The organism is Chryseolinea sp. T2 (assembly GCF_037203685.1).
Taxonomy (GTDB): domain Bacteria; phylum Bacteroidota; class Bacteroidia; order Cytophagales; family Cyclobacteriaceae; genus Chryseolinea.
In genome coordinates this window covers 614,637-672,307 of sequence record NZ_JBBCAU010000002.1, presented here as the reverse complement: position 1 = coordinate 672,307, position 57,671 = coordinate 614,637, and the positions used below count along the sequence as shown (strand labels likewise).

The window sequence follows — 57,671 nt, the reverse complement described above, 5'->3', positions numbered from 1 at the left end:
TCCCATTTCTTCACAAGCGACAGCCAGGTCAATGGACTGAAGCAGCGTATCGGCTGCTGTACGGGTCGCGTAGCCCTGATGGTTGGCCCAGTGGCCAAACGATAAAAAGCCTATCTTCTTCATACCGTAAAGTACAAACTTTTACATCTTTACGTTCAGAGTTTTAGATTTTGCGGTTAAAGTTCGATGCATCAAGTTAAAAGTAGAAAGTAACATTATATGAAATAAAGAATTGCACATTTCACATTGACAACTGCGTTGTTCAATTCATAACCGCAAAATGCAAACTCTAAATGTAAAATATAAAACGTGATTTAACTTACACCGCATCGAGCTCAAACACGATGCGGAGCAAATTGAAATAGCCCGAAAGACTAACGGGCTTTTGAAATGTAAAGTTCGCCCCCATTGAAGAGAATAGTTTAGAATCCATTGCATCCATGCTAGTTGAAATTACAGTGATGCTGCTCGTATCGAATTCTTTCATGCTTCGCAAGACCTTGACACATTCCAGGCCAGTCATCTCGGGCATGTTATGGTCAATGAAAATATGATTCGGGACAAAATCGAGTCTGGTATCAAGAAGAGATTTGATGGCCTCGCCCGGATTAGTAAAGGGCATGCAAATGGCCTCAGGGTCAACCTCAGCGATCGCTTCCTGCATTAACTCAATATCGTCAGAATCATCATCAATCAAAACGATTGTCAGGCGCATAGGACTGGCCCCGTAAAAAATGACTTTGGGGATTCGTCCCAAGATAGAAATAATTTCATCCGTACTTTAACACACGCGAAATCAATTATAGCATTGGGGTAGCCGGAACAACGCAGCAACAGGCGGGGCAAATTATATCCGGATAGTTTGTAGCTTTACAGCATGACCGATGACGACATCCAGGATTCAATTAAAAGCGTATTGATAGCGGAAGACGACGATGATGACTATGCTTTCATCAGGGAAGCAATCCTGCACAATCGCCTCACTATTAAGATTTCACGCGCCGAGAACGGCGATGTGCTGATCAAGATACTGGATGAGAATTCGCCCGATCTTCTCTTTCTTGACATCTCCATGCCCTGCCGCGACGGAAGACAATGCCTGAAAGAAATCAGATCAAACAAGAAATTTGACCTGCTTCCAATCATCATGTACACGGCCCTCAGGCACGATCAGGACATCGACTACTGCTTTCGAGAAGGAGCAAATCTCTACGCACTTAAGCCGAGCTCATTCGACGAGTTGACTGCCTTAATCAGGAACATCCTGACGATTGACTGGAAGAGAACCCAGTACTATCCGCCGATTAATCAGTTTGTGATCTGAAATTCTCCGATGTACAGAGCTGCACTTTGTTAGTCTTCAGGACGCGCAAACGCAACATGTAAAACTTCAGGTGTAAAATGTATAAGCGGGAAAGCTGACACGGCCGTCGCGTACAGACTCAAAATATTGGTGTATTTTTAGCGCCTTATTCAATCTACATGAGTCAGAACTTCAATACAATATGTGCTCAGGCAGGTCACGCCGCAGCAACCAACGATCCGGACGTCACTTCATCAATACACCTCTCAACAACATTCCACTATGATGCAACTGGCGAGCCACCAACCGGATGGCTATACAGCCGCGAGAACAATCCCAATCGAAAACATGTTGAAGGGCTACTAGCGCAGCTGGAACATGGAACGGATGCTGCCGCCTTCAGCAGCGGAAGTGCTGCAGCACACGCTGTCTTTCTGAGTCTTAGTCCTGGTGATCATGTTATCATCAATAACGATGCATATGCCGGCACACGGCTAATGCTTAAAGATGTTTTTATTCCCTGGGGACTTGAAGTTTCATTCGTTGATCTGACTGACCGCGCGAACTTGCAGTCATCAATCAAAACAAACACTGCGCTTGTGTGGTGTGAGTCACCAACCAATCCACAGTTAAACATTATCGATCTCTATGCTCTTGTCGATTCCTGCGCGAAACGCAGGATCAGAACGGTGATCGATAACACCTTCGCTACTCCGTTCTTACAGAACCCATTGCTGATTGGAGCCGACATCGTTATGCATAGCACCACCAAATACCTCGGCGGACATAGCGATCTGACCGGAGGTGCATTGATTACGAAGGAGAAGAATGAATGGTGGGAGAAAATCAGACATATCCAGCACATCTGCGGTTCGGTTCCGAGTCCTTTTGATTGCTGGTTGCTTACACGTGGCATAAGATCGCTTGCGCCACGCATGAAGCTGCATGTTGAAAACGCCAGGGCTGTTGCCGAATTTTTGAACAGTAATCCGTCAGTAGAACGCGTTCTCTATCCCGGTCTAAGCACGCATCCTGGATATGAAATTGCGAATAAACAAATGCGCGCGCCGGGAGCAATGCTTTCATTTCTCGTAAAGGGTGGCAAAGACGACGCCATACGTGTCGCGAAAAGCGTTAAGCTGTTTACGAATGCCACAAGTCTTGGGGGGACGGAAAGTCTCCTCGAGCACAGAAAAACCGTCGAGGGTCCCGACTCGCCGACTCCAGATAATTTAATCCGGCTTAGTGTTGGCCTTGAAGATGCCGTTGACCTCATAAATGATTTAGCTGCGGCCCTAAAAAAGTAGAAATCAAATTCCTCAATAGCTCTTTCAAAGAGGCCACTTAAAAGCTGTGAATTGGAATACTACTGGCTCTTCAGGCGCTCAGCCTTTTGTACCGTCTGAACGCCATCAGGAATGACGAACCAAAATTTTGTACCAACCCCTGGAGTACTGGTCACTTCGACTGAAGTATTCAAAATCTCTGACAGTGCTTTTACAATTGATAGCCCGAGGCCGGTGGAAGATTCGCCGCCTGTGGGTCTCGCACTCAATCGTTGAAACGCACCAAATAGTTTGCCGATGTCTTCCTCTGTGAGTCCCGGCCCTTCGTCCTGCACTTCAAACTGGATCCCCACAGGCTCCACACGGAAGGCCCGGACATGCACCTTGTTGCCGGCATTTGAAAACTTGATCGCGTTCGACACAAGGTTGTCCAGTATCTGACGGAGGAGCGTACCATCGGTCATGAAGTTCGTCACTGCACCATCGATGTTTGTTAGCAACTCGATATCTTTCTTTTGCGCTGACGCATTATAATTTTCAGCGACGGCGGCGATAATCTTTCGAACGTCAACGCGTTCGAAATGAACTTTGATTTCAGCACGTTCAAAGCTGTTCAAGTCGAGCAGACGTGTAACCAGATCCTGCATCCTTCGAAGTGATGCTTCAGCCATCGTCAGATATGTGAACTGATCATCGTTCAAATTTCCGGACATCCTTATTAGCCCCATGAGTCCGGTGACTGAGCTAATGGGATTTCTAAGGTCGTGCGTAGCCATACCCAGAAATCTGCTCCTCTGATCATTCAATTCCTGCAGATCATACACGGCTTTTCTGAGACTTTGCTCGAGGAATTTCCTCTCACTTATATTGAACAGCGTCGATCTGTTCTTAATGAAATTTCCGTCCTCGTCAAAATATGCTATGGTATTCAAAAGCACCGAAAATGTCGTTCCATCCTTTCGCTTTAACTCAAACTCAAGACCTTCGAGACGGCCATGCTTTTTGAGTTCTTCTATAGCAAGACGTCGTATTTCAACCGACTCAGGAGTCATTAGTTGAGTAACTGTCATCTTACCCAGTACCTCTTCTTCCGTGTAACCCAGCCAGTCAAGTTCCGTCCTGTTAATCTTCACTATCAGATCGTTTTTGTCAACCGTGTGATAACCGCATGGAGCGTGCTCATACAGAAACTGTAGTTCCTGAAGAGATTCAGCGAGCCTTGTATTGCTTTGTTCGATGTACTTTGTCAACGACACAATCTGATCGAGACTGTCGCTCAGCATCTGATTCCTCTGTGTTAACTCTGCTGTTCGCTCCTGCACTTTCCTTTCCAATCCTGAATTGGCACCTGCAAGCTCTGAGAGTAAATTATTGTTGGCGTCCCGTTGATAGCGAATGACCCCGATCGACGCAATACACACCACGCCGATACCGAAAAGGCAGAACCAGCGAATGGCATCACTCACAAGATACTGGTCGTTTAATGCTTCCTGCCTCGATGCAAGGATGCTCTGTTCCGTTTTGATGAACTGCCGCGTTCTGGCGTGTACGCTGCTTAAAAGCCTATTACGCCCGGCCTGTTTTAGCATGTCTACACTAGCAAAAGTTCTCTCTGCTATCTCACGGTCCCATTTATCTTTCTGACTTTCTATAAGGGGAACGATCTGATCCGTCAGTACCTGCTGTTGCGCCAGATTATCCTGAACGAGCGACAGCAGAACAGCCACAGTGGAATCGAGATCAACTATTGCTTCACTATATTCACGTTCATGTGATGTACGATCATCCTCGGCCAGCAGTATGTTTCGATGCGATGCTTCGGCGGTGTGGACATTTGCAAGAAGGTACTGGGATGCTTCGATTACATTGTATGTATGCTCTATCAGGTGCTCCATCGATCGGCTGCGGACGTTCCTGAATTGAGTTATTGACAAGGTTACAATAACCAGAAACAAGGCCGAAGCCAGCAGCCAAATCGCCAACCTGGTAGTGATCACCATTCGCATAATCTTGCTAACTGTTAATAATTTAAGAGATTGGCTTTCGAATATCAAGGACATTGATCCACTAAATGAACATCCTGTTCACTTTCTTGTTGATTAATCATCCGGGCTTCCTATAAACTTTCATAGATAGCAGCCGCGGCCAGCATCAAGGTCGCTTGTGATACAAGGAGTCCTTGTGAACCCGTAGTTCCAGGGGTGCCGTTGATGCAAACACCCCGACAAGATTCGCAGTGGAATAAGGAGGAAATTCTACAAATCGCTGGCTATCGGTAGCGATCTGCATCCAGATGTGCAGGTACGGTTGTTGCCTTACATCATGGAAATAAACACTTTTGGCCCTGGCCGAGAGACAACGAATATGTACGCCCTTCTACTGATACGAAACCTATTGTTCCGGACCGGGCAAGGGGCACAATCATTTATAAACATTATGGACAACGTTATGAAGACGAGTAAAAGTAACTCCAGCCAGGATCTGTCCTCGAAGCTGGGAAAACTATTTGAAGACGAACTGAAGGATATCTATTGGGCAGAAAAGGCTTTAACGAAAGCCATTCCGAAGATGATCAGGAACTCAAGTTCACAGGAGCTTATAAATGCTCTGAGAAGGCACTTGAACGAGACTGAAGAACACGTAGTGAGAGCAGCGAAGGTTTTCGAAATGCTTGGAAGAAAGCGACGGCGAAGAAATGCGAGGCCATGGACGGCCTGATTAAAGTAGCAGAAGAATTAATGGAAGGTGCGGAAGATGGTGTGATGATGGATGCAACCATCATAGCAGCGGCTCAAAAAGTAGAGCACTACGAAATTGCTTCTTACGGGACGCTCAACGCGTTTGCTCTGACACTAGGATTGCAAGATGCTGCAGCTATTCTTTCCACGACCCTTGAAGAAGAGAAGAATGCTGACTCGATTTTAACCGAAATTGCGGAAACGGCGATCAACATTGAAGCTGCCGGGGAACCTGCGGAATAGACTTAACTACCCTAACACCGGGGATTTGCCATGGCGGTCTAAACCTTAACTGCTCCTTCCACGGGCTCTATGTGCTTTCCAAATTTGTCAGCGTATTCCTTAGTAAACTCGCCTCCGAATAAGACAATAAGTCCTGCATAAGAAACCCACAGCATAATCAATACGATTGTCCCTGCAGCACCGTACGCGGATGCAGGGTTGCTTGTTCCAAAATATAAACCCAACGCAAGTTTGGCCACAACGAAGAGAACCGCTGTAAGAAGGGCGCCAGGGAGCACATCTCTCCACTGAATTTTTGCGTCGGGTAAGAATTTGAAGATCGCGGCAAATAGCAGGGCTGTGACAGCGAGCGAAGCAAAGAAGTCCGCTATACTTACCAATGCCACCAGTGATTCCGAAATATGTCCGCCTATCCATGAACCAATCGCCGCAAGCGCGGCCGACAAAAGCAGTGACACCAGTAACAGGAATCCCACAATTAACACAAGACCGAATGAAAACAAACGATCCTTGATAAGTTTCAATACCTTACCTTTTGGCTTTGGTTTGACGCCCCACATTTCATTTAATATCTGTTGCAGTTGATAAAAGACACCGGTCGCACCGAATAAGAGTATGGCCGTGCTGAGTACAGTAGAAAGCACTGTGCCCTCGAGTTGAGTGCCCTGGGTAATCATGTACTCAACATCTTTGGCTGCGTCCTGACCTATTAGTCCACTAATCTGCGAACTGATCTGATGAGTAATTGCTTCCGTTTCAAACATTACTCCTGCCACATTGATCGCAATAACGAACAACCCTGGCAGCGAGAAAATTGTATAGTATGCGATGACAATACTATTGTTGAATGGACTCCGCTCCATCAGTTTGGAAAATGTATTACGCAGTAGCTGCCAAAATTTCTTTAACCGTGTCATTACCCGGGATATAAATAGCACCACGCAAAAAGGACGCCATGAGTAGATAAGAATGCAACAATATGCCGCCCAGGGAACGCAGTCTATTCCAACTGTTCCTTAACGGAACGTATTGCATCTATGAACATCGTTCCATACTCATCCATGCTGTCCGGCTTTTCGGTGATACCTGAAGCGCCAAGGTCGATGAATCGCTTTTGTTTGCTCTCGTAAATGTGCATCGATGACGACATCAATACAATTTTTGTATTCCTTAAATGATCAATCCCGCGAATTGCCATAACGCACTCCTCCCCACTCATCTTTACCATGTTTACGTCGACGAAAATGTAATCCGGAGGCGGAGAACTGTTGATCAGCGCAACCAGGGCCTTCTCACAGTCTTCAAAGGCTTCGCATTTTGATCCAGGAAACGCTGTGTTAATTGCGTCTTTCATAAACTCAATTTCCTCACAGTCGTCGTCGATGATTACGATGTTCAACATTGGTCCGATCTTTCAATTGCGGCATCAAAAACCGTCCCAGCCTACTACCGTATGTTGAATAGCCGGAAACGGGATTCGCAATTGCTGGGGAATTTCCACGGTATGGCTAAGGGGAGCAACAGACAGAGTGAGAGCAGAGAGTGAGAGTGAGAGTGAGGGCAGAGAGTGAGAGTGAGAGTGAGAGGAAAGACCAGATCCTGAGGTTAGGAACGTTTTCGAGAACAACTCAGCTTAAAAAAAAGAACCCGGCGTGTCCGGGTTCCTTGATTTATCAAAATGCAATACCTGAAGAACAACCTGTCGGTACTCCTCAATCTTGTAAGGCTTCTTAAACGCAAAGTCAGCTCCATTTCTCACCAGGAACACCTGGTTCTCTGAATCCATGTAGGTGGATATCATCGCGATCACTACATTATTCAACGACAGCTCCTTTCTAAGTACCTGCAGGCACATGTCGCCTGTGAGCTTCGGCATATTGATATCGATAAATACGGCGTCCGGCGGCGCGTCCGTATTTGACAAAATCGCCTTCAAAGCTTCTTCAGGGTCTGAATATGCTGCGCATTGAACAGGGCCATAGTAATCGTTGATGGCCTGCTGCATCAGCTCCAGCTCATCGGGATCGTCGTCGATTAAAATGACAGTCTTCAAGATTGTGGGTTATGACACTTAAGATATAAAAAAATTAAGAATGAAGAATTATGAATTATGAATTTGGGGCACCACGATAGGCCGCCGGTTGCAAGTCGATCAAAAGCACGTCAACATCCAGTCCCATCGTCATGTTTCATACAAAAGTTTCCTATTTTTCATTGCATATCCGATCGATGTCACGTACCGTTGCGATGATTTGGAGCTTAGAATATTTCCAAACAGGACAGGTCCTTGCTGTCCTGGAGAATGGAGTGCGCGCAGAGGAACGCGTGCATTGGAAGTACAAGCCGTGTGCACCTCAAAAGTTCGGAGTATGTTCAATCTAACAAACAACGTGCGCCCATTGAATATCATAACGCCAGCTTGTCGTTTGCTATTTGCGTTGTTGATCGTTTGTCTTATATCGTCGGAGGAGTGCTTTGCCCAGGTTAAGATCAGTGGCCGCGTGACTGACACACAAAGCAAACCTATCCCCTATGTAAACATCGGGATCTTCAAAAAGGGTATCGGTACCATCAGCAATGAAGATGGCAGCTTCTCACTGCATGTTCCGGTGCAGTACCAGGGAGATAGCATTATGTTTTCTGCCATCGGATATGAGACAGTGGTTCTTCCTGCCGGGAACTTAAGCCAGATAATATTAAGGGAAAAGACAGTTCTTTTAAAAGAGGTGACCGTTACTGCTAAGAGTGCAAAGCCAAAGTCTGTCGAGTTCGGCAATCGGTACTGGGAAGGTCCGAATGGCGTTCAGTTCCTCGACACGCTTTATGCCGGAGCGGCTATGGCCATACTGATTAACCCCGACTTCACTCCTGCCTACGTGATAAAATCCCGTATCCGTATTCAACTCAATACGCTTGGCGAGTTTAAGATTCGCCTCAGATTATTATCCGTGAATACTGTCACTGGACTCCCCGATGAAGACCTGCTAAACGAAAGTGTAGTCATTACCTCTAAAACAGACAACCGCTGGATTGAAACTGACTTATCCGAATATCATTTGAAACCAGAACAACCTTTCTTTCTCGTGTACGAATGGATCATGGATGACAAAGCAAGGCGAATTCTCGCCAGGGATTTCGATGTATATGCAAAGCAGCATCCGGAGGATTTTGTCGAAGTCAAGAGAGTTGTTGACGGGAAAGAGGTGAGTTCAATTGAGAACAACTTTCATCGCGGGGTTCTGTTTGGGGTATCGAGAAATCCCTGGTCGATCAAAACGTATTCATGCTACTACCGCAGGAGCAGCCTTGCGGAGTGGAACAAGTCGATGTATATACTGGCGGCACGCATTACACTGTCGGATGTTCCGCCTGCTGAATAACAGATTGTCCACATCACCTTGCAAGAATCCGTATCAGCTCGTCATTGACGTAGTATACTTCCGCGCCCTCTCTCCGGGGAGTGAGGATCTTTGCCTGGCCAAGCTCATCCATGTATTTGGTCAGGGTTGTTCTGGATGTTACTCCAGCCGCGTCGCCGATCGTCTTCGCCCTGATGTAAGGCTGATAGAACAAAACATCGTTCACCTCCTTAGTGTACCATTTGATGTGCTTCTTGCCATGATCAAGTGTTGCCTTCATCTGATCTGCAATTTCGTTAATCAGCTGATTTGTAAATATGGAAGTGCGTTCAACCGCGTCCAGCATATAAAGCACCCATTCTTTCCATGAACCCCGCTGAGTCACCGCCCCAAGGTTGTAGTAATAGTCGGTCTTGTTTACGATAATATACTTTGATAAATAAAGTACCGGTCGGGCGAGCAGTCCTTTGTGGACCAGGTAAAGCAAATTCAGGATGCGTCCAGTCCTTCCGTTACCGTCCTGAAAAGGGTGAATAGCTTCGAACTGATAATGAGCAATACACATTTTCAACAACGGATCGGCTGGGTACTTTTGATCATCATCGAGATATTCCAGCATGTTATTCATCAATCCTTCAACAACGCCCTCGCCACGCGGTGGCGTGTAAACAATCTCTCCCGTACGAAACTCGCTGTCACCCTGACGGATCACCACCTGCGACTGCGGGGGACGGATGCCGGACCTGCTTTCCTTGATTTGCTGGAAGATACCGACAACCAGGTCGAGTGTAATGGAGGAGCTGTCGGCGAGCTGACGATAGCCTGTCCATAACGCCTCCCGATATTTCAGCACTTCCTTTGTTGCCGGATTGGCCCGCTCTTCCCTGGCTGTGTCGGATACGGCTTTATAAAGCTCATCTTCGGTGGTAAAGATGTTCTCTATTTCGGTAGACGTTTTGGCTTCCTGGAGTGCGATAGTGTTGACCAGCATATCCGGATTGGGCAGGCACTGAACATTCGCATTGACTGTCGCCAGTGCCCTGGAAGCTGTTACAAGCTTCTTCAGGAGTGCCGCTTCCTCCTCGATGCTACCGGAGGGGGGAAGCGCGGGAAGGCCGTTAAAGGGCTTATTTCGATCGTATTTCGACATTATGATGTCCATTTCTGGTCATTTTCTGGACATGATACAAATGTAGCATCAGAAAGTGAACATCATAAGACTATATGTTCATTTTTACTACAAAACTGGACAAATAGAGCATTTATGTCCATTTTTATGTCATTCTTGAACAACCACATCATACTTGTTCAGGCTTGGCCAAGGCCGGTCAGGTTAATGGAAAGTGCCATCCAGCATATACAATCTCTGCAAAGTTCTTCTGAAACCCCCGGCGTCCAGTTTGATCAAATACCGCTAGCCCGGTTCCATGATATAAATGCGCCCATAGGGCCGGTCATGGCATGACGCAGCCTCTATGGGCGTCATACCGCTGATGAAAAATTCAACTGTATAATTGAAAAAAAGAGCTAAGATTCGGTTTGTGAATTAAAGCACCGCCAACGAACGACTGACAAGTTATGTCATTAACGGCCGGTAGGGCGCAGGTTGCGATCCATCATGTAGTGATGGTCAACTAAATAAACAATCGTAGATACTCCATCAAACACTCAAGCATAAAAACAGGTCTCCATGAAAAATGACACATTCAGCTCAAGAAGAAAATTCTTACAGCAGGTAGGCGCAACAGGTTTAGCGTTAGGTGCGGCGCCACTGTCATCACTTAGTGCAAAAGAAAAAGCCGAAGAACGAATACTTCGATACGAAAAGAAGACAGCACCCGCCGACAAAGTTCGCATCGGTGTAATCGGCTATGGCGTTCAGGGTCACTACGACCTGAACACTGCACTCAAAGTGCCTGGCGTAGAGCTGGCCGGCATATGCGACCTCTATACCGGAAGACTTGAAAACGCTAAGGAACTGCACGGCAAAGATCTGTACACCACCATTAACTACAAAGACCTCCTCGACAGAAAAGACATCGACGCGATTCTTCTCTGCACAACAGACGTATGGCACGCACGCATCGCCCTGGATGCGCTTGCGAAAGGCAAGCATGTATACTGCGAAAAGCCAATGGTCTACAAGATCAGCGAAGGCTATCCAGTGATGGAAGCGGCAAAGAAGTCAGGCAAAGTGTTTCAGGTGGGAAGTCAGCGCGTGAGCAGCATCGGCTATGCAAAAGCCAAAGAGCTCCTTGCCGCCGGTGAAATCGGCAAACTCAACATGGTGAACGCCGTGTACGACAGACAAGGCTCAATCGGCGCCTGGGAATATACTATTCCCAAAGATGCCAACGCCATGACGACCAACTGGGACAAATTCATCGAGGTCACTGAAAAGATGGCGTATGATTCGAAGAAGTTCTTCTGGTGGCGCGCCTTCAAGGAAGTTGGCACTGGCGTAGCAGGAGACCTCTTCATCCACCTGCTCAGCGGCACTCACTTTATCACAAACTCGAAAGGACCAGAAACCATCTACAGCACTGGACAACTTAGCTACTGGAAAGATGGACGCAATCTCCCGGATGTGATGTCGGGTGTGATGCAATATCCAGACTCGAAAGAACACAATGCCTTCCAGCTAACATTGCAAGTGAACTTCATCAGCGGAACTGGCGGACAGGAAGTGATTCGCCTCATAGGCTCCGAGGGTGTGATCGAAACAAAAGGTAACAGCATCACCATCAAACACAGCCTCATGCCCGAAGCTCCCGGCTTCGGCGGCTATGATTCACTCTTCACCTTTTCAAAAAAGATGCAGGATGAAATGCAAAAAGAATATGACGCAAAATGGTCCGAAGCACAGAGGAAGAGACCAACAAAAGAAGACATTGTTTTCAAAGCTCCTGATGGATACAGCGATCATCTCGATCACTTCACAAACTTCTTCGATGCGATAAGAACAGGAAAGGCTGTTGTTGAAGATGCAGAGTTTGGATTCAGAGCTGCTGCGCCGGCGTTGGCATGTAATGAGAGCTATTTGACGAAGAAGATAATCAGCTGGGATCCTAATACAATGAAGCTGAAGTAGAACCAGGCTCCAGGGTTTGCAAGAAAAGGAACGAGGCTGAGCGACTGGATTTTACCACGGCGTACGGGCTTTACCGGCCTGCTCGCAAAGACATTTCATCTGTTAATACATGTTGAGGGTATCTGAGGTAAAATAAGGTCGCTCAGCCTCGTTCCTTTTCTTGCAAACCCTGGATGCTTCCTTGTCAGCATATTTAATAACCACGTAGCCGCTTCACTGCGTTCGCGAAGGCTGCTCGTTACGACGTAACGATCGGCAGTTTGAGTATTAGCAATGCTGCAGTAACGATAATGCCGAGGTCGGCAGGTTCGTGGTATGTGAGGCAAAAATAAGTTTGCTCAGTGCTACTGAATACGTCCAAGAGATTATCTCCTGATCTCGTCGAAGATCTGTAAAAAGTCATCCATCATTTTTTGATAGCCCTGGAAATCAATAGGCTTAACGGCGACCATTCCTGCTCCAAGATTCTTGCAATCAATGATGAGCGAAGAGTCGGTATAGGTAGAATAAACAACTACGGGGATATTCGCAAAACGCTTTTCTGACTTCAGGTACGAAAGCGCGCGCTTCCCGTTCATCTTTGGCATGTTCTGATCCAGAATAATCAAATCGGGCAACTCTTCATCTGACACGACTCCATTCAAAAATTCAATTAACTCAACACCATTTGAGGCCGGAGGCAACAAGACAATATCTTTCCGCTGCGAGAAGAATGTGAAAAACAGCTCGCGGTCATCCAAATCGTCCTCAACAAGAATTACCTTTTTACTCATTGTCGGCAACTGGTTGCTTTAACGGCAAAATTACGTTGAATTCGGAGCCTTCACCAATACTACTTTTGGCTACGATCATTCCATTATGTTTCTCAATGATTTTCTTGGCAATCGCTAATCCAATTCCGGAACCTTCATAGGCCGTTTTCGGATTGAGCGTTTCGAACAGATTAAATATCGACGACGTATATGTTTCATCGAAGCCTATTCCATTGTCGCTTACCGTAAACCGACAATACCGTGAGTGATCATCAATCGACAGACCCAACTCAACCGGATCTAATTTTTTCATCCTAATTTCAATGATCGGATGTCTGTCGGGAGAAACGAACTTCAAGGCGTTGCTGATCAGATTGTGAAATACCTGCCGAAGCTGGCCTCTGTTTCCCTCCACTTCACAAAGGTCGGCAACATTCACCCTCGCATTTTTTTCTGCAATACGTAAATCAAAATCTTCGATTATTTCGGTGACAATCTGCTTCAGATCTACCTTTTCTGTGAGAATATCTTTCGCTGAAAGTTTTGAATAGGTCAGGATATCTACAATAAGAACCTTCATCCTCTGAGATGCATTAAAAATCTTCTCGATAAAATTTCTGGAAGTATCCGGCAGCTGATGAAATGAGTTATCTTTTAAAAGTTTTGTGAACACCTGAATCTTTCGCAGCGGCTCCTGAAGATCGTGCGACGCAACGGAAGCAAACTGTTGAAGATCGTGGTTGCTGGCAACAAGCGCGTCGTTCAACTCGCGAAGCTGATCGTTCTTCGCTTTCAACTCACGCTCTATTTCCTTCTGTTGTGTAAGATCTGTCACGATAACGCTCAGCGATGTATCGCCATCCATTTCAAGCGCGTTCAAAGACAACTGCACATCGATACTCCTGGTTGCACCACGCAAACGCATCTCGGCTTTCACATTATTAGTCCAGCCCTTTGACAACAGTTCCTGGTACAATGGCAGATCATCATTAAAGATAAAATCTGAAAAGTAGTTACCCATCACGTTGGACAAAGAATACTCAACCAATTGAGAGAATTGTGAGTTGCAATAGGTAATCAGTCCATCATGGTTTAACGTCACCGCCCCTTCCGTCATCTGTTCAATAAACAGTCTATAGGCACGATCGGCGGACTTCAGTGTAAACAGCGAGTGGCCAGAATCGTCGCTGACGACAAGAGCGTCTATTTGCCCTGTGCGTATAGCCTCCAGGGTATCATTAGCCTCAGCAAGCTCCTTACGGAGTTTGCTGATTTCAATTTCCTGGTCATCCCATGACAGCTCTTTCATGCGTCGTGATTAAGTCCCAATCCCTCGATCACCTTCAATTCATTCGACATGTCCCCTATCAGCCTTCGCTCCGGCAATGGATGCTTTCTCACCAGCATTGGCAACGCCACAATCTGTTCACGCTGCGCTATGGACTTTTCCTGATAGACATCAATTATCTGCAAATCGTACTTTCCGGAAACGTGAGCTTCTAAAATGCGCCGTATATTATTAATCGCCTTCAATGAATTTGGTGAAGCACCGGACACAAATAACTTAAGATCATACTCACGAACAATATTCGGATCGAGTGGCTTCATGTAGCTATTTATTTTGCTGCCCGCAGATCGAGACCCACCAGCACCTTTTCCTCATTTGAAAGATCACCGATAATTTTTCTTACCGGCTCCGGCACTTTCTTCACCAGCGTGGGAATAGCAAGGATCTGATCACCTTCCGCCAGCTGAGGATTGACTAAGAGATCAATGACCTCTATCTCATATATACCTTTCAGGTGTTCCTCACAATACCTCTTCAGATTTTTTAAAGCAAGGGCAGATTTAGGTGTGTTCCCAGCGATATACAAACGAAGCTCATATTTATTGGTTCCCTTTGCCATTACGCTTCTTTGATTTTGGTGCGTTGTCATTCAAATATCGATTCTTTGTTAATTGGTCTCGATTCTGTTCCAATACTTTCCTCCTCAGCTCCTCCTCCTGAAATGTACGATTGAGCTCATCTTTCACAGATTCAAATTCGTCATTCAAACTTGCAATCTTCGCTTCAAGAACCGTCTTCTTCCGCTGAATCTCCCGTTCGCGTCGCGTGCCTGCAAAAGTCTTGATCTCCTGCCCGGCCGCTTCCTGAAGCTGCTGTTCTTCCCGCGCTGAACCAATGAGTACACCATTCGGACCGAGATATACGTCGACAAGCTCAAGACCCTGGTCCGTAATAATAAATTCACGTACCTGATTCGAGTGTTTCATGCCCCGGGATTTCATAATATAAAGTCCTCTGTTCCTCTCGCCATTCGATTCCAAATCACGAACCGAGATCCACGCGTCAACAAGGGACGAGACTCCCTCATCAGTTTGCTCGCTGTTGCTATTGCTATAATTTAATGCAGTAAACAGCACCGATATCTGATTCCTCTGAAGGTGATCTATTAGTCGAATCAGCATAGATTTCACCTCACTTACAGACCCTATGGTTACAAGATTAGTTATCGGATCAATAATGATCACTTGTGGTTTGAAGGCGGTTATTTTATTGTAGATGTCAACTAAATGCATCTCGAGTCCGTGTATAGTTGGACGTGAAGAATGAAAACGCAGCAACTTCCGATCAATATGTTGTTGAAGGTTCATGCCTATTGAAGACATGTTCCTGATAATTTGCTGTGGTGACTCCTCAAATGCAAAGAACAGTACCCGTTCTTTCCTCAGGCAGGCTGCATTGGCAAATGAAGCAGCAACACTCGTCTTTCCTGTTCCGGCAGTTCCCGACACCAGAATGCTAGATCCTCTGAAAAATCCATCTCCTTCGCCAAGCATCTCGTCAAGGGTCGGAATTCCGGAAGATATTTTATCCGATGAAACTTCATAATTGAGTTCTAGTGAAGTTATCGGCAAGACGGAGATACCTTCCTTGTCAATAAGGAACGGATATTCGTTAGTGCCGTGAACAGTACCACGATACTTAATCACCCTAAGGAGCCTTGTCGACACCTGATTCTTTACGCGATGCTCAAGCAAAATGACGCAGTCCGAGACGTATTCTTCCAACCCCTGACGCGTAAGCGTCTCCGTGCCCCGTTCACCCGTAATAATAGTCGTAACTCCCTTGTCCTTCAACCATTGAAAAAGTCTCCTGATTTCAGACCGAAGTATCCCTTCATTTGAAAGGCCGCCAAAAAGATTCTCAATCGTATCAAGAACTACACGCTTAGCCTTTACACTCGAGATCGCGTGTTCAAGTCGCACGAATAAACCCGAAAGATCATACTCACCAGTCTCTTCGATTTCAGCCTTATCCACATGAACATAATCTATCTTGACTTTCTTATCGGCCTGAAGTCTTTCAAGATCAAATCCAAGCGAAGCAACGTTAACTTCAAGCTCCGCTCCCTTCTCCTCGAAAGTCATTATAACGCCCGGCTCATCATATTTCCGAGCACCATTAACGATAAACTCGATTCCCAACAATGTTTTGCCGGAACCAGGCCCTCCACAGACCAACGTCGGCCTGCCTTTAGGGAGCCCCCCGAAAGTGATTTCGTCAAGACCGACGATACCAGTTTGACACTTTTTTAGTTTGCGACTTCGAGATACAGACGCCCTACTCTTATTAGCCATACGACATTTACATTAACAATAAATATGGCCCGCATAACTCTGAACGTTTCTGAGAGAAAGGGTGCAGAATTGAATGCGATCAGCCAGATGTTTGTGATGCGTTCAGCGAATAGGACTATGAAATTTATGCCAAAGAGGACTATGGAGTGAGTGATAGCATATTTTCAGAAAATGTGGAAAAAACACCACAGTGTCGTTGAAGTAGAGGGCATTTGCGCAGGGTTCGAAAGGTCCAAAGATATGCTTGAGCGACTGGATTTAACCACGGCATACAGGCTTTACTGGCCTGCTCGCAAAAAACATTTTCATCCGTCAAAGCAAAGCGAAAGTATTTGAGGTAAGCTAAGTTCGCTCAAACCATATCTTCGGACCTTGCGAACTCTGGAAGCTCCCCTCATTCAAGCAATGGTACGCAGCAGTTAAGGCCGTAAATGCGGCGTACCTACTGCTGAAGAGGTTGCATTGACTGTTCAGACGCGCTGTTAGAGACCGGCAGCGTTATAGTAAACGTCGATCCCTGGCCGTACGTTGACTGGAAACAAATGCTGCCACCCATTCTGGTCACAACGTCCTGGGTGATGTAAAGTCCAAGGCCAGAGCCCTGGGATCGCTCGTTTCCCCGGTAAAACATTTCGAAGACCCTTGGCTTAACTTCAGATCGTATACCCTCTCCGTTGTCTTCAATTTCGATAATCATCTGGTTTCCGTCGAGGTACGATGCAATCTTCACCACCGGCGTCTCCTCAGGACTTTGACGCTGGAACAGTACAGCATTAGAAATAATGTTGCTCAAAATGACTCTGATCCTGTTCTTGTCCTGTTGTATCACATTCACATGGAGATCGAAAATAATATCGGGCATTCGCTCACCATGAAGTTGTGCAATGTTTTCTATTATCCCGGTACACATCGCTTTCAGGTCAATCCGTTCTAACTCGATGTCCTGTCGCTTGTTTCTCGAATAATCTAATACTTCCGCAATAAATGTCAGTAACTTCTGCGCGCTGGTTCCTATCTTTTCAAAATACTGCTGCTGATTGCCACTGTTAAATCTGCTGATATTAACGATCCCCTGTATCGTTTTTAACGGCGCGCTAAGATCGTGCGAAACGCTATACGCAAAACGATCGAGCTCGCGGTTTGCAACCTCAAGTCTTGCATTCGCATTGGCCATATCAGCGTTAGTTTTCTCAAGCAGCTCATTTTGGATAATTAGTTTCCGTTCTACTGAACGCATGTCCGACATCACACGACCAGTTACCACTGCAAAGGCAAAAAGAAAGTTAGCCCCGACAAATACATCGAAGGTCTCACCTCGTGTTAACAAAGGGCTTTGCTCGGAGACGCTCGTCAATATGGGCATCACGTAAGCAATTACGATCACGTAAAAGTTTGTCAGTATCGCAGCACCAAAACCAAAACGTATCGCTACATACAAAGAAAATAGTCCATACAAATACCAGAAGCGGCTGAACTGAAGGAAGAATGACATCACGAGCATAACGAGGAAGACGAAGGCAATCTCCACTATTTGATGGCGCTGAATGGGAATGGTATCGTGGATTACAAATTCATCGTGTGTCCACCCGCGCTTCTGCAGCAATGGAGTCAAGTAGTGTAACGCCGGTATTGTTATTAAAAAATTGGTAGTGAATTCACCGAGTATATTGCTGCCGCTGTAGGGCCAGAAAGTCGAAGCTTTCTGAGCGCCTGTAATGACCATGAAACTTTGCAATATCATCACTTCAATGACCACGGGTATAAAAATTCCCACACCCATGAATAAGACCAGGTTGCGAATGTCTGGCACCCAATACTTACCTTGAAAATATCGGAACAGCAGCCACGACAGTAGCGGAAAAATTGTCTCAGGAACACCAAACAAGAACCAAAGCTTCCATTGTTCAGCAGGCGTGCCCCACAGATAAGAGGTGGTTACTGCATTAAGATACATTGCCGGCAATACGTGCTTTGGAGATGTCCAATATGTCAGCACGAGGGCGATACAAGTAGGAAGATAATAATCCGAGACACTTTCGCTGTGCATGGTCAGCAACGACACATAGCTGCCTAGCCGAAACAGCATAAAAAAGCCGACCTGCATAAGCAAGTATTTTGTCGGCGAGAATGGAGCCCGGTTCGTGAGCGTCATAGTGGTCGCAACTTGTGATAAAGGTACGTCTCTTACTGATGCATTTATCGGTCGGGAATTGATTTAGATCTCTTCTGATCAGGGCCCAGGGTTTGCAAGGGGTCGTGGACCAGGTTTGAGCGACTGGATTTTACCACGGCGTACAGGCTTCAATGGTGTGCTCGCAAATGAAGATTATCTTCTAAGAACAGGGCTTTCGTATCTGAGGCAAAATAAGGTCGCTCAAACCTTGGTCCACGACCCCTTGCAAACCCTGGATGCTTCTCATCAACAAACTTAATGACCACGTAGCCACTTCACTGCGTTCGCGAAGGCTGCTCGTTACGAGGTAACGATCGGATGGGCAATCCAAGCACCTAATTCATAACAGAAATCTTTTTAATGGATAATATATAGTATCCACCCCTTTCTTCAGTTGCGCTTTATACGTATCCAAATATTTCTTCGCCTTGTTGTGATCCGAATAAAAGTACAATCTGTATAGCTCAAACCTTGCATCGTTGATCAGTATCCTCGCGAAATCACGCCACGTGAATATTGTTGTTTTGAAATTGCGCTGACGCCTAGCTTTATGATTCTTTTGAAACAATAGATTGCTATATCGTCCTGGTGGCTTAATTTTCGTATTTGCCCCATCGCATACAGAGTCTCGGCGTTGTCATCGTCCAATTTCCATGACTTAATAATGTACTTCTCGGCCATTCTCCATTTTCTCTGGTCAACCTGCCGACGCATTTTGTCACCGCCATCTTCGAACCGGCTTTCGTCAAGATAAGTTTGTGGAATGCAGTGAAGCAGATAAAAATTATTCCTATAGTCGATAGGCCTATTGAACGCTGCATTGTGCTGCACTCCTGCATGCTTACTTTACATAGTTATCTATCTTCACGACGTACAGGTCATAACGACCTCTCCCACCCGGCCTGTTGGACGAAAATATCATAACATAAAATCCAAGGGTCTTAACTACAATGGGCCTGAATTCTCCATACTCAGAGTTAATCTCATCACCGAATTTTTGAGGGAGGAGACCATGTTTCATTTTCAAACTTTGAATACCAAAGATCATAATCACCATCTCTGTTCGATGTAAACACCATGAAATTGTCCTTCACAAAGGGGCACTTCTCGTCATAGAAACTTGACAACCCAGCTTCCTTTTTGATATCCAGAATACGATCATTCACCAGCGCATCCATCGTGATCTTTGCACTATACCGGGCAGTGTAAATATTAAAACTGGTATCTCCCCTGTTGCTGCAGAAATAAATCCTGTTATGTTCTGTATCAATTGACGGATACAAATTATCACCAACACTATTAATCCTGGTTAAAGAGTACGGCTCAGAAACCGTCTGATTCACATTACGCCAGTTTGCCAGCTGCACAAATTTTATATCGAACGTATCACCCGGATTGGTAGCATAAAAGAAAAGCAAGTCCTGGTCTAAGACATACGAATATGGGCCAAATTCATCATTGGGAGAATTGATCACCTCAAGCACCGGACTACCAGCCGCCTCGCCGACATCTGCCGGTCTGGGGACAGCCAGGTTAAGAACTCTATCGGTTCGATGATATGAAAACGCAAGGGCACCGGATACGATATCGTAATCTTTACCGGCGCTATTCCTGTTGGACGAGAAGTAAAAGTCGGGGCCCTCAGACGGATATCCAAGGTCGGAATTGTAGTCATCATATTCGGAGTTCATCGCATAGATATTGGTGGGTATCTCCGAAACGATGATATCGTAGTCAAAACGATCGGAGGGCTTGCAATTGACGAGCAGAAGGATGATCAGAGAGATAACATAATGCTTCATAACACAACGGTTGTTATTGAATATAACAAATTTAAAGATTCTGTAGAAATGATTAAGAGGTCAGGGTTTGCAGCAGGCAGGCTTGGTTTGAGCGACTGGATTTTACCACAGCATACATGCTTCATTCTTGTGCTCGTATATTGGATTCATCTGTTAAGGCTAGACCTGCGTATCTGAGGTAAAATAAGGTCGCTCAAACCAAGCCTGCCTGCCGCAAACCCTGACAATTTTCTTCAATCACAATGGCCAAAACCACGTAGCCACTTCACTTCGTTCGCGAAGGCTGGGCGTCTAGGGGTAACGCACGGTACGTGTTAAGGTGGAATGGACAAATGCTTTCGTCGTATTAATGTCGCGGTATCAAATCCTAGTCGACTTAACGTCCGCGGAAGAGATCGTCATCAACCTCGGGGCACGCCTTCGACGAGAGGATCATCTTACGATGTCGTTATTTAACGGTTACTCTATACGTGTATAGAGGTCCGGCGTCGCCTAAAAAATGCACATAATGTATTCCCTTTGATGTAAAACGGACTACAGTAGAGTAAAGAGTTTCGCTGCCACACGCGAACGTAGTTGTGCGGGAAGCAATACTACTGTTATCAACCTTCAGCGCCATTTTCTCACAAGAGAGCAATCCGGAGCCCGCAAATTCAAAGGTAACATCTTCTCCTTTGGAAACGGTGGTGTCCATACTCACTCCGAACTTTGGACGCATGTCGAATCGAAATGCAGTCACGTAAATGATCGGACCATTCAGGAACTCGTGCAAAGTTGGTGGATTACTCAGTAGCGTCAGGGTGGAGTCCTGAGGATAGTGATTCCTGATGAACAAGTCGGGCTGAGCAAGAAAGTATGAAGGATCGTACCTTCTTATGAACTGCTTCGATTGACTATCAGTTGCTCCGCTCGACCACGTTGCATCGCAGAGGTACCATTTGCCATTTAGTTGCACCATGTTCCAGGAGTGATTTATCACGCCTGAACCTCCAATGTTGGAGGCTACTGTCCGGCCATAACCATCAACAGTCTTACACGAAAGACCCGCATGCAGGGAAAGCTCACGAATGACGTAAGCATATCCAGTGCAAACAGCCCTTTTGTCCTTCATCAGAATTTTGAACGCCTTGCGTGAAAACTCTACCGACCACTCTTTCAATTCCTCGGGACGTGCGTGAAGCTTCTTCCGTTGACGCTGATTCTGTTCAAACAAAACCGGATCGCCTTCAATATTTTCGCAGACCCATGTATAGATCGCCCTGAACTTTTCCACATCAGTTGAAAACGGCCTGGTTAATTTGTGCGACAGCGTTACAAAATTATCCAATGGATGACCTTTATAACAGTTTGCAACGCTGTCGGCACTATGAAGGTCCAGGTTGACGAAATCACTCACCTGCCCACTCGCCGAAACAAATGACAGAAGTACTATAATCAAACTAAGAGTATATCTGCTTAAGGTATACAGCATCAAAAGATGTTCTTTATCTTAGACCACAGCGTTTGCTTTTCCTGGTAACATCCCGTCACATCAACAGCTCCCAACGTAATCTCATATTCCATCTTCATTTCGATGATTGTGTCCTCGTTGGATGCAACGGTATACTCAACAGTCTCAAACCCGACAAATGAAAACAGCAATACATCGCCGGCTTTCAGCTGCACAGGAAAAGAAAACCGACCGTCGTCGTCGGTGGTAGTTCCCGTGCTTGTTCCTTTTAATAAGACATTTACTGCCACCATCGCATTACCGTCTTCATCTTTTACAATTCCGCCAAAGTGTGTATTCGATTCACTATTAACCCTCCGGCCTTTTGAAGCTTCGACGCCAGACCTAACTTCGGACGTCGCCCTGATAGCATCTGTCTGTGCATAAGTCTGGTTGATTGTAAGCATGAAGATCAGACTTAAGAATCCGGCCTTCAGCAAGGCAAGCCCGGGAGAAGCAGTTACAAGGTTGTTAAACGAATAAGACTTGAGCTGATCTGCACGGAATCGTCCACAGGTTTTTGCAGACTTGCTGGCGAAGAATTCCAGGACTGCCTGATCACTGAGCTTTGTAAAGTCAATGATCGTTTTCTCGCAGCTGGAGCAGTAGCGTCCATTTGTCTGTGGCGCGAATGCTTCCCAATTTTCTTTGCAGGGATTTTCAATTGATAGGTGGATACTGTTTTTCATAGGTTTAGATGTTTTTACCTATAGATGCTGGTGAAAGGCCGATTCCATAAAGAGAAATAAAATAATTTCATCGTCGTCTGTGATCGTCGTGAAGGATTAAGAGGCCAGGTCTTGCAGCGGGCGGAGTTTAGATTGAGCGACTGGATTTTACCACGGCGTACATGCTTCAATGGCGTGCTCATAGATAAAGATTAACTGTTAAAGCAGGACTTGCGTATCTGAGGTAAAATAAGGTCGCTCAATCTAAACTCCGCCCGCTGCAAGACCTGGATTCTTTCTCTCATCAGATTTTAGGAACCAAGTAGCCGCTTCACTGCGTTCGCGAAGGCTGGGCGTTACAGGTAACGCGCGATGCCGTTCATTGCATTCCGTTTGGGGCTGCGCTAAGGCTTCAGCACTGTATTCCGAAATGGTAGATAGAATAGGATTCGATGGCCGTTGGTGGCCAGGCAATATCAATTGAGTCCGCCTCTGTATTTATCTATGAATTGAAGCGTCAGCTCACGTGATTTCACTTTAGAATGAATCACGCCGGCAGCTGTACCTCCGAGATTGAACTCATACTTCCGGCCGCGGATAGTCAGGCTGAACTTTCGGAAAGCGATGCTGGAAACAACCGGATAACATCTTTTGAACATGAGCAAGTCGTGACCTCCATTCTCAAAAATGATGTTATTCACTTCGTGCTGGAATCCCCGTTGCTTTAATCGCTCTTCTATTCGATTGGCCATCGCAGCTGATGGCCATACCAGGTCGTGCGCTCCTGAAATGAGAAGGATCGGTCCATTAATTCTCTCAACCTTTATCACGTACTCTTCTTCATCGTTTCTGCCTTTCAGTAAGGGATCTATATACTTAATGTAATCAATGCTTGCATCGCTATTCTCTTCAAACCTTTGAATGTGTGCGAATGGAACAGGCCTGGAATTCAATGTCCATGAAGCCACCAAAGTATCTTCGTCAATTTCCGTTGCATTAGGCAGGACAAAACAACCCGGCGCATAGGCAATCACACCCTTTACCAGTGGGTATGTACTACCAAGAAGTAAAGCCAGTTCGGCTCCTCTCGAAACGCCCATTAAGAAAAGTCTATTTGTATCCAATTGCCTTTTTGTCTTCAGCCATTCGAATGCGTGCTCAAAGTATTCGAGCGGAATGTTCTCCAGCTTATCAGGTAGTCCGGCTTCTTTGAAAAATGCCAGGGAAAGGACAGCATAGCCATTTAACGCAAGGGCCTTTAGTTCTTCTTCGTATTTAAGTCCGCCGCCTGAACCACCCAGGAATACAATAACAGGCAAAGCATTGTTTGAGGAAGGATAGATGAAGTCGGCAACCAACTCTTTCTGTCGGACGTGTTCAATCGACAAACCAGTTGAATCAACAGGCCAGAACTCCTGAAGTACCAAGACAACGCCAACCAGTCCAACAACGGAAATAGCAAATGCGGACCATTTGAGGGTTTTGTTGATCATAACTACAAGCAAATACGAGCCGGGCAAACGATTATTGCGTTACGACGTGGCAAAACCTATAGCAGCAATCGCGAATGCAACGAAGCGGCTACCTGGTTTCCCAACTTTAAATCCAAGGTCAGGTTCGGGCGAGGCAGATAGGGTGTGCGGCCTTATTTTGCCTCAGATACGCACGACTTGTCTTGAAAGATAATATCTATTTGCGAGCACGCCAGTTAAGCCTGTACGCCGTGGCAAAATCCAGCCGCACACCCTATTGCCTCGCCCGAACCTGACCTTGGCACAACAGTTCTTTTTTGTTACATTTCATTATCTATCCTTTCTTTCATGCAACCTGTCACCGGTACTCCTACTCTAGCCCATGAGTTGAAAAACATTAAAGGCGACGTACTCTCCGACGACTACTCACTCGGGATGTACTCCACCGATGCAAGCTTTTATCAGATCAAGCCGTTGGTCGTCGTCATACCTCACGATGAAGACGACGTGAGACTGGCCGTTTGGGTTGCCCATAAGAACAAGGTGAAGATACTACCGCGCGGAGCCGGTACCAGTCTAGCAGGGCAAACTGTTGGTGAAGCGATCGTCATCGACTTCTCGAAATATATGAACCAGATACTAGAGTTCAATGAAAAGGAACGGTGGGTAAGTGTACAGCCAGGTATTGTGCGCGATGAGCTGAACGAGGAGATGGCAAAGTATGGTTTGCATTTCGCGCCGGATCCGGCTACGTCCAGCAGGGCCAACGTTGGTGGGATGGTAGGAAATAATTCGTCTGGGACGAAGAGTATACTGTATGGTAAGACTGTCGATCATATCCTTGAGGCCAACGTGTTGTTGGCGGATGGAACAGAACTTCAGCTCAAAGAACTTTCACAGCAGGAATTCAATCAAAAGGCTCACCAACAGAACCGAGAGGGCACAATCTACAGTGGAGTAAAAGGTATCATTGAACAAAACCGTGAAGGGATCAAACAACGCTTCCCGAAAGTGATGAGGCGCGTCGGTGGTTATAACCTTGATGAGTTTGTTTATACCGATCGCTGGAACCTGTCCAAGCTGATCACTGGCAGTGAAGGGACGCTGGCGGTTAGCTTGAGTTTAAAAATCAATCTTGAGCCGCTGCCGAAATTCAAATCGGTGGTTGTCGTACACTTTGCTGAACTATTGGAAGCTATCAGGGCCGTTGAGCCGATGCTTCCTTATAAGCCTTCAGCCATTGAGATCCTCGACAGAACGGTGTTGCAACAGAGTGCCGAGAACCTCACTACCAAACACCTTTGCTATTTCATTGATGGTGATCCGGCCGCCATATTGATTGTCGAGTTTTATGGCGATACGTACAACTCGGTTATTGATCGTCCGAAGGAGATGATCAAAACACTGCAAAGCCAACGGATGGGCTACGCCTATCCCCTCTTTCCCGGAGGCAAAGAGTACGAAGATGTGTGGGCACTTCGCAAGAAAGGATTCGGGTTAATGCTGGGTATCAAGGGTGATAAGAAGGCGCTGAGCTTCATAGAAGATTCGGCCATACCGACGAAAGTATTGCCCGAGTATATCGACCAGGTTCTGAAGATCTGCGCTAAGCACAACACTGAAGTGGCAATGTATGCGCATGCGAGCGTGGGCGTGATACACGTTCAGCCGTTGCTCGACCTGCGGCAGAAACAGGATATCACCAACCTGAAGAACATCACCGACGAGACGTTTGAACTTGTGATGAAATACGGAGGATCGTGGAGCGGCGAACATGGTGATGGCCTCGTGAGAAGCGCATACAACAAACGCTTCTTTGGAGACCAGTTGTATCAGGCTTTCATAGATGTAAAGAAGTTGTTCGACCCTCAGAATATCATGAATCCGGGAAAGATCGTTGAGGCCCAAACGATCGAACACAATCTTCGCTACGGCACTGCTTACCACGACGATGAAGTCCAAACAACTTACAAGTACCGGACCGAGAACAGCTTCAAAGAACACGTTCACATGTGTACGAGTGTTGGTGAATGCAGAAAGATGCTTGGAGGAACGATGTGTCCGAGTTTCAAGGCCACGCGTGATGAAGAACATTCTACGCGCGGAAGGGCCAATGCATTGCGTATGGCACTCTCTGGACAACTCGATAAACAGGGTTTAACCAGCGAACGATTGCACCAGGTAATGGATCTCTGCTTATCGTGTAAGGCCTGTAAGTCGGAATGTCCCAGCAACGTGGACATGGCGAAAATGAAAGCCGACGTATCGCAGATTTATTATGACAAGCACGGCACAACCTTGCGAGACCGGCTGATCCGTGATTCATCCGAAGCGGCCGCGCGCCTATCCGGAGCGTTGTCGGGTGTTGTGAATCTTGTCCAGAAAACCTCACTGTTCCGCTATGCGATGGAGAAGCTTGCCGGCTTTGATCGTCGCAGAACGCTGCCCGAATATGCAGGAGAACCGTTTTACAAATGGTTTGAAAGGAAGGGAAACAATAGATACAGGAATGCAGAGCGGAAGGTAGTGCTGTTCGCCGATACATATCTGAATTTTCACGAACCGAATATTGGCATCAGCGCAATGCGATTACTGAACGAGTGTGGCTATGAAGTTATACTTGCGAACGTAGGTTGTTGTCAGCGGCCAAAGATCTCACACGGTTTCCTCAGGGAAGCCAAAGAAGAGGGCACGAAGACTGTAGCTGGTTTGCGGAAGTACATTGATCAGGGTCTCACCATTGTTGTATGTGAACCCAGTTGTGCCTCAGCGTTGAACGATGATCTTCCCGATCTTATCGAAGACGAACCGCTTGGCGTAAAGCTCAAAGAAAACGTGATGATGATCGACAAGTTCATCGAGCGTGAGATAGCCGCAGGAAGAATAAATATTAACCTTGTATCAGTGGCTGGCGACATTCTGATTCATGGACATTGTCATCAGAAGGCGCTGTATGGCACGCAGTCCATGAAGTCATCGTTTAGTAAGGGTAGCCAGACCGTTGCCGAGATTCCTTCCGGATGCTGTGGCATGGCAGGATCATTCGGATACGAAAAAGAACACTACGCGTTGTCTCAGAAGATTGGAGAGAACGTATTATTCCCTGCGGTGAAGTCCATGAAGGACGGAACCACGTTAGTGGCCAATGGATTCAGTTGTCGTCATCAGATCACGCACTTCACAGGAGTAAAGCCCAGGCACTGGGTGGAAGTAGTGAGCGCTAAACCACGGGCATGAACTGGGCGCAAAGTATAGATCCGCTGAACAACCTGGCGCTGTCTGCATTGGTCGCGGCCTTGCCTGTGGTCCTCATTTTCTGGTTACTGATCAGAAAGGTGAAAGGCTACATCGCAGGATTGCTCACCATGTCACTCGCCATCCTGCTGACCTTCGTCGTTTACGGTATGCCCCTGAAACTTGCGTTGTTATCCGCGTTGCATGGCGCATTGTATGGATTGTTTCCAATATGCTGGGTAATTATCGGCGCGGTGTTTCTTTTTAACGTCACTGTCAGGAGCGGCCAGTTCGAGATTATCAAAACGTTTATGGCGTCGATCACTCCGGACCGGAGATTACAGGCCTTGCTCATTGCCTTTTCATTCGGTGCCTTTCTTGAAGGGGCTGCGGGGTTTGGTGCTCCTGTGGCTATATCGGCGGCCATGCTTGTGGGGCTGGGGTTCAATCCGCTTTACGCCGCGGGCATCTGCCTCATTGCGAATACCGCGCCCGTTGCATTCGGATCTGTCGGAACGCCCATCATCATAGCCTCCCGGATTTCGGATATTCCGGAGATGGCCATCTCACAGATGGTTGGCCGCACACTTCCTATATTGTCGCTCATGGTGCCTTGTTACCTTGTGGTGCTCATGGCCGGCTTTAAGAAGTCCATGGAGGTGCTGCCGGCCATTATTGTCTCAGGCGTATCCTTTGCATTCTTCCAATGGCTTTCATCCAACTATATGGGTCCAATGCTACCAGACGTTCTGGCGGGACTTGCCTCCATACTTTGCATGATGGTGTTGCTAAAATACTGGAAGCCAAAATCCATCTGGCGCTTCACTGAGGAGCCGGCTCAAACCATCGACACGGGAGTAGTGTATTCAAACGCGCAGATACTTCGTGCCTGGTCGCCATTCATTATCATGACCGCATTCATCATTGCCTGGGGATTTCAGCCCGTGAAAGATGCGTTGAATGCGATCGGCATTCTCAAGTTCGACATCCCGGGACTCAACAACTCAATCATCAAGTCAGATGGAAGTCCGCTTGTGATCAAACCGTTTGAGTTCAATTATCTTTCAGCACCAGGCACCGCTTTGCTGATTGCCACGCTCATCTCCATACCCCTCGTGGGAATGTCGTATAGCGAAGGCGTTAGAACTTACTGGTCGACGCTTAAGCAGTTGAAGTTTCCTATCATCACAATTGTGTCGGTGGTGGGCTTTGCTTTTGTCGCCAACAACTCGGGCATGTCCATCACGATGGCAGTAGCGCTTGCGGGCACGGGAGTTTTGTTTCCCTTCTTCTCCCCTATCCTTGGATGGCTTGGTGTATTTCTGACGGGATCCGATACTTCGTCGAACGCACTGTTCTGTAAGCTTCAGGCTACGTCAGCTGAAACTCTTGGCGTTGATCCTGTAGTCACCGTAAGCGCGAACGCATCGGGTGGTGTGACGGGGAAGATGATTTCACCTCAGTCGATCGCGATAGGTGCGGCGGCAGTGGGACTCGTGGGAAAGGAATCGGACCTGTTCAGGTTCACGCTGAAGCACAGCTTTGTGATGTTGATTGCGATATGCCTTATCACGTGCGCGCAGGCGTATGTGGTGACGTGGATTATTCCGGAGTATGAGAGAGTGGCATCAATAGATATGAAGAATGCTTTGCTTACGTTGTTATGTGCGGGGCTACGATAAGGATACGCGCGTTGCAGGTGGTGTACGGGCTGCGGCGATGTGCGTTTAGTGATGGGTAGATGCTGTGGATACGGAACCGCGAAATGTTAAACTCTGAATGTAAAATGTAAAAGTAACTTCTGTCTGACCGTAAGTGTAGCTTCCGTCTGAAAGTTGGACAGGTAAACCAGGACTAAATTTAACTATGAGTTCACTTATTGCCATTCGCGACAACCTGAAAGAAACCTACAAAGACATCTATACAACTGAGGCCCTGGCTGCACTGACGGCACTCGTTCATTTCAATGACGAAATCAAGTCGGCGATGGCGGCGCGATACAAGCGAAGAGCAGAGCGGCAACAACAAAAGCAGCGTATCACTTTTCCAGACCCGGAAACTATAATCCCGCGTACCAATATCAAGGTAAAAGATGCAAGGGAGGGCAAGTTCGAGGGCTCGGAAATTCCGAAAGACCTGCAACGACAGTGGATACAGGGAACCGGCCCGGCTGCAAAGCCCAACGCTGCACTGGATAGTTCTATCCGTAACGTAGCCTATGCGTTGCTCTCGGGCGCCGACGGATGGATGTTCGATGGAGAGGACGCACTCGGACAAATAGATTCTATGTCGCTCGACAATCAGCGCAATCTCAAACTCGCCATTCATAAAGATCCTGGGTTTATGAAAGCGGCCGAAAAGGTGGCGGGTGAGATGAACGCCTGGGCCAAGGAGTTCCTGGGCCGCGAGATCATATCCGACTGGAAAGAGCAACTCAACTTTACGACGAAAATATTTCGTGCACGCGGACTGCACCTCGACGATCGTCATATTCGCGATCAACACGGTGTGGCCATGGCCGCGTCTATCGTCGATATGACGTTGTATGTGGTAAACAACTATCGGGCACTTCAACAGGCGGGTTCATCCGTTGTTCTGTATCTGCCTAAGATCCAGACCGCGGGAGAAGCCGCACTTTGGAATGACATGCTAAGCGCACTTGAAAATCATCTGGGACTGGAGCGCGGTACTATCAAAGTTTATGTGCTTGTAGAGCAACTTGAAGAGACATTTCAGCTGATTGAAATTCGTGCTGCCCTCGGAAAACACTTCGTTGGATTCAATACAGGGCGATGGGACTATATTAATAGTGTAGCCGATGCGTTGTCGTGGGACAAGACGTTCATCAATCCTAATATCGAAAGTATTTTGATGACCTATGGTTACATGCGCAACTATGAGGATCGCGTGAGGCGCGCCGTGAATACGCCTGACATCAATGGCAACTATGCGCTGTGGCAAGGCGGCATGGAACCGAATATACCTGTTGGATCAAAGGAGGGTGTTTCTGCGAGCATGGCAAAAGCTGTGGCCGGCGCTGAACGCGAACAACGCGACGGAGCAAGCGGCAAATGGGTAGCGCACTGGAAGATGGTCAACATTGTAAGACCTGTTTGGGAAAAGGCTGGTGAGCCGAACCAGCTGGGAAGAAAGTTTCCTCCACTAACATATTCAACTCAAGACGCTGATGGGTTGCTATTGCTGGAGCCGGCACCAATTACCATTCGTGGTGCGCGCAATCTGTTAAGCGTTGCCCTGCAATATGGCAACGCTTTTCTTCAGGGCATGCAGGCTGCCGCATTAAAGCCTGCAGACTTTTTTGGCAACGACGATATCTTATACCTGATGGAAGACATGGCCACGGGTGAAATCCGGTTGAGCATTCTTTGGGAGTGGGTGCACAAAGGTGCCAGGCTCACTGACGACGATGTGGAGAGTGGAGTTAGGTCCGGCGATCTCTTCGATGCAGTGCTGTTCAGGAAATTACTCCGGGAAGAATATAAGAAGCTTCTCGATGCAAAGAGCAAAGACGTGCATGATGGATCGAAGACGACGACATTACCTATCTCCAGGGAGATTGCTCAAACTTATGTGCTTGATCCCGTGAAGGCACCGTGGTTTATTGACTTGCTGAATATTTGTCTCAATGTCAACGACGTCACAATAGCATCGAGAAGAATCAGCATGTTTATGGATCGGTTTAAGAAGGATGGGACGAGAGTAACGGAGAACCTGGATTTTAGCAGTTGAACGTGCTGTGAGCTGTTTATAAGGTTTACGAGAAAGGCTGCGACGTTGAGCTTTCGGATGGGATGGCCTGATTTCGGAGAGGCTCACCTCATTACTTCGAATCGAACAGCACGCGAAGCTCCAACGATGATACCGTTTCGCACCGAGATGCTGAACGGCAGGGACGTCTGACGATAATGCAGCAACAAAGCTGAATCCTTGTGCTGTGTTTTAAGCATTTGCTGATCGTACAGGCAGTTCCATCTGTTGTGCAGACTTTCCTTTTCGATTGTCTGCTGCCAGGTTTCTCTGCATTCATCGAACGATACGCCGATGAGCAGGATGTGACTTTTTTCCAGGTCAGACAGCATGTCCAGAAGCTTCTTGTACTCGTCAATGCTTTCCTGGTTATCGGACGACCAGAAGGCGATGATCAATCCATTGCTGTTCATTTCATCGCTTACGACATCGCGGGGCGTGAGTACATCGAACAGCCTACAATAGAAAGGTTGATCCAACAATCGAAACTTAGTGTTAATCAGGCCGGCGTGCACGTTTGTGGATTGCTCTACCGTTGTAGCCTGGCAGAACGAACTGATGACCGGCAATAAAACAACAATGAGTGTAAAGAACGCCTTAGCGACGAAAGGGATCTCCGATAGTGTGTATACTTTTTCGCCTGAAACGCGGACGTAACTCCTAATGCGGTCCTTGATGAAACGCAGTTCTGGCTGAGCATCCGTGGAGTGCATGTGGCGCATACGTTGCGCAAATATGGAGGCGGAATGTAGTGGTTGGACTTTGTTTAAGGAGAATTCCTTGAAATATACCCTCTATTGGTGAGGACATCGCCTTCAAAGGGTATGCAATATGCTAGCACAGTGTGTGGGGGCCGAATACAATGCAGGGTCGGGAGGAATGGGAGTTTTAGAGTTTTTGGGAGGTGCGTTGATTTGAAAGGGCCTTACGTTTTGCTATGGTTTTATTTTGATGGCTTGGCATTAATAGCCGCGTTAATTCCGAGGCAGCGCGGAGCGCCGCAGGAACGGGAGACTGCGGCTTTGCTTTCCCACACTTTAAATTCACAGGACGAGCTGGCCTCTGAACAATCCAAATAAGAGTGCGCGACGGAGGACAAGATCTCCAGTCGCGGCACTCATCTGTCGGAACCCAAACTAATAGCCTGTATTTTGTTCCAGCCCCGGATTCAGGTCGCGTTCATCCTGGGGAATAGGGAAGTAAAGATTCTTTGGCTCGATATAATTCTCCTTGCCTGCGAGGTCGTGAACATATTCTTTGACCTTACCCCAGCGCCGAAGGTCGAAGAAGCGATGGCCCTCACCAAAGAATTCAACTCTGCGTTCCTGCATGATTGCGTCACGAAATGATTGTTGGGTGAGTCCTGAAATATCGTCAAGGCCGGCGCGATGGCGTACCTGGTTGAGGAACGGTTCTGCGGTTGCTGTATGATTCAACTCGTTCAGCGCTTCAGCGTAGATCAGCAATACTTCGGCGTAACGGATAATTGGCATGTTGCGCTCGGCATCGACGGGGCCTTCAGTAGATACTGGCGGATCACCGACAATGTATTTAGCAAGACTCAGTCCCGTCTGACTCCATTTCGGGTCGTAGGCAATCTTGTTGTAGACCGATCCTGCTTCGAACAGGTTTACAGCCCTCCTCTTGTCATTTGCTTCGTAAATATTTTTTGAGTTGGCGGCCGGCACAACGATACCCCAGGCGCCAGACGCAACGTATGAGCTACCTGACGGTCCGCTGTATGACGGAACCCAGTTACCCTCGTTGTTGCCCCAGCCACCGGTGCCCGCGACGAACTGCACTTCAAACACTGACTCCACACCATTCTCGTACTGCGTTTGATAGTTCCTGATGTAGTCATCATGCAACTTGTAAACGCCAAGGTCGATCACCTCTTTTGCCTTGTCTGCAGCCTGCTGAAATTTCGACTGGTACAGATACGTACGACTGAGGAAAGCCTTTGCTGCACCTTTAGTTGCACGTCCTTCTTCGCCCGGAATTGAAACCGGCAAGGCCTCTGCATCGTGAAAATCCTGTTCGATCTGCGCCCAGATCTCCGACTGAGGTTGACGTGTAACGGTAAAGATGTCGGCGTTGTCGACTTCGTGTATCATCAGTGGCGCATCTCCCCAAATCGTAACGATGTTAAAGTACGATACACCGCGAAGAAATTTTGCTTCGTTCAGCAGGCGTTGTTTAAGCGTTTCATCCATGTTGATGGAAGGCACATGATCGAGTACGGCGTTGGCACGCGCAACGCCTGCCCACCACGCACGCCAGGCGCGCTTCACCTGAGTGTTGGATGCATTGACAGTAAAATTATCGTGGGGCACGAACCACTCGCCGTCGAAGCAGGTCATGTCATCGCCTGCGATGTCGCCAAACATGAGGCCACCGAGGCGGTATCCCATGTCCGTTTGCAAGGCGTCGTATATTGAGTTGACTGCAAGGATAGCGTCCTGGTCGGTCTTCCAGAAACTTTCGGTCGTGATCTGGTTCTGTGGCGGACGAACCAGGAACTCATCGCTGCACCTGATGGTGACGAAGAGGAAGACCGATGCGATCAGAAATATTCTTTTCATGTGATGTGTATTATAATTTAAGCAGCAGAAATCTCCTGCACATCTTCGTCTCTGACGATTGTACAGGCGGCTTCATCATGTTATATCGTTTCTATTACAAGCATGTTATTGAGTTTCGTCACAAGCATGTGATCGCGATTGATTACAAGTATGGTATTGCAATTGACTGCGAATATGTATGGCGTTTCGGTTACAAACATTTATTGCGCTGGATTACAAACCAATGTTCAGCCCTCCCAGGAACGTAATGCTGTTCGGATAAATCGTATTGTCGATACCATAGCTTGTGTTGTTTTGTGTCGCTGTACCGATGTCGGGATTGTAACCAGAATAGCCGGTGATCGTCCAGAGATTCTGAGCCGCGATGTAAACCTTTACGTTTGAAAGCTTTAACCGCTGACTCAACGGCCGGGGTAGCGTGTAACCCAGCTGTATGTTCTTTAGACGGAGATATGCACCATCTTCAAGATATCTGTCTGATGCGCGGTCGTTGTTGTTGGGATCGGTGGCAATTGCGCGAGGGTAATTGTTATCCGGATTTGATTCTGTCCAGCGATTTACCATAGCTGCTGCTTTATTCTCTCCGTCTGTACTGGACTCAAGAATGTAGCGGTTCACGTTCATGATCATGTTCCCATGAACGCCCTGGAACAACACATCAAGATTGAAGCCCTTATACTCGAAGTTGCCGCTGAAGCCATATGAAAAGTCGGGCAGCGGACTACCCAGAAATGTGCGGTCGGCATCAGTGATGATATTGTTGCCGTCGAGGTCCTTGTATCTGATGTCGCCAGGTGCAGTGCCTCCGCTCTGATAGAACACATTGGCTTCGGGCGTGAGTGCATTGGCTGCATCCACTTCTGCCTGGTTATGGAAGATGCCGTCGGTTACGTAACCATAGAACTCGCCGATCGAGTGACCCTCCCTTGTTCGTGTGAGGTTGCCAGGGTCCGTATTGCCTACACCGCCTCCGACAATATCTTCATCCAGTTTTATGACGCGATTACGGAAGGTCGTCATGTTCGCGCCAATGCTGTAGGCAAATCCGTTGTCGGTTCTGTTCTGGTATCCCAGAGCGAACTCGAAGCCTTTGTTTTCAACGGTTGCGCTATTGACCGGCTGACTTGTGCTATTTTCGTAATACGCATCACTCACCATACCTGCATAGATCGGAATGAGCTTCTGCGTGATCATGTTCTCGTAACGCTTCACGAAGTAATCCGCTGTCACATTCAATCGATTGTTAAACAAGCCAAGATCGATGCCTATATCTGTTTGTGTTACCGTCTCCCACTTCAGGCTTGAGTTCGGAACGCGGTTGCCCATCATGCCATTCACCACCTTATGACCAAAGTTGTACTTGTACCCCGACGCTATGGTGGCATACTCAGAACCTATACCCAAACTACCATCGATTCCCACCTGGCCCCAGCTTGCGCGCAGCTTCAGGTCGTCGATTACATTGCTGGCCTTAAGAAAGTTTTCTTCCGATATGCGCCAGCCGGCTGAGAAGGAAGGAAAGACGGCATACTTGTTTTCAGACGTGAATACAGACGACCCATCACGTCTTACGTTAGCCGTAAGCAGGTACTTGTCTTTGAAAGAGTAGTTCACGCGACCGAGGAATGAAGTATAGCTCGTCTGACTTGTTCCACCGCCGGCAAGACGGTTCGGATCAGGCTGACCCGCATCAACAGTTTTCAATTCATTGGTAAGGTGAAAAAAGGACGTTGCCGACACATACTCGCTCGAAGAGAGTTGCGCCGTATATCCCGCCAACACTTCGACCATATGATGGCCAAAAGTATTCTTATAAGTAAGCGTGTTCTCTGCGAGCAGGTTTGCAAGCGTGCTCTTTGTTGAAGTCGCCTCAGCCTTGGCGTTGCTGAGAGCGCCTTCCACGTAAGTAGACCGGAACCTGTCGAAGTTGGTCAGGATATAATCAACGCCGAGACTTGTCTGAAAGGTAAGCGTCTTGTGAAGCGATACTTCTGCACTGAGGTTCTCAAGAGCGCGGATGCGTTCATTGGGCTCGTAGTTCAGCGTCGCCAGCATAACCGGGTTATTAATGAGACCAACGAATGGGGTATCCGACGCATCAGGTCCTGCCCAGCTACCATCATCATTGTATATGCCGAGTGTTGGAGACCGGCGCAGCGCCTGCGCGACAATACCCGCGTAACGATCGCCGTTGTTATTCGTAAGGGATTGGTTGTACGACCGACTGAGCGCAAGACTGTTTTTCAGTTTAAGCCATTTCGTGACCTTATTGTCGAGGTTCAGTTTAAGTGAATAGCGATCGAAGGTTGAACCGATGATAATACCGTCCTGCTTCATGTAACCGGCAGAAATGTAATACTGGTTGTTTTCGCTTCCGCCAGACAACGAGAGCTGATAGTTCTGCATCGGTGCAGTGCGAAAGATGGCATCCTGCCAGTCGGTACCTTTGCCCAGTGAGGCAGGATCCGAGAACTTAGGGTTCTGTGCCAGTCCTGCAGCGGCGCGGGCATCGTTGCTGTAGGAGGCATATTCAGATGCATCCATAACATCGAGCTTCTTCGCGACATGTTGTACGCCGTAGTAGGTATCGAAGGTCAGCCTTGGCGCTCCGGTCTTTCCGCGTTTGGTGGTAATAATTACGACACCATTGCCGGCGCGTGCACCATAGATAGCCGATGCTGAAGCATCCTTCAGCACGCTGATGGATTCAATGTCAGACATATTGAGTGTAGCCAGCGGGTTGTTTGCAGACTCCCGGTAGCCATAGCTCGACGACGCGTTATAGGTGATGATCACTCCATCGATAACATATAACGGTTCGCTTACGCCAAGTCCGCCGATACCGCGAACACGCATAGATAATCCTCCTCCCGGCTCGCCCGAATTAGAAGTAACGTATACTCCCGACATCCGTCCCTGCAACGCCTGGTCTACACTCGGTACGGCAGACTCCACGAGCTTCTCCCCTTTTATGGATCCTACTGCACCAGTTACGTCCTTGTGTTCCTGCACGCCATAACCAACGACGACAACTTCGTTCAGCGTCATAATGTCCGCGTTCATCACCACGTTCACCGTCGTCTTATTCTCCAGGGCAACCTCCACGGTATTGTATCCGATAAACGAGAACACAAGGATATGTTGTCCCTCAGGAAGACTTAATGTATACTTTCCATTGCTGTCGGTAGTTGTGCCAGTCGTTGTGCCTTTCAGAAGCACGTTTACGCCCGGGAGTGCCACACCATCGTCGGCAGTGACTGTCCCCGATACGATAACATCTGCGGATGAACGCATGGCAACGGGCAATCCCGAAGTGCGGGTATCATAACCGTTACTCATACCACCCACCATCGCAGGCGGCAGACCTAGTGAGGCGCTTTCGGAATTGCCCGACCTGCCTTTGGCAAGGATGAGATAGTTGAACGAGTCTATCTTCTGAAACGTCATCTGGAAGTTGGTCAGCAGCCGCGCCAAAACCTTTTCCAGTTTCTCCGTTTTGCTCCAGGTGAATTTGTCCTTCACATAAACCCCGTACAGAGCGTCATCGTCGTAATTGAAGCTAACGTGATAGGATTTCTCCAGGGAAGTGAGAACTTCCTTGAGGGCGGTACCCACCGCTTCTGTCGCGGACGTATGGGCGGGTGCGGATCTGGCACTGGCGAACTGACCGTTACTCCGGTGTGGCCAGAAGGCCGCCAGCAGCGTTATCACGAACAGCCATCGCGTACCTTTTTGTAAAAACTTTTTCATACTTTTGAAACAGGTATTTTAATTAAACAAGGCCCAGACGGCATCTTCATTGCAGTGAAGGCTGTTTGGGTTTTTCTTTTTTGCTTTGGATAGTGACGACGTTGCCGGACCTGCTGACGTCCAGATCAAATACGATTGAAAGCTTTTCAAACAACTCTTCAACGTTCTCGCTGGAGCACGTTCCCGTAAAATTCCGTTGATTCAATGCCGCGTCGTCGAGTACAACCTTGTAACCGTAGTTATCTTCGAGCAGCTGTGCGATTTCCTTCAATGACTTGCGCGAAAACACGAGGCGATTGTTGCGCCATGCGGAGTAATTATCCGTATCCACGTTTCTCTTTATTGCCGCCTCGTGTGTACCTGAGAATTCAACCAGCTCTCCCGGCTTCATAACAACCGGTGCTCCATTCATATCAAGTTTTACTTTCCCTTCCTGCAGCACCACCTGCGTTTTGCCGCGTCTGCTGTTGACATTAAACTTTGTACCGAGCACCTCAACATCCAGCTCCTCCGTGTGCACGACGAAGTTGCTTTCGTCGGACTGATGCGTTACAGCAAAGAACCCCTCTCCTTTCAGTGCAACGGTCCTCCTATGCCTTAGGAAGTCGCCCGCACGGTAGCGCAGCTCTGAGTTGGAATTAAGAGTCACCTTCGTGCTGTCGGGAAGAAAGAGCGCACGTGACTCGCCAAATGTCGTTCTGATGGTGATCGTATGGATGTAGCGGTAATAGCCAACGAAGGTCAATGCCAACAGCAATAAAGCAGCGGCAATCCTGTAGTATATACGAAAGCTAAACTTGCTTTCAGCCATAGGAAGATCGGCCTTCCCAGCGGCCTGATTTATACGGTCCCAAAGTTCGACAACCTTTCCCTCCGGAAGCTCGTCTTCACTGAAGTCCAGCTGCAACACAATCTGCCTTGCTTCGTCAACCCGTGCAGTACACGCAGGGTGCCTGGAAAGGAATGCCGTCCAAAAGGCAATATGTTGCGGCTCCGGCGACTTAACCCACTTGATGAAGTAGGGATCGGCAACAAAATCCTCTACCTGATATTTTGAATAATCCGTTGTCAAAACGATATAATGAGTGCGTGAATAATGATAAGAGCACATCTTCGTCCATTTTTCCCGGCCGATACACAAATATTTTATTATGTCTTATAAACAGACACCATTCACACTATTTGAATGCAAGCGTTTGCGAAATCGAAAGCTATTTCTAATATTTGAAAACGATCACATCTCTTAGCATTGAGTCAATCTCTCGACATACCTCAACCCAACCAGGACTTTTCCCATCTGCACGAAGCTGAAGTCTGGAAGGATCTTAAGGCGGGGAACAAGAATGCCTTTTCCTTTTTTTACACGAGGTATCTGAAAGTGCTCTACAATTATGGAATGAAAGTGCGTCGTGATTCAGCACTTATCGAAGATTGTATTCAGGATCTCTTCGCAGGCATCTGGAACTCACATGAAAGACTTGGAGATGTTACCAACGTCAAGTCGTATCTTTTTAAATCGCTGAGAACAAAGATCATTTATAAACTTTCGCTGCTATCGCGAACCCCGATGAAAGACATCGAGAGTTTCAGTTTCTCTCTATCCCATACGGCACACTACATTACGCAGCGGGAGAATGCAGACGTGAGCGAAAAGATCCGTCAGTTTATTGATACGCTCTCGCCCAAGCAAAAGGAAGCGATTTTCCTTATCTACTATGAGGAGTTATCTTACGAAGAAGCGGCAACGATCATGGACCTCAAAGTGAAGACGGTTTATAATCTTGTCCACCTTGCCATCGCTAACCTTCGGCAGAACAAGGGAAGGATTGCTCCATCGGTTTTGTTCAGCTTTCTTTAAAGAGATTGGATTGGAAATTGGATCTCGTCGGGAAAGAATTTCGTTCGTGCATTTCGTGCGATGATTGATTTGCCCTTCGACATAAAATTATCTGTCGCACGATTTCTGCTCTTCTTCATTCGTTGCTATTGATCTGAGATGCCTACGGCATCGAATACATTCGTTGCTATTGATCTGAGATGCCCACGGCATCGAATACATTCGTTGCTATTGATCGATGATCCCTAACGGGATCGAAATGCCTGTATACTGTCGCGATTGTTGGTCACTATCCACAAGCGATCTCCCGATGCAAGCTTTAATCCTGCCAGCGCTCTTGCGTCCTTGTTCGCAAAAAAGCCGCTCGTCACTGGAGGGACAGATACAAAATTGCCACGACCATCCCCCAGCATACATATTCCAATTCCTGCGTCGTGCCGCCCGGATAAAGTTTCCCACGCATAATTGTTTCCGACGCCAATGATGTCCGGGCTTCCATCGCCGTTGACATCGGTTATTGCAGTTCCATTGAGCGGAGCAAATTGTGCCTGCGATGGCAACGGACGCAAGTCAAACTTTCCATCGCCCTGGTTGATCAGCAACGACGACGCGAGGCAAGTAACCGTTAAAACCCGCGCATCATTCAAAGCTCCTGCAGGTAGCACGTCCGTTAGCGTCATCTGTCCGTAGGCCGCATAAGTTTGCAGCTTGCGGCGTAAGGTTACCATCTGTTCGGTCATTGATTCGCGGTAATGCGCGGGAAACTCCCTGCCCTGAATGTAGCGTGTCACGATCGGATCTATTGAACCGTTGTCGTCGAAGTCTTTTGCGTAAAGCGTGATGGGCTCGCTCTCTGAAGCCTTGAACACCGAGTTCAATCCATGGTTGCCCAGCACATAGTCTGTGTCGCCGTCATTATCGATATCGCCGCCGGAGATGCTATTCCACCACCCCGATGGACCGGCGTAGATTTCCTCAAAGGCCTTTCCATGGTTGTTTCTATAAATGCTCACCGGCATCCACTCACCCGCGATAACAAGGTCAGCCCAGCCATCGTTGTCGACGTCTGTCCATAAGGCAGAAGTAACCATTCCTGCGCTCGCCAACTCAGTGGCTACTCGCAATATCACATTGGTAAAGCGACCGCCGTCATTGCGAAGCAGATAACTTTCTGCCTGTTCGGGAATGCGGCCGGGAACTACCCTTCCTCCGACGAAAAGGTCCAGGTCGTTGTCGTGATCAAAGTCGGCCGCTATGACACAACTTCCGCTGCTGCCAGTGTCGGGAAGGGAGTTAGGATTCAATGCAAACTTGCCACGTCCGTTGTTGATGTAGAGCCGGTCCTGGTAGGCACTGGAGGCAAAATCGTGCTCCACGCTGCCGCTCACGCAGTACAGGTCGAGATCATGGTCGCCATCGGCATCGAACAGTAGCAGGCCCTGATCTTCCGACAATTTCGCGGGAAGAGAATCCTGTTCGAATGTGCCATCAGCACGCTGGGCAAAAATTTGAGCCGGCCTGCCAACAGCACCACCAATAACAAAGTCGTCAAGACCATCGCCGTTGATATCGCCAACGGTTACACAGGGTCCGTCCTGTGAATACTTGTGCAGCAGAAGAGGTTGTCCCTGCTTATAATCAACAAAATCGTCTTCATCGTGACGATAGTGAATACGGTGTTCTGCATGTGCCTCTCTGAAAGACGTGCTCCGAACGTTACGTCGTTCTTTGCTACCTGAGTCAAACATCGCGCTATCTTCATAAAAGGTGATTTGACGATCGACCGAAACAGCCTTTTTAACTTCTGTCGCTCCTCCCGGCCATGTGATGCGTATTGAGTCGATAGTCAATGAAGCGCCCAGCCCAATATGTTCGACTGCATCCACCGTCGATTGATACCCACGCTGCAGTTGATGTTCTGCGTATTGCATGGCACCGCCGCTGTACACCCAAAGCTTTGCCCCTACTCCTGCCCGATTACCCTTTTTGCCCATGAGGCCGATCCGAAGATAATGTGCTTGCTCAGGGTCGCGCTCACTGTGGTTCTCATATATCGACGCTTCCTGGTTGATATTATTGACGACGAGGTCGAGGTCACCGTCATTATCAAGATCGGCGTATGCCGCACCAGTTGAATAAGTCTTTTCGTTCAATCCCCACGCCGATGCCTGGTCGCTGAAAGTGAGATCACCATTGTTCTGAAACAGGCAGTTGGGTTTCAGTACTCCCTCAAGATGTTCAACGGCCTCCCTGGATCGCATTAGCTTTTCACCCGACGTACCAAACCTCTTCGCATCGTTGCTATAGGCAACAAAGTCAAGGTCGGTGATATCCTTCCTGAACCCGTTCGTAATAAAAATGTCTCTGTACGAATCATTATCTACGTCGGCAAACAAAGCAGACCAGCTCCAGTCTGTGGCATACACGCCAGAGAGGTATCCAATGTCGCTGAAGGTGTTGTTGCCGTTATTAAGTTGAAGCACGTTTCGAACGTACTGCGGCTGATAACCTTTCTTAAGATTTAGTTGAAAGCGATCGTAAGGGTTGTTGGAGAACATGGCCTTCTGCCTGCGGTTGTCTTCAGGCATCATGTCGAGAGCGATGATGTCGTTAAGTCCGTCGTTGTTCATGTCTGCGATATCAACTCCCATGCCATCGTGCTCCTGATGTCGCAGATATTGATCAATGGAATTTGAAAATGAACCATCTCCATTATTGATGTACAGATGATCGTTGGCCATGAAGTCGTTCGCGACGTAAATGTCCGGATAGCCATCCCGGTTAATATCATTGACGACGATGCCGAGTCCCCATCCATCTGACAGAATGCCGGACTCAGCTGAAACATCGCTGTAATGTGGTTTGCCATCCACGATTCCTTCATTCCTCAGCAGCTTGTCGACGCTGTTGCCAGTACCATCATGCCGCTGTCCATACGGTGTGTTCCGATTGTACTTTTCAATGTAGTTCGTCAACAGATATACATCGAGGTCGCCGTCAAGGTCGTAGTCGAGAAAGGCAGACTGCACACAATACGATTTATCGGCAAGTCCCATGGAATCGGCCTCTTCTTTGAAAAGAGGAACACCATCGTCGTCAACACCCTGATTGACGAACAGAAGATTCGGCGACACATCTGGCTTCAAAGGATTCGCCGTGCTGATGTAGATATCAAGAAGTCCGTCCTGGTTGATGTCGATTATGGAAACTCCGGTGCACCAGGAGGCGGTAGACACACCTGACTTTTCGGTGACGTCTTCAAAGTGAAAGTCTCCACGATTAATATATAGCCTGCTGGAGACCATGTTACCAGTGAACAGGATGTCCTGGAGACCGTCGTTATTGACATCGCCGATGCCGACACCCCCACCGTTGTAGATGTATTCAAAGGTGAGAATATTGAGGCTGTCAGACTCGTGAATGATGTTGTTGAAGGTTACGGAGCTGCGAGAGGAAGAGATACTGGAGAACAAGTGGCGGTCCTGGTGCTCCACGCACCCGGTGAAGAACATTAAAAGGTAGACTACAAGCTTTAAAGTTAACGATAGGTGTATGCGCATTTCGGTGCTATCGTGGTAGAGAGAAGATTTGCGGAAGGTTTTCCCGGGTGGGAGGAGGATTTTTTTAAGTGCATTGTAGGATGGTGTGTAGGGCCGCCACGCGAATTAAATGCAGGGTCGGGAGGCTTGGGAGTTTTAGAGTTTTCGGGAGGTGCTTTGATTTGAAAGGTGTCTACGTTTGCTATGGTTTCATTTTGATGACTTGGTGACTATAGCTGGGTTAATTCCGAGGCAGCGCGGAGCGCCGCAGGCACGGGAGACTGCGGCTTTGCTTTCCCACACTTTAATTTCGGTTGGTGGCTGCGTGTAGTAAATGTGTAGGGCCGCCGCGAATAAAATGCAGGGTCGGGAGGAAAGGGAGATTTAGAGTTTTCGGGAGGTGCTTTGATTTGAAAGGTGTCTACGTTTGCTATGGTTTCATTTTGATGACTTGGTGACTATAGCTGGGTTAATTCCGAGGCAGCGCGGAGCGCCGCAGGCACGGGAGACTGCGGCTTTGCTTTCCCACACTTTAATTTCGGTTGGTGGCTGCGTGTAGTAAATGTGTAGGGCCGCCGCGAATAAAATGCAGGGTCGGGAGGAAAGGGAGATTTAGAGTAGGTCCAAGCACGCTGAATACTGCAGACAAACACACAGCGATTAGCCTATGTTCCGGGCAGAGCTCCACTGTTCCTCCCCAAAAACCAGCGTGTAATTTTTTTCATCGATGCGCAAATTGTTACCCGGGGAGCAAGGCAGATTGCAGTCTCAGGAATTAATAAGTTCCTCCAGGCCAACAAGGCACTGCAAGATTACAATAAATTACCGGTCCTCCCCCAGTCACTCAATGTTCGCGTAGCAAGGAAACCGCGGAGCCACTAGTGGCACAATATTGAATGGCCATTAGCAATCAAGTTATCTAACATATCGATCTATGTTTGATTGGGAAAGAATTCTCGTAAATGAGGCTCCTATGGAGTTCCTTCTCGAGATCGTCATGCGAACGGCTATCATGTTCCTAACGTTGCTCGTCGTGCTAAAGCTCGCTGGCAAGCGTGGGGTGAAGCAGCTGTCGGTGTTTGAAATGGTTATCATCATTTCACTCGGCTCGGCAGCGGGCGATCCGATGTTTTATGAAGATGTTGGGATCCTTCATGCATTTATTGTTTTCGTCATCGTTCTGACATTATACCGCTTCATCACGTGGCTCACAGGCAAAAGTCATACGGTTGAAAAATTCTTTGAAGGAAGGACAGAGTGCCTGGTAGACGAAGGAAAATTCTCCATTCAAAAGTTTGAGAGAGAAAGTCTCGCCCAGGACGAGTTCTTCACAGAACTGCGGCTAAAAGGCGTTGAACATCTGGGGCAGGTCAGAAAGGCGTACCTCGAAACATCGGGCGATATCAGCATTTACTTTTACGCCGATGAAGAAGTGAGGGCCGGACTGCCGATACTTCCAGAGTTGTTTAGCTGCCAGTTGTCGGAAGTCGTTGAACCGGGTAGTTATTGCTGCTGTCGGTGTGGTGAGCTAAGGAGAATTGAATCCGGAAGTTATACTTGTCCGGTGTGTGAAGGGAAAAAGTGGACGCGATCGATGCAGACAAAACGAGTGACGTAATCATTGCAACAAACCGCAGAGCTTTCGCGAGCCAAGGTGCAGGGCCGTCGCGCAAATGAAATGGAAGTCGGAATCTTAAGGCTCGGCATGGCTCAAAAGTTGATGCCGTAAACAGAAAACAATTTAAACTCTGACAGTTTATGAACTCCAGTAACAAATGTCTCCTCGCCATTGCCGCTGCCGCAGCGGCTGGCGCCGCAATAGGTATACTATTCGCCCATGAAAGCGGTCCGCAATTGCAGACGCGTCTAAAGTCTAAAAGCCGTGGCTGGCTTTCGAGGATAGGTCCATTAGTTGGTCCAATAGTTTCCAACGCCATACAGTTCATTAATGATTCGAGGGCGGCCAAAAGTGCTGCAGAAAAAAGTGGAACTGTGTAATCAAATCTGAGAAATAGAGGTTGAATACCACGCGCTGTGCCTGATAGGCAGTCCTGGACGATAGCTTATTAATGGGCGTCTCCGGCTATAACGTCGTGCATTCTGTAAAAGGTTTTCTACGAGATGATCTGCAAGTCATCAATATTCGATACTTTTAATAATACAACCAGAAGCACTATGCAACGCAGGAAATTTATCCAGGGAACAACTATGGCCATGGCCGCGGGCTTGGGTCTCCCCAATGAACTGTTTTCGAAGAACAGACGCACGTCGGCGAACGACAAAGTGAACATCGGCGTTATCGGCTGCAACGGAATGGGCTGGTCGAACGTGAAGGCGCTGATGAAACAGGAGGACGTCGACCTGGTCGCTATCTGCGATGTCGATAGTAACGTAGTGGCTAAACGCAAGAGCGAATATGCGTCGATGCGCAAGAACGTACCTACCACCTACAGCGACTATCGCGAGCTGCTGCGCAATAAGTCGATCGATGCCGTCGTCATCGGTACACCCGACCACTGGCATTGCAAGATCATGGTTGACGCCGTTACAGCGGGCAAACATGTATACGTGGAGAAACCCGTCGGCAACAGCATCGAAGAATGTAACCTGATGGTAAAGGCACAGGAGAAGACCGGCAAAGTCGTTCAGGCGGGACAATGGCAGCGCAGCGGGCCTCACTACAAAAAGGCCGTAGAGATTGTTCAGTCAGGTGTGCTTGGCAACATCCGCGTGGTGAAAGTCTGGGCCTACCAGGGATGGATGAAACCCATGAACCCAATGCCCGACTCCGCCGTACCCGCCGGCGTCGACTATGACTTTTGGCTTGGTCCTGCACCAAAAAGGAAGTTCAACCCCAACCGCTTTCATTTCAACTTCCGCTGGTTCTGGGATTACGCCGGAGGATTGATGACCGACTGGGGTGTTCACGAAATAGACATCGCCCTCTATGCGATGCAGGCACTGGCTCCTATTTCCGTCGTCGCGAGCGGTGGCAAGCTTGCCTATCCCGATGATCCTGCTGAAACGCCAGACACGCTCCAGGCTATCTTTCAATACGACAAGTTCAACATGCTTTGGGAGCACGCCACGGGAATCGACAACGGTCCCTATAATCGCACGGAAGGCATCGCATTCATTGGCAACAACGGCACGCTTGTAGTCAACCGCGGCGGCTATGAAGTGCTAATTGAGCGGGAAGCAGATGGATACAGTAATCGCGGCAAGGGAAAGATGGAGATCATCGAGGCGGCAAAAACACCGGAAGGTGTAAGCTATCTCGACCTGCATGCAAAGAACTTTATTGATGCGGTGAAGAAGAATGATCAGTCGATGCTCAATACGCCGTTGCGCTCGGGAAGCGTAGCGGCAATCAATGCGCAGATGGGAAACATTGCGTATCGGACGGGCAACAAGCTCTTCTGGGATAAGGCAGCGATGCGTTTTAAAGACAACGCTGAAGCGAATAAGTTCTTAACGCCAACGTATCACAACGGTTGGGAAATTCCAACAGTATGAGTGGAGGGTGTCCAACGTTAGGCGCGTTCGTGGACAGGGTTTGAGCGACTGGATTTTACTCGACTCTGCGATCGAAGGGGACTGCTCGTCTCAGTCAGTTGTAGGTAAATAAAATGCTCCTGGGTTTATTCGTAAAATAAGGTCGCTCAAACCCTGCCCACGAACGCGCCTAACGTTGGATGCTCCCGATATAGGTTGGAATCAGCATTGTCGTGCGTGTTTTATCGTTATTCTTTGAGGAACAGTGTCGTTGAACATTTTCTTCTCGTCAGCGTTGCGCGATGCTGTTATCTGAGCATGTGCGTTGCAGTTTCCCCACCGATTTTTAAACCACATGGCCGCTTCGTTGCACTCGCGATAGCACGCCGCAAGCGATATATTGTGCATGTAATCCTTGCACTTACACATTTTTGCGATCAGCATGCAGATTTGAGGTTACAGGGTTTGAGCGACTGGATTTTACCCGACTCTGCGATCGAAGGGGACTGCTCGTCTCCGTCAGTTGTAGGTAAATAAAATGCTCCTGGGTTTATTCGTAAAATAAGGTCGCTCAAACCCTGCCCACGAACGCGCCTAACGTTGGATGCTCCCGATATAGGTTGGAATCAGCATTGTCGTGCGTGTTTTATCGTTATTCTTTGAGGAACAGTGTCGTTGAACATTTTCTTCTCGTCAGCGTTGCGCGATGCTGTTATCTGAGCATGTGTGCGTTGCAGTTTCCCCACCGATTTTTAAACCACATGGCCGCTTAGTTGCACTCGCGATAGCACGCCGCAAGCGCTGTAATGGACAAATGATCCGTTGTACTTATGCAGCTTGTGATACATACAGGACTTGATCGTATGGATTTTACTCGGCCGTAAGCCGCTGGCTATGCAACTCTATGACCGCTCTTATGTTTTCGTGCCGTCGTGAAAATATCTTCCAGAATTACCTGTCCTTCCGGCAGCGATATCGGGCGCTGGAACGCAAAGTCTGCACCCATTAACTTATAAGTGTCTGCTAACGCTTCGGGCATGCACAATGAGAAGATACCAATACAGCAATCATTGAATCGGCCATCACTGCGAAGCATCGAAAGACACCGGCTACCGGACGTCCGTTTCAAATTTGCATTAATGAAGACAAACTCAGGAACCTGTCTGAACTGATGACAGAGAGCGTCAATGGCCTCATCACCGAAAATAAAACTGACACATTGAGATTTTGGCCGAATCTCATAAATCAAGTTCTCCAGGAACTCAAGGTTCGAAGGATCATTGTCGACTAAAACGATATATGGCTTGTTCACTTGTCGTATTGATTATTGAAATACAATCCGAAGGCTCCACAAAATATCAAGACTTCAAGACTGGCTTAGAATTGTCGGATATAAGCATTAGAAATTGCACTTATATCAGGAGATGAAAAAAAGGGAAAACCCACCGGCAAAAGTGGGCATTCCCGGAACTAAACATTTACGTCGCTTTCGGAAATCTCTATCAAAGTTAATCGCTGCTTCAGATTACCTGCGAAGGCATTGATTAAAATTAAGTTAAAAGCACATTAAAACGCCAACGACTTTCCGGTCATATAGATTAATCCTCTTTTAATGGACTACTTTTGATTTGGCATTTCTATAATTCGTTTATTGACACATGGTGATCGGAGTGATTCTGTAACGACAGGGGCATGAAGTAATAAAAATTTAATACGTGTGAGGCTACCAACGATCAAGACGTGTCTTTTAATCAACAGTGACAATGAAGAGCAGGCCATCTTTATCAAGGCCATGGAAGCAGTAGCTCCGGAGACGTTCTTTATGCTTGCCACCGCGTCTGACGAAGCAATAGACCTGCTGGTTCATTCCGACATCGTACCTGACTACGTAATTATCGAATACAATATGCCAGGAGTCGATGCGCTGGATTTTTTAAAGATTGCCAAAGCCCGCCAGCTTGTAAAGAACATACCGGTGATCGTGCACTCCCCTCAACCCGTATCTCATATGCAAGCGGAATTACTCAGGATGGGCGCGCATGCACTGTATCTTAAGCCTTACAATCACCTTGGAGTGTGCAACATGCTGACGATACTGATCACACATTTTGCTGTAAACATCAATTGATAGTTACCCGCTGCCAGCAACTTGCATCGTCACTGATTGTATCTTATCAAAGTTGGTTCGCTGGCAAACGTTCCGGTGTTCTTCACTCTAAGATTTTGTCTGAAGCCGAAGACGAACTTACTTTTGCCGTATTCATCCTGCGGAATGTATGTTGCCTTGACTTCGATGGTTCCAAAGATGAGGTTTTCATTTCGCGTCCTTAATCCTGCACTCAAACCCCAGTAGCTGTTGCGTTGATACCGGCACTCTTTGCAATTCACCATCACCATATCGATTTCGGTAAACGGCGCCATGCGAAATCCCAGGATGGCAAGCGGCGTATAAAGAACTGATTGGAAGTTTAGCGTGAGTCGCTTGTCGGCGATGACACTATCGGCGCTGAAACCGGGTATGTAATTGTTGCTCATCTTAAGCCAATCGGAAACGTTCCGGTTCAAGAGTTGTGTGTAATCCGCACCCAGTACAGCTCTGAACTTGGAACGACTTACATTAAGCGCGCGTGTAAAGTATGAAGACGTACCCTGGATAATGAAGTCCTCCAGACCGCCATCGCGGAAATAGCCTCCGCTTTGAAAACTTAAGCGATAGAAATTTCCCTTCTTGCTTGCATCGGCGAATCGAATTTTGAACGCTCCGTATGGCCTTTCTACCTCAACCTCGCGAACATAACCGCCGGTGATACCTATTGAAATTCCATAAGGGATATCCTCAGTACGACCGAATCCGAAGACATATCGCGTCTTGTAATAGTTCTGCTTATAGAAACTAAATTCAGCGAGATATCCATAACCACTGCTGTACCTTGGCTCACGCTGGTCCTCTGACAGGTCTGGTGCGTCCAGGTAATAGCCATCAAAATAACGGACCGCAAGAAACTGTCGCCCGCGCGAAGCGGAGGCCTTCTTTATTCCGATGTTATAGCCGATCCAGCTGTTGAAAATCTTGTATTCATAGTCGAGGAATGTGCTATCCGGTTCGTTGTATACATTTGACGACCAGTTGCGACTAACCTCGAGTCCTCCCGCCAGCCTCAGGTAGGGCGAAACCAACGGTCGGTTTAGACGCCCGAGAAAGGCAAACTCGGATTCGTCACCAACGCTTATGCCCGTATTGATTTGCGTGTATTGCAGCTCGATGTTGGTGAGAGTTCCAAGCAGGCTGCTCTTCTTATACGAAACCGCGTAACCGAATTTTGGCGACCTGTCCTGATCCAGTAGTGCCGTAAACTCGAGACGTTGCCCTTTTCCAAAGATATTCGCATCGTACAGGCCAATCTTCGGAGCCGTAGGAAAGCTGCCGCCGATAGTAGCACCGAGGCTAAATACGTCGCGCGTGATCACGCTTATATCCACCGAGTCAGTGCCTTCAACAGGGATCACCACTATACGACAATCAAGAATAAAGTCTTTGTCACGAATAAATCGTTCGTTGTCGGCAAGCTCGTAAGGATTAAGGCGCTGATATTTTTCAAAGAGTATATGTTGACGGATCGTTCTTTCACGGGTGTCGCTATGCAATGCATTAGCGAGTTTGGTGATCGTGGTTGTCACCTTTTTGGTGGTATCATAAATAGACTTCTCAAATCCAAAACGTTCAATAAAGATCTTGCGGATGATCTTGCCAGTATACTGAGCAAAGTTGTCCGTACTTTTTACGTTGACGATGGTGTCTGTTGGATTGGTTGACACGAGTTTCAATCCGGCACGGAAGGCTTTCGCGGTAAGCGACGTTTTAGCAGAATCCGCTTTTTCCTGCGCATTCGCGGTCGCAAGAGTCAGTGTTAGCAGAAACGTAATCGTTATAGAACGCACAAGTCGTTCAGTTAGAATGAAGGTGTAAGGTTTACTAAACTTACATCGATTGCCAGAAATCTCAAAGCAGATATATGCCCGGAAAGAGCTGGCATCTGCCATGAGAGGAAACATCGGCCCATATGAAGGCATCTTCATCGCAGCATGGATGGCGCAGAATTGTTAATTTGCTCACTTTGCAACCATGAGCTCCCCCATAGTATTCGAACGGGTTACCTTCCGGCACGGCGCGCAGTCGCCGTCGGTCGATCTGGATCTGTCGCTGCCTGAAGGCAAGGTGACCACGATTGTCGGGCCGAGCGGAAGCGGCAAGTCGACGATGCTACAGCTCATCAATGGGCTGCTGCGGCCCAATAGCGGTACCGTTAGTGTCTTCGGGAAACCGATCGACTACCAGGCGCTTCAGACTCTCCGCCGGCGTATCGGCTACCTGGTTCAGGGCACGAGTCTCTTTCCACACCTGACCATCGAGCAGAACATAGCATTAACGGCACGCATTCGCGGAGAAGTAACCGAGTCGAAACGCATAGATGAACTAATGTCGCGCATGGGACTGCCGCTCAGCTACCGGCAACGCCACCCTCGTCAGCTTTCTGGTGGCGAACAACAACGGGCGGCCATTTGCATGGTGCTCTATGGCTCACCATCGATACTGCTCATGGACGAGTCCCTGGGGTCGTTAGATGCCATCACCCGTATCGAGATCCAGCAACAACTTCTCACCCTGCAGGCTGAAGCCCATTACACCACGGTGCTCATTACGCATGACATGACGGAAGCTCTTCGGCTGGGAGATCAACTGCTTGTACTCAGCCATGGCAACGTGGAAGCTATGGGTACCGCAGTGGAAGTTCAGCAATCGAGCAGTGAACTCGTGCAGAAACTTTTCCGGTATTCGGCGTATCAACATCTCAAGCCCGGAAACGCATGAGCAGGTTACCCGTCATTCTCCTCGTAGTGATGCTGTCCGTGCTGAATGTTTGCAGACTGCATGGTCAGGCAATAAGAGTAGGTGCCAAACATTTTACGGAAGGTTACCTGCTGAGTGAAATGATCGCCTTGATTCTTGAGGACGAAGGCTTCACCGTAGAGAGGAAATTCAACCTCGGCGGTACTATGGTTTGTTTCAGTGCACTTCAGCACGACGAGATTGATATTTATCCAGAGTATACCGGCACTTTGTCTGCTGAGATCCTCAAGTTGAACAGGCAGGTGCCTCTTGACACGCTGAAAAGTTTACTTGAAAAACAGCAGCTCGGCGTGTCTGGGCCATACGGTTTTGAGAATAAGTATGCACTTGTTATGTCGCGTGTAAAGGCGACGTCGCTGCGCATTGAAAATATCAGCGATCTGAGGGCACAGTCGCTTCGCATTGGTGTGAGCTATGAATTCCTGAAACGTCAGGATGGCTGGGAAAATCTTGCTGCAACCTATGGGCTGGAGCAAAATGCGTTCGGCATGGAGCACGGGCTCGCGTATTCAGCCCTGCGTGCCGATAAAATGGATGTAACCGACGCGTATTCTACCGATGGGGAAATCAACTACTACGATCTGATCGTACTGGATGATGATCTCCAATACTTTCCCGACTATCGTGCCGTATCGCTCTATCGCCATTCATTACCTCCCGCTGCCATCCGTGCCGTGAATAAACTCGTGGGAAGCATCAGCGAGACCGAAATGCAATCGTTGAATTCTGAAGTATTGTTTGGTAAGCGTTCGTATGGTACCGTCGCCGCTTCATTTCTTGCGCGCAAGGGGCTTATTCGCAGTAAACGAAAAGCAACTGAAGGAACGTCGGCTGCTGACGTGCTTTCAAAGGTCCTCACCCACCTTAAGCTGACGCTTATTGCGCTTGTACTGTCGGTGCTGGTAGCCTTGCCGTTGTCTGTTTTTGTTTACTGGAATGAGCGGTTGTCTGCAACGGTGCTCTATACGGCAGGACTACTTCAGACCATTCCGTCGATTGCCCTGCTGGCCGTACTTATTCCCATCACCGGCATCGGCGTATTACCTGCGATCATTGCGCTGTTCCTGTACGGACTTCTACCTATTCTTCGAAGTACCGTAACAGGGCTTCGGACGATTGATCCCGCGTTAAAGAAAGTGGCGGAAGGACTGGGCATGAGTGCCGCGCAGAAGCTCCGGTACCTGGAGCTGCCATTGGCAACGCCTGCGATACTGGCCGGCATCAGAACTGCTGCCGTGATCAATATCGGAACAGCCACGCTTGCTGCCTTCATCGGCGCAGGCGGTCTCGGCGAGTATATTGTAACGGGACTTGCATTGAACAACTATGAGCTGATCCTCACGGGCGCGATACCTGCGGCCTTGCTGGCCATTTTCGTTGAGCTGGCATTTGAGTTAGTGCAGCGGGTACTGATACCGAGGTATATGGACGACCGGCAATAGAGCGCTCAACTGTGCTCGAGAAATCAGGGTGAGGAACAGTGTGAGAGTGAAGTATTAGGAACAGTGTGAAGAGCAGCGTGAGGAACAGTGTGAGAGTGAAGGAATAATCAATACTCCACGAAGTTTTCGTCAGGATAGCACCACAACCAGTACTCACCCTTCTCGGCCGACATGATCACCGGATGCCCTGTTTCATGGAAGTGCTTTGTGGCGTGCTTGTTCGGCGACGAATCGCAGCATAAAGTAACGCCGCAGGTCTGACAGGTGCGCAGATGAACCCAACGGCTCTTCGTCTTCACACATTCTTCACATTGATGTGCTTTCGGTTGAAGCAGTGTGTTCAATGAAACAATATGCTGGCAAGCTTCTCCTTTGAATTCCATCTTGAGTTGATCTTTGTTCGGCTGATTTTTTGTTCGGTTGATCTTAGTTCTCTGCGAGGTATTCGTGTACAAACTTAATGGCCATGGCTCCCTCACCCACTGCCGATGCCACGCGATTCATGGCACCTGAACGTACGTCGCCGGCGGCAAATACTCCCGGGCAACAAGTCTCCAGCAAGAAAGGCTCACGCTTCAGCTTCCAGGTCTTGTGAAAGGATTCGTACTTGATCAAGTCGCGACCGGTCTCGACAAACCCCTTCTCATCCTTGATGATATCCAGGCCGATCCAGTTCGTAACAGGGCGTGCGCCAATAAATATAAACAGCGATGGTGTCTCAGCCTTCCGCGTTGTGTTGCTGTTGAGGTCCAGTATTTCTATGGCCTCCAGTTTACCGTTGCCAAAAGTTCTGGTCACCGCACTGTTGGAAATGATTTCTATGTTAGGCGTCTTTTTGATCTGATCGATCAGGTACTGCGACATCGTTGAGCTAAGGTCTTCCTTTCGTATAACGATGTTTACTTTACTGGCGTAGTGTGAAAGATACATAGCTCCCTGACCTGCAGAGTTTCCACCTCCTACCACGTAAACGTCTTTGGAAGAACAGGACTGAGCTTCCGTCATGGCCGCGCCATAATAAACACCTGCGCCCGTAAACTGCTCAACGTTCTCGGCTTCCAGTGTTCTATAGTCGACCCCTGTTGATATAACCACGCTCCGGGAATTAATCGTGCTGCCGTCGGAGAGTTGAATGATCTTGTAGTTGTTCCTGAGCTCAATGCTGACTACCTCCTGCGGTGATAAGAACTCAACCCCAAATCGCGACGCCTGCGTGATCGCACGACGCGACAGCTCAGAACCACTGAGACCGTTCGGGAAGCCAAGATAGTTTTCAATGCGTGAACTCGTGCCCGCCTGTCCTCCGGGAGCGCGCTTTTCAACCAGTGCCGTGGAAAGTCCTTCGGATCCACCATATACCGCGGCAGCAAGACCCGACGGACCTGCACCGATGATGGTGACATCGTACATCGTTTTCGATGCCTTCGATCGCATACCCGTCTTCTCACCAACGGTACGGATATCCGGGTTGCACAAGAATGATCCATCTTCGAAGAACACCACAGGCAGGTCCTTCTCGTCGATCCTGTTTACCTTCAGTTGTTCCTTTGCCTCTTCGTTTGACTCAACGTCCAGCCATTGATAAGGGATCATGTTGCCACTGAGGAAGTCCTTGATCTCGTGCGAACGCGGCGACCATTGATAGCCCACTATCCGAATGCCCTGGAACAGCGGAACATAATGGCTATGCCATTCATCCAGCTGATCGTTCAGAACAGGAAAAAGTTTTTCTTCGGGTGGATCCCAGGGCTTGGTCAGATAATAGTCAAGCTGAACTTCGTTGATCGCGCGAATGGCTGCTTCGGTATCTGAGTACGCGGTGATCAGCATGCGTCGCGCATCGGGAAAGAACGTGCGCGCCTGACATAGAAAGTCAACGCCAAGCATCTCAGGCATGCGTTGATCTGCAAGAAACAACGCAACGGCTTCACCTTTGTTCTTAAGGTCTTTAAGCACCTCTAATGCCTCGTTCGCTGACGTTGTGCTTACAATTCTATAGTCGTTGCCATACGCCGAACGCAGGTCGCGCACGATGGCCCGTAATACCTGTATGTCGTCGTCAATAGCAAACAATATCGGTTTCTTCATCTGTCAATTTCTCTTATCACTGTTACTCACTATTCCTCTCACTCTCTTATCCGTCACACAATATGATCGCGCATGCAACTCAGCCTAATCAATAGGGATACAAACTTTAAACTCAGTACGTCCCGGCTGTGAATGTACTTCCACCTTGCCGTGATGCTGCTGATGGACAATCTGCCGAACCATTTCCAGCCCAAGACCCGTGCCTTTCCCTACCGGTTTGGTCGTAAAGAATGAGTCAAATATTTTATCCTGTATTTCGTTAGGTATACCCGGTCCGTTGTCGATAATGCTGACAGCGATAAATTCACGATCACGATGCGCATGAATCCCGAGCATATTTCCGGTGCGGCCTTCCATCGCGTCGATAGCGTTATCTATAATGTTCGTCCACACCTGGTTCATCATACTTATGTAGATGAGTGGTTGCGGCAGATCCTGCTGAAAGTCTTCGGTCACGTGAATGTTTGCGCTCTTCAGCTTGTGACTTAATAAGGTTATTGTATTACGGATCCCGGCCAGCAGATCGGCACGCTCTTTTTCGACACCGCGATCCATATGCGTATAAGTCTTAATCGAAGACACCAGGGCATTGATTCTGCCCGATGCTTCTTCGATGTCGTTCACCAGCCTCTCCGTGGTGAGCATCTGGCAGATCCACATCACGATCGCTGGCAGGTCCTCGCTGCGCGCCAGTGCAGAAAGAAACTCAAGATCGCTGGTGTCGAAATTATAGTCGGCCAGTGTTTCAGCCATGGCATACGCTTCGGGCATGCCCCGCTCGTCCATCCAACCTGCCAACTCATCCTCCCGCGACATTTTCTCCTGCAGCGATAATTTCTTTGCCGATGTGCTCGCGGCTATCTTCTGAAAAAGCAAATCGTTAACCTGATCCACTTCCTTGTCGGAAGCCTTGATCCGAATCACTGCTTTAAAACGATCGGGTACGTTGCGCAGGTGTTTCTTCAATTCATGCGCACCACGCACAACAGCCGCGGAAGGATTGTTCAACTCATGGGCTATGCCTGCAGACAACTTTCCCAGAGATACCAGCTTGTCGTTAATCTGCTGTTGCTTCATCCCATAGCGCACGCGGTCTGTCATCGAGTGCACGAGTGCTTCCGTCAGCTCGTGATGGTCGCGGATCATCTCGGGGAAAAACCGTTTATGCAACGTGAACGCCTTCATGTCGCCGGCGACAATACCGTAAACGCTGGCGCCTTTCATTCGGGAGTATGGGAGCAGTCCTGTGATCTCGAGTGTTTCGACGGCGTCAAAGAAGCGAAGACTTCCCCCCTGCTCCATGTAGATCTTGATTTGTCCCTGCAGGACGATGCGCATGCCATCAATAGGGTCGCCTGGTTTAAAGGCGTGTTCGCCATCCTTCATCTCAATGACCTCGCCTTTGGAGGCAAGCCATTCCAGGTGCTCGCGTGGTACGGCTTTAAACTCGGGCACGGTGAGCAAAACGTCTACGAGGGATTCGTCCATGATTATGTTCAGGAATTTTTAAAGATACGGAAATAGCACACATCGGGAAGAGACGGTCTGGCAAATCGTAATCGCCGTGGCACGGGTGAGTGGGGCCAACGTTGGCGGCGTTCGGGTACATGGGTTGAGCGACTGGATTTTACTCGACGGCATGACTTAACCGGACTGCTCGCTTTTTTGAATCATCAGTTAAAAGTTAGACTAGTTCTATCCGTAAAATAATCGCCGTGGCACGGGGGAGCAGGGCCAACGTTGGCGGCGTTCGGGTACATGGGTTGAGCGACTGGATTTTACTCGACGGCATGACTTATCGGGACTGCTCGCCTTTTTGAATCATCAGTTAAAAAGTTAGCCTGATTCTATCCGTAAAATAAGGTCGCTCAACCCATGTACCCGAACGCCGCCAACGTTGGATCCTGTTCATTGCCATTGGGATTGCGTTGCCGTTCCACTCATGCGTACTTCCATCACAAGCATTCCTAATCCTTCCTGATGTACTAGCCGAAAGCAAGTCCTGCTCCAACCGTGCCCGATGAGCGTTGCGTTCCCTTTTCACGCCGTACCTTAAAACCATCTAGCCGCTTCGTTGCACTCGCGATTGCACGGCAGCGCGAAGCGCCGCAGGCACTGGAGACTGGGCTTTGCTTTCTACGCCTTAGTCGAAGTAGGCAGCCTTTAATCAAAGCGAATCAGGAGATACAAAGTGTTGCCGAATTCTCAGACAACAGAATTCATTAACCTGCCTCGCATCAACATCGCAGTCCATAATATCAATGATCTTCATGTATCGTTTATGACTGGTTTCTATTGTTATGATAAGATAAACATTTCTGGGATCCTGAATTCGGATGTTTCCATGCCCTACCCTCACCTGCGAAACGGAATTCCATGTTATACGAGCACCTTCATCAACAATGACTATTCCGAATTCAGAAAATTCGATCCTGACTGAACTGTCGTTTATTCTTCTATGATGCTGGACCGCTGAATAACAAACGACGCCGAGGCAAAGATATGAAGCCATGATATTTGCAAGAGAACCATGGCTTTGCCCAAGGTACAACCACAACGCAAAGGTTGAAGCAATGACCACCACAATAAAGCCGGTCCTGGACCTGCTCTTGATCTCAATCTTGTCTGGCAAGCGTATTTCGAAAATAAAAGCTGATCGTGCGCCGGATAGATTGAGCTTGTGGGAACTCAACTCATGAGCACGTCCTCCAAAATACACAATTCTTTTGTAAACATCGAAATAATCGTCAGTCGGAAATCGATTGATGTCTGTTGTAGTGCGGTGTGTAGGGTCGCCGCGAATAAAATGCAGGGTCGGGAGGCAAGGGAGTTTTAGAGTTTTCGGGAGGTGCGTTGATTTGGAAGCTCAGTGCGTTTGCTAAAGTTGTTTTTGGAGAGCGCGCGCTTCGTAGTTTGTTTAATTCCGAGACAAGGGAGACTGCGGCTTTGCTTTCCCACACTTTAAAATAGGTTGATGTCTGTTGTAGTACCGTGTGTAGGGTCGCCGCG

Annotated in this window: 43 protein-coding genes and 1 pseudogene (1 of these 44 only partly in view); 15 read left to right on the top strand and 29 right to left on the bottom strand. The window is 48.0% G+C overall.

All coding sequences use genetic code 11. From position 1 onward, the window contains the following. Together WBG78_RS07685 and WBG78_RS07680 are read right to left on the bottom strand one after the other, a co-directional pair. A protein-coding gene (locus tag WBG78_RS07685; protein WP_337325816.1) for an LLM class flavin-dependent oxidoreductase crosses the window boundary here: on the bottom strand, window positions 1–123 show its beginning. Its footprint begins 900 nt before the window's first position; 123 of the gene's 1,023 nt are visible here — the first part of the coding sequence; the start codon lies at window positions 121–123; its stop codon lies beyond the left edge, outside the window. Window positions 124–319: 196 nt separating this feature from the next. Continuing rightward, window positions 320–715 carry a response regulator gene (locus WBG78_RS07680; protein WP_337325815.1) on the bottom strand — a complete coding sequence of 132 codons (396 nt, stop codon included), beginning with the start codon at window positions 713–715 and terminating at the stop codon, window positions 320–322. 162 nt (window positions 716–877) lie between these two features. Between WBG78_RS07680 and WBG78_RS07675 the strand changes: the two genes are divergently transcribed. Next, complete coding sequence (locus WBG78_RS07675; protein ID WP_337325814.1) at window positions 878–1,324, top strand: response regulator; 447 nt, start codon at window positions 878–880, stop codon at window positions 1,322–1,324. A gap of 158 nt (window positions 1,325–1,482) precedes the next feature. Continuing rightward, a complete protein-coding gene (locus tag WBG78_RS07670; protein ID WP_337325813.1) occupies window positions 1,483–2,610 on the top strand; it encodes a trans-sulfuration enzyme family protein in 1,128 nt (375 codons plus the stop codon). Between the two features lie 59 nt (window positions 2,611–2,669). On the opposite strand, the gene WBG78_RS07665 is transcribed toward WBG78_RS07670, so the two are convergent. Continuing rightward, window positions 2,670–4,595, bottom strand: a complete 1,926-nt coding sequence (locus WBG78_RS07665) for a sensor histidine kinase (RefSeq protein WP_337325812.1) — start codon at window positions 4,593–4,595, stop codon at window positions 2,670–2,672. Window positions 4,596–4,911: 316 nt separating this feature from the next. Between WBG78_RS07665 and WBG78_RS30765 the strand changes: the two are divergent. After that, window positions 4,912–5,570, top strand: a pseudogene (locus WBG78_RS30765) (YciE/YciF ferroxidase family protein). A 38-nt stretch (window positions 5,571–5,608) separates the two neighbouring features. Here the strand turns inward: WBG78_RS30765 and WBG78_RS07650 are convergent. The 3 genes from WBG78_RS07650 to WBG78_RS07640 form a co-directional block, all read right to left on the bottom strand. Next, complete coding sequence (locus tag WBG78_RS07650) at window positions 5,609–6,433, bottom strand: YihY/virulence factor BrkB family protein (protein ID WP_337325809.1); 825 nt, start codon at window positions 6,431–6,433, stop codon at window positions 5,609–5,611. A 137-nt stretch (window positions 6,434–6,570) separates the two neighbouring features. Next, window positions 6,571–6,972, bottom strand: a complete 402-nt coding sequence (locus tag WBG78_RS07645; RefSeq protein WP_337325808.1) for a response regulator — start codon at window positions 6,970–6,972, stop codon at window positions 6,571–6,573. A gap of 231 nt (window positions 6,973–7,203) precedes the next feature. Continuing rightward, a complete protein-coding gene (locus WBG78_RS07640; RefSeq protein WP_337325807.1) occupies window positions 7,204–7,623 on the bottom strand; it encodes a response regulator in 420 nt (139 codons plus the stop codon). Between the two features lie 316 nt (window positions 7,624–7,939). On the opposite strand from WBG78_RS07640, the gene WBG78_RS07635 reads away from it, so the two are divergent. After that, window positions 7,940–8,950, top strand: a complete 1,011-nt coding sequence (locus WBG78_RS07635) for a carboxypeptidase-like regulatory domain-containing protein (RefSeq protein WP_337325806.1) — start codon at window positions 7,940–7,942, stop codon at window positions 8,948–8,950. Between the two features lie 13 nt (window positions 8,951–8,963). Here WBG78_RS07635 and WBG78_RS07630 read toward each other — a convergent pair whose 3' ends face one another. Continuing rightward, window positions 8,964–10,091, bottom strand: coding sequence for a Fic family protein (locus tag WBG78_RS07630; protein WP_337325805.1), 1,128 nt, complete (start codon window positions 10,089–10,091; stop codon window positions 8,964–8,966). Between the two features lie 528 nt (window positions 10,092–10,619). Between WBG78_RS07630 and WBG78_RS07625 the strand changes: the two genes are divergently transcribed. After that, window positions 10,620–12,020, top strand: a complete 1,401-nt coding sequence (locus WBG78_RS07625; RefSeq protein ID WP_337325804.1) for a Gfo/Idh/MocA family protein — start codon at window positions 10,620–10,622, stop codon at window positions 12,018–12,020. A gap of 365 nt (window positions 12,021–12,385) precedes the next feature. On the opposite strand, the gene WBG78_RS07620 is transcribed toward WBG78_RS07625, so the two are convergent. The 10 genes from WBG78_RS07620 to WBG78_RS07575 form a co-directional block, all read right to left on the bottom strand. Beyond that, window positions 12,386–12,793: a response regulator gene (locus WBG78_RS07620; protein ID WP_337325803.1), complete on the bottom strand. Its 408-nt coding sequence runs from the start codon at window positions 12,791–12,793 to the stop codon at window positions 12,386–12,388. Next, window positions 12,786–14,081, bottom strand: a complete 1,296-nt coding sequence (locus tag WBG78_RS07615) for a sensor histidine kinase (protein ID WP_337325802.1) — start codon at window positions 14,079–14,081, stop codon at window positions 12,786–12,788. The genes WBG78_RS07620 and WBG78_RS07615 overlap by 8 nt, the downstream gene beginning before the upstream one ends. Continuing rightward, window positions 14,078–14,380: a circadian clock KaiB family protein gene (locus WBG78_RS07610; protein ID WP_337325801.1), complete on the bottom strand. Its 303-nt coding sequence runs from the start codon at window positions 14,378–14,380 to the stop codon at window positions 14,078–14,080. The genes WBG78_RS07615 and WBG78_RS07610 overlap by 4 nt, the downstream gene beginning before the upstream one ends. An 8-nt stretch (window positions 14,381–14,388) precedes the next feature. Next, window positions 14,389–14,679, bottom strand: a complete 291-nt coding sequence (gene kaiB, locus WBG78_RS07605; RefSeq protein WP_337325800.1) for a circadian clock protein KaiB — start codon at window positions 14,677–14,679, stop codon at window positions 14,389–14,391. After that, a complete protein-coding gene (gene kaiC, locus WBG78_RS07600) occupies window positions 14,660–16,414 on the bottom strand; it encodes a circadian clock protein KaiC (protein ID WP_337325799.1) in 1,755 nt (584 codons plus the stop codon). The genes kaiB and kaiC overlap by 20 nt, the downstream gene beginning before the upstream one ends. A 442-nt stretch (window positions 16,415–16,856) precedes the next feature. After that, entirely contained in the window at window positions 16,857–18,518 is a 1,662-nt protein-coding gene (locus tag WBG78_RS07595) for a sensor histidine kinase (RefSeq protein ID WP_337325798.1), read from the bottom strand. A 1,055-nt stretch (window positions 18,519–19,573) separates the two neighbouring features. Then, the gene (locus WBG78_RS07590; protein WP_337325797.1) at window positions 19,574–20,389 is read right to left on the bottom strand and encodes a hypothetical protein; all 816 of its coding nucleotides are present in this window, start codon (window positions 20,387–20,389) and stop codon (window positions 19,574–19,576) included. A 448-nt stretch (window positions 20,390–20,837) separates the two neighbouring features. After that, window positions 20,838–21,860, bottom strand: coding sequence for a transglutaminase domain-containing protein (locus tag WBG78_RS07585; protein WP_337325796.1), 1,023 nt, complete (start codon window positions 21,858–21,860; stop codon window positions 20,838–20,840). After that, window positions 21,860–22,567 carry a carboxypeptidase-like regulatory domain-containing protein gene (locus tag WBG78_RS07580; RefSeq protein WP_337325795.1) on the bottom strand — a complete coding sequence of 236 codons (708 nt, stop codon included), beginning with the start codon at window positions 22,565–22,567 and terminating at the stop codon, window positions 21,860–21,862. The genes WBG78_RS07585 and WBG78_RS07580 overlap by 1 nt, the downstream gene beginning before the upstream one ends. Before the next feature lie 455 nt (window positions 22,568–23,022). Further along, the gene (locus WBG78_RS07575) at window positions 23,023–24,039 is read right to left on the bottom strand and encodes an acyl-CoA thioester hydrolase/BAAT C-terminal domain-containing protein (protein ID WP_337325794.1); all 1,017 of its coding nucleotides are present in this window, start codon (window positions 24,037–24,039) and stop codon (window positions 23,023–23,025) included. Window positions 24,040–24,366: 327 nt separating this feature from the next. On the opposite strand from WBG78_RS07575, the gene WBG78_RS07570 reads away from it, so the two are divergent. From WBG78_RS07570 to WBG78_RS07560, 3 genes are all read left to right on the top strand, one after another. After that, a complete protein-coding gene (locus WBG78_RS07570; protein WP_337325793.1) occupies window positions 24,367–27,255 on the top strand; it encodes an FAD-binding and (Fe-S)-binding domain-containing protein in 2,889 nt (962 codons plus the stop codon). Next, entirely contained in the window at window positions 27,252–28,934 is a 1,683-nt protein-coding gene (locus WBG78_RS07565; protein WP_337325792.1) for an L-lactate permease, read from the top strand. The genes WBG78_RS07570 and WBG78_RS07565 overlap by 4 nt, the downstream gene beginning before the upstream one ends. A 184-nt stretch (window positions 28,935–29,118) precedes the next feature. Beyond that, entirely contained in the window at window positions 29,119–31,002 is a 1,884-nt protein-coding gene (locus tag WBG78_RS07560) for a malate synthase (RefSeq protein WP_337325791.1), read from the top strand. Between the two features lie 83 nt (window positions 31,003–31,085). Here the strand turns inward: WBG78_RS07560 and WBG78_RS07555 are convergent, their stop codons facing one another. From WBG78_RS07555 to WBG78_RS07540, 4 genes are all read right to left on the bottom strand, one after another. Continuing rightward, window positions 31,086–31,733, bottom strand: a complete 648-nt coding sequence (locus tag WBG78_RS07555; protein ID WP_337325790.1) for a hypothetical protein — start codon at window positions 31,731–31,733, stop codon at window positions 31,086–31,088. A gap of 423 nt (window positions 31,734–32,156) precedes the next feature. Further along, on the bottom strand, window positions 32,157–33,602 hold the full coding sequence (locus tag WBG78_RS07550; RefSeq protein WP_337325789.1) for a RagB/SusD family nutrient uptake outer membrane protein: 1,446 nt from the start codon (window positions 33,600–33,602) through the stop codon (window positions 32,157–32,159). Between the two features lie 213 nt (window positions 33,603–33,815). Then, on the bottom strand, window positions 33,816–37,352 hold the full coding sequence (locus tag WBG78_RS07545; RefSeq protein ID WP_337325788.1) for a SusC/RagA family TonB-linked outer membrane protein: 3,537 nt from the start codon (window positions 37,350–37,352) through the stop codon (window positions 33,816–33,818). 46 nt (window positions 37,353–37,398) lie between these two features. Beyond that, a complete protein-coding gene (locus WBG78_RS07540; protein WP_337325787.1) occupies window positions 37,399–38,463 on the bottom strand; it encodes a FecR family protein in 1,065 nt (354 codons plus the stop codon). 138 nt (window positions 38,464–38,601) lie between these two features. Between WBG78_RS07540 and WBG78_RS07535 the strand changes: the two genes are divergently transcribed. After that, on the top strand, window positions 38,602–39,210 hold the full coding sequence (locus WBG78_RS07535; protein ID WP_337325786.1) for an RNA polymerase sigma factor: 609 nt from the start codon (window positions 38,602–38,604) through the stop codon (window positions 39,208–39,210). A gap of 224 nt (window positions 39,211–39,434) precedes the next feature. Here WBG78_RS07535 and WBG78_RS07530 read toward each other — a convergent pair whose 3' ends face one another. Then, window positions 39,435–42,749: a VCBS repeat-containing protein gene (locus WBG78_RS07530; RefSeq protein WP_337325785.1), complete on the bottom strand. Its 3,315-nt coding sequence runs from the start codon at window positions 42,747–42,749 to the stop codon at window positions 39,435–39,437. Between the two features lie 913 nt (window positions 42,750–43,662). Here WBG78_RS07530 and WBG78_RS07525 point away from each other — a divergent pair. The 3 genes from WBG78_RS07525 (at window position 43,663) to WBG78_RS07515 (ending at window position 46,244) form a co-directional block, all read left to right on the top strand. Continuing rightward, the gene (locus tag WBG78_RS07525) at window positions 43,663–44,346 is read left to right on the top strand and encodes a DUF421 domain-containing protein (RefSeq protein ID WP_337325784.1); all 684 of its coding nucleotides are present in this window, start codon (window positions 43,663–43,665) and stop codon (window positions 44,344–44,346) included. Window positions 44,347–44,486: 140 nt separating this feature from the next. After that, window positions 44,487–44,726, top strand: a complete 240-nt coding sequence (locus WBG78_RS07520; RefSeq protein ID WP_337325783.1) for a hypothetical protein — start codon at window positions 44,487–44,489, stop codon at window positions 44,724–44,726. A 177-nt stretch (window positions 44,727–44,903) separates the two neighbouring features. Continuing rightward, a complete protein-coding gene (locus WBG78_RS07515) occupies window positions 44,904–46,244 on the top strand; it encodes a Gfo/Idh/MocA family protein (protein ID WP_337325782.1) in 1,341 nt (446 codons plus the stop codon). 871 nt (window positions 46,245–47,115) lie between these two features. Here WBG78_RS07515 and WBG78_RS07510 read toward each other — a convergent pair. Continuing rightward, the gene (locus WBG78_RS07510) at window positions 47,116–47,535 is read right to left on the bottom strand and encodes a hypothetical protein (protein ID WP_337325781.1); all 420 of its coding nucleotides are present in this window, start codon (window positions 47,533–47,535) and stop codon (window positions 47,116–47,118) included. Window positions 47,536–47,940: 405 nt separating this feature from the next. Here WBG78_RS07510 and WBG78_RS07505 point away from each other — a divergent pair, with 405 nt between their 5' ends. Beyond that, window positions 47,941–48,351 (top strand): response regulator, encoded by a 411-nt coding sequence (locus WBG78_RS07505; protein WP_337325780.1) that lies wholly within the window; start codon window positions 47,941–47,943, stop codon window positions 48,349–48,351. 29 nt (window positions 48,352–48,380) lie between these two features. Here the strand turns inward: WBG78_RS07505 and WBG78_RS07500 are convergent, their stop codons facing one another. Next, window positions 48,381–50,162: a hypothetical protein gene (locus WBG78_RS07500; protein WP_337325779.1), complete on the bottom strand. Its 1,782-nt coding sequence runs from the start codon at window positions 50,160–50,162 to the stop codon at window positions 48,381–48,383. A 184-nt stretch (window positions 50,163–50,346) separates the two neighbouring features. Between WBG78_RS07500 and WBG78_RS07495 the strand changes: the two genes are divergently transcribed. Continuing rightward, window positions 50,347–51,093 (top strand): ATP-binding cassette domain-containing protein, encoded by a 747-nt coding sequence (locus tag WBG78_RS07495; protein ID WP_337325778.1) that lies wholly within the window; start codon window positions 50,347–50,349, stop codon window positions 51,091–51,093. Further along, window positions 51,090–52,574, top strand: coding sequence for a glycine betaine ABC transporter substrate-binding protein (locus tag WBG78_RS07490; protein WP_337325777.1), 1,485 nt, complete (start codon window positions 51,090–51,092; stop codon window positions 52,572–52,574). Before WBG78_RS07495 ends, WBG78_RS07490 begins: the two co-directional genes overlap by 4 nt. Before the next feature lie 107 nt (window positions 52,575–52,681). On the opposite strand, the gene WBG78_RS07485 is transcribed toward WBG78_RS07490, so the two are convergent. The 5 genes from WBG78_RS07485 to WBG78_RS07465 all read right to left on the bottom strand — a co-directional run. After that, window positions 52,682–52,957: a UBP-type zinc finger domain-containing protein gene (locus WBG78_RS07485; protein WP_337325776.1), complete on the bottom strand. Its 276-nt coding sequence runs from the start codon at window positions 52,955–52,957 to the stop codon at window positions 52,682–52,684. 43 nt (window positions 52,958–53,000) lie between these two features. After that, window positions 53,001–54,662, bottom strand: a complete 1,662-nt coding sequence (locus WBG78_RS07480) for an FAD-dependent oxidoreductase (protein ID WP_337325775.1) — start codon at window positions 54,660–54,662, stop codon at window positions 53,001–53,003. An 84-nt stretch (window positions 54,663–54,746) separates the two neighbouring features. Beyond that, window positions 54,747–56,150, bottom strand: coding sequence for an ATP-binding protein (locus WBG78_RS07475; RefSeq protein ID WP_337325774.1), 1,404 nt, complete (start codon window positions 56,148–56,150; stop codon window positions 54,747–54,749). Window positions 56,151–56,829: 679 nt separating this feature from the next. Beyond that, a complete protein-coding gene (locus WBG78_RS07470) occupies window positions 56,830–57,294 on the bottom strand; it encodes a hypothetical protein (protein WP_337325773.1) in 465 nt (154 codons plus the stop codon). 115 nt (window positions 57,295–57,409) lie between these two features. Then, a partial coding sequence (locus tag WBG78_RS07465) for a hypothetical protein (RefSeq protein WP_337325772.1) occupies window positions 57,410–57,671 on the bottom strand: 262 nt, incomplete at its 5' end.

Coding starts and splice junctions, on each gene's coding strand:
- WBG78_RS07680 (WP_337325815.1), bottom strand. CDS start 715: ATGCGCCTGACAATCGTTTTGATTGATGATGATTCTGACGATATTGAG.
- WBG78_RS07675 (WP_337325814.1), top strand. CDS start 878: ATGACCGATGACGACATCCAGGATTCAATTAAAAGCGTATTGATAGCG.
- WBG78_RS07670 (WP_337325813.1), top strand. CDS start 1,483: ATGAGTCAGAACTTCAATACAATATGTGCTCAGGCAGGTCACGCCGCA.
- WBG78_RS07665 (WP_337325812.1), bottom strand. CDS start 4,595: ATGCGAATGGTGATCACTACCAGGTTGGCGATTTGGCTGCTGGCTTCG.
- WBG78_RS07650 (WP_337325809.1), bottom strand. CDS start 6,433: ATGGAGCGGAGTCCATTCAACAATAGTATTGTCATCGCATACTATACA.
- WBG78_RS07645 (WP_337325808.1), bottom strand. CDS start 6,972: ATGTTGAACATCGTAATCATCGACGACGACTGTGAGGAAATTGAGTTT.
- WBG78_RS07635 (WP_337325806.1), top strand. CDS start 7,940: ATGTTCAATCTAACAAACAACGTGCGCCCATTGAATATCATAACGCCA.
- WBG78_RS07630 (WP_337325805.1), bottom strand. CDS start 10,091: ATGGACATCATAATGTCGAAATACGATCGAAATAAGCCCTTTAACGGC.
- WBG78_RS07625 (WP_337325804.1), top strand. CDS start 10,620: ATGAAAAATGACACATTCAGCTCAAGAAGAAAATTCTTACAGCAGGTA.
- WBG78_RS07620 (WP_337325803.1), bottom strand. CDS start 12,793: ATGAGTAAAAAGGTAATTCTTGTTGAGGACGATTTGGATGACCGCGAG.
- WBG78_RS07615 (WP_337325802.1), bottom strand. CDS start 14,081: ATGAAAGAGCTGTCATGGGATGACCAGGAAATTGAAATCAGCAAACTC.
- WBG78_RS07610 (WP_337325801.1), bottom strand. CDS start 14,380: ATGAAGCCACTCGATCCGAATATTGTTCGTGAGTATGATCTTAAGTTA.
- kaiB (WP_337325800.1), bottom strand. CDS start 14,679: ATGGCAAAGGGAACCAATAAATATGAGCTTCGTTTGTATATCGCTGGG.
- kaiC (WP_337325799.1), bottom strand. CDS start 16,414: ATGGCTAATAAGAGTAGGGCGTCTGTATCTCGAAGTCGCAAACTAAAA.
- WBG78_RS07595 (WP_337325798.1), bottom strand. CDS start 18,518: ATGCAGGTCGGCTTTTTTATGCTGTTTCGGCTAGGCAGCTATGTGTCG.
- WBG78_RS07590 (WP_337325797.1), bottom strand. CDS start 20,389: ATGAAGCATTATGTTATCTCTCTGATCATCCTTCTGCTCGTCAATTGC.
- WBG78_RS07585 (WP_337325796.1), bottom strand. CDS start 21,860: ATGCTGTATACCTTAAGCAGATATACTCTTAGTTTGATTATAGTACTT.
- WBG78_RS07580 (WP_337325795.1), bottom strand. CDS start 22,567: ATGAAAAACAGTATCCACCTATCAATTGAAAATCCCTGCAAAGAAAAT.
- WBG78_RS07575 (WP_337325794.1), bottom strand. CDS start 24,039: ATGATCAACAAAACCCTCAAATGGTCCGCATTTGCTATTTCCGTTGTT.
- WBG78_RS07570 (WP_337325793.1), top strand. CDS start 24,367: ATGCAACCTGTCACCGGTACTCCTACTCTAGCCCATGAGTTGAAAAAC.
- WBG78_RS07565 (WP_337325792.1), top strand. CDS start 27,252: ATGAACTGGGCGCAAAGTATAGATCCGCTGAACAACCTGGCGCTGTCT.
- WBG78_RS07560 (WP_337325791.1), top strand. CDS start 29,119: ATGAGTTCACTTATTGCCATTCGCGACAACCTGAAAGAAACCTACAAA.
- WBG78_RS07555 (WP_337325790.1), bottom strand. CDS start 31,733: ATGCACTCCACGGATGCTCAGCCAGAACTGCGTTTCATCAAGGACCGC.
- WBG78_RS07550 (WP_337325789.1), bottom strand. CDS start 33,602: ATGAAAAGAATATTTCTGATCGCATCGGTCTTCCTCTTCGTCACCATC.
- WBG78_RS07545 (WP_337325788.1), bottom strand. CDS start 37,352: ATGAAAAAGTTTTTACAAAAAGGTACGCGATGGCTGTTCGTGATAACG.
- WBG78_RS07540 (WP_337325787.1), bottom strand. CDS start 38,463: ATGTGCTCTTATCATTATTCACGCACTCATTATATCGTTTTGACAACG.
- WBG78_RS07530 (WP_337325785.1), bottom strand. CDS start 42,749: ATGCGCATACACCTATCGTTAACTTTAAAGCTTGTAGTCTACCTTTTA.
- WBG78_RS07525 (WP_337325784.1), top strand. CDS start 43,663: ATGTTTGATTGGGAAAGAATTCTCGTAAATGAGGCTCCTATGGAGTTC.
- WBG78_RS07520 (WP_337325783.1), top strand. CDS start 44,487: ATGAACTCCAGTAACAAATGTCTCCTCGCCATTGCCGCTGCCGCAGCG.
- WBG78_RS07515 (WP_337325782.1), top strand. CDS start 44,904: ATGCAACGCAGGAAATTTATCCAGGGAACAACTATGGCCATGGCCGCG.
- WBG78_RS07495 (WP_337325778.1), top strand. CDS start 50,347: ATGAGCTCCCCCATAGTATTCGAACGGGTTACCTTCCGGCACGGCGCG.
- WBG78_RS07490 (WP_337325777.1), top strand. CDS start 51,090: ATGAGCAGGTTACCCGTCATTCTCCTCGTAGTGATGCTGTCCGTGCTG.
- WBG78_RS07485 (WP_337325776.1), bottom strand. CDS start 52,957: ATGGAATTCAAAGGAGAAGCTTGCCAGCATATTGTTTCATTGAACACA.
- WBG78_RS07480 (WP_337325775.1), bottom strand. CDS start 54,662: ATGAAGAAACCGATATTGTTTGCTATTGACGACGACATACAGGTATTA.
- WBG78_RS07475 (WP_337325774.1), bottom strand. CDS start 56,150: ATGGACGAATCCCTCGTAGACGTTTTGCTCACCGTGCCCGAGTTTAAA.